The following is a 56,463-nucleotide window of genomic DNA, read 5'->3' as shown; positions in this document are numbered from 1 at the left end:
GGCACGTTCAGCCGGATAGGCTTCGAGCCGGTCGCGATCACCAGTTTGGAGAACGGCAGCGTCGCGCCGGTGGCGAGCCGCACCCGGCGGATCGCGGGATCGATCGCCTTCGCCGCAGCGCTTTCGCCGTACAGCAGCGTGACGCCGCGGTCGCGCCACCATTGCGCCGGCCGCAGCTCGATCTCGGCCTTCGACACCTCGCGCGCCAGCACCGACGACAGCAGCACGCGATTATAGGCGAGCCGCGGCTCGTCGCCGACCACCGCGATGGCGTAGCGGCCGAGCGCGGTCTTGGCGAGTTCCTCCACCAGCCGCACCGCCGCCATGCCGTTGCCGATGATAACGAGAGGCTCGCTCATCTTCCTTCTCCCCTTGTGGGAGAAGGTGGCGCGGACACTGTCCGCGCCGGATGAGGGGTGCCACGCGCAAGGCGCCGGCGTCCGCGCAACCCCTCACCCGCCTTCGACGCTGCGCGTCTCAGGCACCCTCTCCCACAAGGGGAGAGGGAAGGGGTGCGTGCCGTATCGCGCGCTGACTTCATCATCATGCCGCCACGCTGTTCGCTTCAGAAATCATGTAGCTCGACAGCGTCGTGTAGGCCTGCGCCCACGCCTCCGCGACCTCCGGCGTCCAGTCCTCGCCCAGCCCCTGTTCGAGCGTCCACAGCAGCGCGGCGCCGACCGAGGCGTAGTGCGCGGGCGCGACGCCGTAGCTGACGTGCAGCTTGGCGAGCCGGCTCGCCGCCGGCAGGATCGCCGGCAGATCGGTCAGCCCGCCGACCACGACCGCGAGCGTGCCCATCAGCTTCTTGCCCTGGGCGCGCATGTCCGCCTTGGCGAACAGCGGCTCGACCTCCGGCGCGATCGTAAACAGCCGGCCATAGAACAGTTCGGCTGCCTGATCGGAGATCGGCGCCACCTTGGAGAAGCTTCGCTGCACGAGGGCGATCTGGTCGGGGGTCATAGTCGATGCTCCTGTTCCAATGTCCTCGTCATTGCGAGGAGCGAAGCGACGAAGCAATCCATCTTCCGTGCAAAACGCTCTGGATTGCTTCGCTTCGCTCGCAATGACGAAACCTCACTCCGTCATTCCGGGATGCGCCCTCTTGGGCGCAGGCCCGGAATCCATACTCCCGGCGGTGATCTATGGATTCCGGGTTCGCGCTGCGCGCGCCCCGGAACGACGCTGTGCATGTGCTCACGCCGCCTCGATGTAGCGGTGGCGCTCGTAGAGGAATTCGAGCACGCGCTGGCGACATTTCAGATAGGTCGCGTTGGTCGCCAGCTCGAGCCGCTTGCGCGGATGCGGCAGCGGCACCTCTAGCACTTCGCCGATCCGCGCCGACGGGCCGTTGGTCATCATCACGATGCGGTCGCTGAGCAGTACCGCCTCGTCGACGTCGTGGGTGATCATCAGGATGGTGTTGTTCAGCTTCTGGTGCAGCGCCATCACCGAGTCCTGCAAGTGAGCACGGGTCAAGGCATCGAGCGCGCCGAACGGCTCGTCGAGCAGCAGCACCTTCGGCTCCATCGCCAGCGCCCGGGCGATTCCGACGCGCTGCTTCATGCCGCCGGAGATCTCCGACGGCCGCTTGTCGGCGGCGTGGCCCATCTGCACCAGGTTGAGGTTGTGCATCGTCCAGTCGTGGCGCTCGGCGCGTGACTTGCTCTTGGCGAACACCTTGTCGACGCCGAGCCGGACGTTCTGGTACACGGTCAGCCACGGCAGCAGGCTGTGGTTCTGGAACACGACGGCGCGGTCCGGCCCCGGCGAATTGACCTCGCGGTCTTCCAGCAGCACGCCACCGGTCGTCGCCCGCGTCAGCCCAGCGACGATGTTGAGCAGGGTCGACTTGCCGCAGCCGGAATGGCCGATGATCGAGACGTACTCGCCGCGTTCGATCGTCAGGTTGATGTCCTTCAGCACCTCGGTGCTGGCGGCGCCGCGGGTGAAGGTCTTGTCGATGTGGTCGAGCTTCAGATAAGCGGACATGCTGTTTCTCCTCAACCGGCCGAGGTGCCGTGGGTGACGATCCGTCCCAGTCCCGCGATCATGCGGTCGAGCACGAAGCCGATGATGCCGACATAGAACAGCGCCAGAATGATCTCGCTGATATGCGAAGAATTCCAGGCGTCCCAGATGAAGAAACCGATGCCGACGCCGCCGATCAGCATCTCGGCCGCGATGATCGCCAGCCACGACAGGCCGATGCCGATGCGCAGGCCGGTGAAGATATAGGGCGCGGCTGAGGGCAGCATCACCTTGGTGAAGAACTCCAGCGGATTGAGCTGCACCACGGCGGCGACGTTGCGATAGTCCTGCGGAATGTTGCGGATGCCGACCGCGGTGTTGATGATGATCGGCCAGATCGAGGTGATGAAGATCACGAAGATCGCCGACGGCTCGCCGTCGCGGAACGCCGCCAGCGACAGCGGCAGCCAGGCCAGCGGCGGGATCGTGCGCAGCACCTGGAAGATCGGATCGAGCCCGCGCATCGCCCACACCGACTGGCCGACCAGCACGCCGAGCCCGATGCCCGCGACCGCCGCTAGCGAGTAGCCGAGCGCGACCCGCTTCAGGCTGGCGTAGAGATGCCAGAACAGTCCCTTGTCGATGCCGCCGCGATCGAAGAACGGATCGAAGATCAGCTCCTTGGTATCGGTATAGACCTTGGATGGCGGCGGCAGCGCCGAACCCGGCTGCCGGCAGACCAGTTCCCAGAATACGATCAGCAGGGTGACGACGAGCAGCGGCGGGATCACCCGGGCCGCGGTCTCGCGCGCGGCCTTGATGTATTTGTCGGCGCGCGGCTGCGGCCTGGGCCGCATCGCCACCACCGCGGATGGCGGCGGCGCGAGCACGGTGACGGTTTCGGTCTCGGATTTGAGGGCGGTCATCGACATCGGCGTGGCTCTCCGTCGTCAGTAAAGGCGGGCCGCGCTTGTGCGCGGCCCGATGTGGCGGTTACGCTTCGACGCGCTTGATCGACAGCGACTTCAGGTACGCGGCGGGATCTTCCGGATCGAACACCTTGCCGTCGAAGAAGGTCTCCTTGCCGCGCGACGTAGAGGCCGGAATGTCGGCGGCGGCGACGCCCAGCGTCTTGGCGGCGTCCTTCCACAAATCCTCGCGGTTGACCTTGGCGATCAGCGCCTTGCCGTCGAAGCCAGGTTCGTACTTGCCCCAGCGGATGTCCTCGGTGATGAACCACTGATCATGGCTCTGGAACGGGTAGGAGGCGTGGTCCTTCCAAAACCGCATCTGCTGCGGCGAGTTCTCGACGACGCGGCCGGTGCCGTAGTCGAACTTGCCCTTCATGCGGTCGATGACGTCGTCCGCCGGCACGTTGATCCACTGCCGCTTGGCGCAGATCCGCGCGGTCTCCTCGCGATTGGCCGGGTCTTCGCACCATTGCTGGGCTTCCATCACCGCCATCAGCAGCGCTTTGGCGGCCTTGGGATATTTGTCGACCCAGGCGGCGCGCATGCCGAACGACTTTTCCGGATGCTTGTCCCAGAGCTCGCCGGTGGTGATCGCGGTGTAGCCGATGTTCTGATGGATCAGCTGCAGATTCCACGGCTCGCAGACGCAGAAGCAGTCCATCGTGCCGACCTTCATGTTCGCCACCATCTGCGCCGGCGGCACCACGATGGTTTCGATGTCCTTGTCGGGATCGATGCCGCCGGCGGCGAGCCAGTAGCGGATCCAGAGATCGTGGGTGCCGCCGGGGAAGGTCATCGCCGCCTTCACCGACTTGCCGGACGCCTTCTTCTTCTCCAGCGCGGCTTTGAAGGGCGCGGTGTCGAGGCCGACCTTGAGGTCGGCATATTCCTTGCCGACCGAGATGCACTGCCCGTTCAGATTGAGCCGCGCCAAAATGTACATCGGCGTCGGCACGTTGTTCTGCGTCACCTTGCCGGCCGAGATCAGATACGGCATCGGCGTGAGGATATGCGCGCCGTCGATGCCGTTGCCTTCGGAGCCGAGCACCAGATTGTCGCGCGTGGTGCCCCACGACGCCTGCTTCAGCACTTCGACGTCCGGCATGCCGTATTTGGCGAAGATGCCCTTCTCCTTGGCGACGAACAGCGGTGAGGCGTCGGTCAGCGCGATGAAGCCGAGCTTGGCGCCTTTCACTTCCGGGCCGGCATCCTGCGCGAAGGCGCCGCCGGGGAAGTTGAGCTTGGCGGCGGCGATGAGCCCCGCTACGCCCGCGCCGGCTTTGAGAATTTGGCGGCGGCTCATTGTGCTTCCGGTGCGGTCCTTGCTGATCATCGTTGCCATGTTCCCTGCTGGGGTCGCGTGACCCTGTTTGACCGTGATGCTGACGCCGTCCGAAAAATCGGCAAAAAAAAGCCGCTGCCTGGCCTCGCTTGCACGAGCCAGGACAGCGGCATTGCTGTCGGAGTTATCGATGGACGCCGGGACACCCACCGGTGACCCGTACTAAGCATAGCGAAAACCGTGCCAACTGATCACGGTACGTGATCCGATAGCGTTCGCAATTAGTTGACGCTTACGCCGGGGATTGTCCGAGGCGGCGCGCGGCCGCCGACAGCGCAGCGGGCTTGTGCAGAGTGGCGAGGAAATGTGCAGCGCTGCAGGGCAGGGAGGCGCCGCGAGCAAGACCAGCACCTTCTCCCCGCGTGCGGGGAGAAGGCAGGCGTCGCCTGGTTCGGATGTCACGCGCGAGGAAATGCGTCGCCGCGCGCACGACCTGCTCCTTCTCCCCGCGCGCGGGGAGAAGGGTGGGATGAGGGGCCGTCGCACAGAGGCCGAGCGGTGATAGTGATGGTCGGCCAGCGAAGAATTCTCTCGAAACGCTCAGACTCGTTGATGCGCCCCCTCACCCGACCGGCTTCGCTGCGCTACGCCGGGCCGACCTCTCCCCGCGCGCGGGGAGAGGTTACCGCACACGCCTCAGCGGCGGATCGTCAGCGCCGACAGATAACCGGCGATGTCGTCCGGATCGAAATGCGTGCCGGTGCATTCGCCGATGCCGTCGGCGGGGGCGATCGGCAGGATCGGCGGCGTGCCGACGGCGGCGTCGTAGAGGTCGGGCCGGAACACGGCCTTCGCCGCGGCGAGCAGTTCGGCCGATAGCGGCGCCTGGCCCCAGCGCACCATCTGTGCGTAGTTCCACGCGCCCTGCACCGGATCGGGCCGCGCCGCGGCTTCGCGGCCGACCAGCAGATAGCGGTCGGTCTCGCGGATTCTTCCGTCCGGGTCGACCTTGAGCCGGCCATCGAGCGTGCGGCGGATCAATTCCGGTGTCACTTCGATCCGGCCCGGCGCGGTGAGGATCGCGCAGACCTCATCGCGGTTGGCTTCGTGCTCGATGAACTGCGCCGCGCGGTCGTGTGCCCGGATCAACCGCGCCAGCGTGTCGGGATGGCCCTCGGCCCAGGAGGCGCGCACCGCCAGCAGCTTCTCGGCGGCGCGCTGGAACAGCTCGCAGGCGAAGTGCAGGATGTGGCCGATGCCGAGATCGATCGCCACCGAATTCCACGGCGCGCCGACGCAAAAGCCGTCGAGATGCTTGTTGGCGAGGCTTTCGACCATATAGGGCGGCGGCAGCACCACGAGGCGCACGTCCTCGTCTGGATCGACGCCGCCGGCGCCCATCCAGAACCGCAGGTCGTAATTGTGGCTGGAGAACGGGAAGGTCATGCCGAAGATCAGCGGCTCCAGCCCCAGCGCCTTGCGCTCGGCGACGACGCGCGCCAGCGCCCGCGCCGACACCAGCGGATCGGCGACGTCGCCGTCGGCCATCGCGGCGATCGCGGCGTGCAGGTCGGGCGACACCGTGATGGCGTTGCCGTTGACGCCGAGCCCGAAGCCGGAGATCACCGGCACCTTGATGTGGCCGATGCCGAGGCTGGAGGCGACCGCCATCGGCGCCAGCAGATGCGCCGCGTCGAACAGGCCGATGTTGAACTTGTCGCGGACATTGGCCCAGGAGATTTCGCGCACCAGCTCGACCTCGAGCCCCTCGGCGGCGCAGAAACCCTTGTCGACGGCGACGATCAGCGCCGCCGCGTCGGCCAGCGGGATGAATCCGATGCGCAGGCGCTCGCTCATTTCAGCATCTCCGAGGCGGTGATCACCGACTGGGCGATCTCGGCGATTTTCTTCTTCTCGTTCATGGCCGCGCTCCGCAGCAGCACGTAGGCCTGTTCTTCGGTCAGTCCCTTGGCCTTCATCAGAATGCCCTTGGCGCGGTCGATCACCTTGCGGTCGTCCAGCGCGCTGCGGGCCCGGTTCAGTTCGGTCTCGAGATGGGCGAAGGCGTTGAAGCGCGAGATGCACAGATCGAGGATGTGCTTCATCCGCTCCTTTTTCAGCCCGTCGACGATATAGGCCGAGACGCCGGCGTCGACCGAGGCCTGGATCGAGGCGGTGTCGCTCTGGTCGACGAACATCGCGATCGGCCGCTTCACGATCCGGCTGACCTGGAACATCTGCTCCAGCATGTCGCGGCTGGGGTTTTCGAGGTCGATGAGGATGACGTCGGGATCGATCTCGTAGACCCGCGCCAGCAGGTTGGTGGTCGCGGCGAGGTGGGTGATCTGCGACAGCCCGGCCTCGCGCAGCCCCTCGGTGAGGATCGCGGCGCGCACCGGATTCTCGTCGACGATCACAATTTTCAGCAGCGGGTCCATCGGCTAACCCCGCGTCGTCATTGCGAGGAGCACCCGGATCGGCGCTTTGCGCTGTCCGGGCACAGGCTCCGCGACGAAGCAATCCAATGCCCCATCCGGAGCCTCTGGATTGCTTCGCTTCGCTCGCAATGACGAACCACTCAGAGGGCTCCCTCAATCCAGGTCACGGGTGGTCCTCCCGACAAACCACAGTCCGGCGGCCAATTGAAGGAGATTCCGTGGGCAGCGCGCGAGCGCTTCTGCCGATATTGACGCCGCAGGCGCGATCGGGTGGGGTGCGGGCAACGCTTTTCCGCACTCCACAATCCGGGACGAACGCTCATGCCTTTCGTGATGGCCATCGATCAGGGCACCACCTCGTCGCGCGCAATCCTGTTCCGCGACGACATCTCGATCGCGGCCTCGGCGCAGCAGGAATTCCCGCAGCATTTCCCCGCCTCCGGCTGGGTCGAGCACGAGCCCGAGGACATCTGGAGTTCGACGCTGTCGACCTGCCGCGCCGCGATGGAGAAGGCCGGCGCCACCGCCGCCGACATCGCCGCGATCGGCATCACCAACCAGCGCGAGACCGTGGTGGTGTGGGACCGCATGTCCGGCAAGGCGATCCACCGCGCCATCGTCTGGCAGGATCGCCGCACCGCGGAGGTCTGCACCCGGATGAAGGCCGACGGCTATGAGCCGATGATCACCGACAGGACCGGCCTGATCATCGACCCGTATTTTTCCGGCACCAAGGTCGCCTGGCTGCTCGACAACGTGCCCGGCGCGCGCGCCCGCGCCGAGCGCGGCGAACTCAAATTCGGCACCATCGACTGCTGGCTGCTGTGGCGGCTGACCGGCGGCCGCGTCCACGCCACCGACGCCACCAACGCCTCGCGCACGCTGCTGTTCAACATCCACACCGGCGACTGGGACGACGATCTGCTCGAACTGCTGCGCGTGCCGCGCTCGATGCTGCCCGAGGTGCGGGATTCTTCGGCGCATTTCGGCGACAGCGTCTACGAGCTGTTCGGCGCCCCGATCGCCATTCGCGGCATCGCCGGTGATCAGCAGGCCGCAACCATCGGGCAGGCCTGCTTCACTCCGGGCATGATCAAATCGACCTACGGCACCGGCTGCTTCGCGCTGCTCAACACCGGCGCCGTGCCGGTGCGCTCCAATAACAAGCTGCTCACCACCATCGCCTATCAGCTCGGCGGCCAGCGTACCTACGCGCTGGAAGGCTCGATCTTCGTCGCAGGCTCGGCGGTGCAATGGCTGCGCGACGGCCTCGGCATCATCAAGCACGCCTCCGAGACCGGCCCGCTCGCCGACAAATCCGATTCGCTGCAGAGCGTGTATCTGGTGCCGGCCTTCGTCGGACTCGGCGCGCCGTACTGGAATCCGCGGGTGCGCGGCGCGCTGTTCGGCATGACGCGCAACACCGGCCCCGCGGAGCTCGCCCACGCCGCGCTGGAGAGCGTCTGCTACCAGACGTATGATCTGTGGGCGGCGATGCGCGCCGACTGGTCGGGCGCCGACGCCGCGCCGCCGGTGCTGCGCGTCGACGGCGGCATGGCGGCGTCGGACTGGACCATGCAGCGCCTCGCCGACCTCCTGGACGCCCCGGTCGACCGCCCGGTGATCCAGGAAACCACCGCGCTCGGCGCCGCCTATCTCGCCGGCCTCAGCGCCGGCATCTACCCCGAACCGCAGAAATTCGCCGACAACTGGCGCCTGGATCACCGCTTCCGCCCGGCGATGAGCCAGGCCACCCGCGAGCGCAAACTGGCGGGCTGGGCACGCGCGGTGAAGGGACTGCTGGCGACGGATGAGGGGGAGGGTTGAAAGCGTCGCTTAACGATGCTTTGTAATCAACAGCGAATGATATTTTTTATAAATTGTCGGGTTCTGCGATGGCTCTTCGACCTCCGCTAAATAGCGATTTGACTGGCGTTTTGAACGATAGAGGAGACAAATTCATTGGACGCGCGTACTTGCTTTGGCTCTTTGGTGTAGCTGTTGGACTAATTCGCCTAAAAGCAGAAAAGGTGAGCTTTGGAGGAGTCCAATATTCCATAGAGCAGCCAGAAGCTCTCCAGGGTCTTATTTTTATCGGATGCATGCTTTGTTACGTTGCGATCATCGGAATATTTGTGCTGCACAATTTTCAGTGGTTGGTGCCTAATCGCACCGTCCCGAGACGAATGATATACGTCGCATCTCGACCTCGTTATACGTTAATGGGCAGGTCTCCTGCAGAAATTGTGAGGCTCAAAAAGACGGCACGTAAGTTGATATGCCTGTCGCTATTCTTCGGCGGTGCAATTATCTTCTTTCCAATTCTACACATAACGCTTTTTGAATATCGAGCAGTTTGGATTGCCGTGAAGGTAATATTTTCATCGTAATCTGATTGGTGAATCTATTGGGGGTGAACGCGATGAAAAGGGCGATTCAGCTTCCGGTACCCACCATGATCCTGATAGGCCAATACGACTCCCCGTTCGTCCGCCGTGTGGCGATCGCGATGCGGCTGTATGAGTTGCCGTTCGAGCATCAAGCGTGGTCGACCTTCGGCGATGCCGACCGGATCGCGCCGTATAATCCGCTGCGCCGGGTGCCGACGCTGGTGCTGGACGACGGCGAGGCGCTGATCGAGAGCACCGCGATCCTCGATTATCTCGACGAACTGGTCGGGCCTGACGCGGCGATGATCGCGGACTCCGGGCCGGCGCGCCGCCACGCGTTGAAAGTCTGCGCGCTGGCGACCGGGCTCGGCGACAAGGCGGTCAGCCTGGTCTACGAGCGGGTGCTGCGCCAGGCGCGGTCCGAGGTCTGGGTCGCGCGCTGCGAAGCCCAGATCGGCGGCGTGCTCGACGTGCTGGAGGCGCAGCGCGCCGCGATCGCGACGCCGTTCTGGTTCGGCGAGCGGATCGGCCACGCTGATATCGCCGTCGCCTGCGTGTTGCGTTTCACCGGCGAGGCGCATTCCGGCCTGCTCGATGCCGCGCGCCATCCCGCGCTCGCAGCCCATGCGGCGCGCTGCGAAGCGCTGCCGGCGTTCGGCGAGATCGTTCAGCCGCTGATCCCGCCGTCGCCGGCGTAGAGTCGGATGCAAACAGGACTTGCGAGCCAGGACGTCGCCTTGGCTCCCGCTGATTACTTCGCCCCGACCGCCTTCTTCCGCCACATCAAGTGCACCGCGCAGTTGCAGCCGGCGGGATGCGAGGCGAGGGCGGCGTCGTTCGCGGCGAACGCCGCATCGGCGGGCGGCTCGGTCGGCAGCAGGTCGCCGGACGGCGCCAGCGGCGGCATCGGCTCCTGCGGTGCGCCGGCGGGCTGCGGCTCGGGGATGTAGTTCAGCACCGGGGCGAGCCAGCGCTCGGCCTCGGTGACGCTCCAGCCCTTGCGCAGCGCGTAGTCCTCGATCTGGTCGCGCTCGATCTTGCCGACGCCGAAATAGGCGCTCTCGGGGTGGCTGAAATACAGCCCCGAGACCGACGAGCCGGGCCACATCGCATATGACTCGGTTAGCGTCACGCCGGCATTGACCTCGGCATCGAGCAGCTTGAACAGCGTCGCCTTCTCGGTGTGATCGGGCTGCGCCGGATAGCCCGGCGCCGGGCGGATGCCCTGATACTTCTCGAGAATCAGGTCGTCGACCGACAACGCCTCATCCGGCGCGTAGCCCCAGAATTCGCGGCGGACGCGGGCGTGCATCCGCTCGGCGAAGGCTTCCGCCAGACGATCGGCCAGCGCCTTGACCAGGATCGACGAGTAGTCGTCATTGTCGTTCTTGAACTTGTCGGCGATGACATCCTCGCCGATCCCGGCGGTGACGACGAAGGCGCCGATATAATCCGGCACGCCGCGCGGCGCGATGAAATCCGACAGCGCCGCATTGGCGCGGCCCTCGCGCTTGACGAGCTGCTGGCGCAGCGTGTGCAGCGCGCCGATCGAGGCGTCGCGGTCGTCGTCGGCATACAGGATGATGTCGTCGCCGACCGCATTCGCCGGCCAGAACCCGATCGCCGCCTTGGCGATGAACCAGTTCCCGGCGACGATGCGCTCCAGCATCTTGCGGGCGTCGGCATAAAGCGACCGCGCGGCCTCGCCGACCACCTTGTCGTCGAGGATGGCGGGGAAGCGCCCGGCGAGCTCCCAGCTCTGGAAGAACGGCGTCCAGTCGATATACTCGGCAAGTTCGGCGAGCGGATAGTTGATGAAGCTGCGCACGCCGAGGAACGACGGCTTCACCGGCTTCGATGCGGCCCAGTCGATCTTGGTGGCGTTGGCGCGGGCATCCTTGAGCGCGACGCGCTTCTTGTCGGCCTGCGCGCGCAGATGCGCCGCGGTGATCTTGGCATAATCGGCGCGGATCTCCGCCGCATAGGCCGGGCCGCGCTCGCGCGACAGGAGCGAGGACGCGACGCCGACCGCGCGGCTCGCGTCGTTGACGTGCACGACGCTGCCGGCCGGATAGGACGGGTCGATCTTCACCGCGGTGTGCACCCGGCTGGTGGTGGCGCCGCCGATCAACAGCGGCATGTCGAGGCCGTTGCGCTGCATCTCGGAGGCGAGAAAGCTCATCTCGTCGAGAGACGGCGTGATCAGGCCGGACAGGCCGATGATGTCGGCCTGCTCGGCGATCGCGGTCTCGATGATCTTCGCCGCGGGCACCATCACGCCGAGGTCGATCACCTCGAAATTGTTGCACTGGAGCACGATGCCCACGATATTTTTGCCGATGTCGTGGACGTCGCCCTTCACGGTGGCGAGCACGATCTTTCCGGCGGTGGCGCGCTCGCCGGTGTGGGTACCGGCGGCGAGCTGCGCGGCCTTCTCGGCTTCCATGAACGGCATCAGATAGGCGACCGCCTGCTTCATCACGCGAGCGGATTTCACCACCTGCGGCAGGAACATCTTGCCGTCGCCGAACAGGTCGCCGACCACGTTCATGCCGGCCATCAGCGGGCCTTCGATCACGTGCAGCGGCCGTTCTGCTTTCGCCCGGGCTTCCTCGGTGTCGGTCTCGATATATTCGGTGATGCCGTGCACCAGCGCGTGGCTGAGCCGCTGCTCGACCGGCCACGAACGCCAGGCGAGATCCTGCTCCTTCACCGCCTTGCCCTGGCCGCGATACTTCTCGGCCAGCGCCAGCAGCCGCTCGGAGGCGCCCGGGTCGCGATTGAGGATCACGTCCTCGCACACCTGCCGCAACTCGGGGTCGATGTCGTCATAGACGATCATCTGCCCGGCATTGACGATGCCCATGTCCATGCCGGCGTGAATCGCGTGATACAGGAACACCGAGTGCATCGCCTCGCGCACCGGCTCGTTGCCGCGGAACGAGAACGACAGATTCGAGACTCCGCCGGAGATATGCGCGTGCGGCAGGTTCTGGCGGATCCAGCGCGTCGCCTCGATGAAGTCGACGCCGTAATTGTTGTGTTCTTCCAGCCCGGTCGCGATCGCGAAGATATTCGGATCGAAGATGATGTCTTCCGGCGGGAAGCCGATCCGGTCGACCAGGATGTCGTAGGCGCGCTTGCAGATCTCGGTCTTGCGCGCGTAGGTGTCGGCCTGGCCCTGTTCGTCGAACGCCATCACGACGACCGCGGCGCCGTGGCGGCGCGCGATCCTGGCCTCGTGCAGGAACTTGTCCTCGCCTTCCTTCAGCGAGATCGAGTTCACCACCGGCTTGCCCTGGACGCATTTCAGGCCGGCCTCGATCACGGCGAACTTCGAACTATCCACCATCACCGGCACCTTGGCGATGTCCGGCTCGGCGGCGACGAGGTTGAGGAAGGTCACCATCGCGGCTTCGGAATCCAGAAGTCCTTCGTCCATGTTGACGTCGATGATCTGGGCGCCGTTCTCGACCTGGTCGCGGGCGACCTGCAGGGCCGCGGCGTAGTCGCCGGCGGTGATCAGCTTGCGGAATTTCGCAGATCCGGTGACGTTGGTGCGCTCGCCGACATTGACGAAGGGAATTGCGGCGGTGAGTTCGAATGGCTCCAGGCCGCTCAATCGCAGCCGCGGCTCGATCACGGGCACGACGCGCGGCTTGTGCGGCGCCACGGCCTTGGCGATCGCGGCGATATGGTCCGGCGTCGTGCCGCAGCAGCCGCCGACGATGTTGACGAGGCCGGCCTCGGCGAATTCGCCGACGAGGCCGGCCATGTACTCCGGGCTCTCGTCGTACTGGCCGAATTCGTTGGGCAGGCCGGCGTTCGGATAGGCGCAGACCAACGTATCGGCGACGCGGCCGATATCGGCGATATGCGCCCGCAGATCCTTGGCGCCGAGCGCGCAGTTGAAGCCGATGGTGATCGGCCCGGCGTGCCGCACCGAATTCCAGAACGCTTCCGGCAATTGCCCGGACAGCAGCCGGCCGGATTTGTCGGTGATGGTGCCGGAGATCATCACCGGCACGTCGATGCCGAGCGCCTCGGCGATCTCGGCGATGGCGTAGAGCGCCGCCTTGGCGTTGAGCGTGTCGAAGATGGTCTCGACCAGCAGCAGGTCGGCGCCGCCGTCCAAGAGGCCGTTGATCTGCTCGCCATAGGCGATGCGCAGATCGTCGAACGTCACCGCGCGGTAGCCGGGATTGGCGACGTCGGGCGAGATCGAGGCGGTGCGGTTGGTCGGGCCGATGGCGCCGGCGACGAAGCGCGGCTTGCCGTCCTCGGCCTGCACCTTGTCGGCGGCGTTGCGGGCGAGGCGGGCGCCGTCGCGGCTCATTTCATAGGCGATCTCGGACAGGTCGTAATCGGCCTGCGCGATCGAGGTCGAGGAGAAGGTGTTGGTCGCGACGATGTCGGCGCCGGCGCGCAGATATTGCGCGTGGATGTCCTCGATCGCCTGTGGCTGGGTCAGGATCAACAGGTCGTTATTGCCGCGCAGGTCGCGGTGGAAATCCTTGAAGCGCTCGCCGCGGAACGCGGCCTCGTCGAGCTGCAGTTGCTGGATCATCGTGCCCATCGCGCCGTCGAGCACGAGGATGCGCTCGCGGGTCAGCGCGAGCAGTTCGGTCCGCTTCGGGGAGGTCGGCTTGGTCATGGAGTTCATGCGGCTTTCTGCGCCGCCTGCGGCCGAAGGCCGAGCAGGTGGCTGATCGCGAACACCAGGTCCGCGCGGTTCATGGTGTAGAAGTGGAAGGTGTCGACGCCGTGCTTGGCGAGCTTGTGCACCTGGCCGGCCGCCATCGTCGCCGCCACCAGCTTGCGGGTGTCGGGATCGTCGTCGAGCCCTTCAAACTGCTTCGCCAGCCAGTCCGGCACGCTGGCGCCGGCGCGTGTGGCGAAGCTCGACGCCTGCTTGAAATTCTGCACCGGCAGGATGCCGGGCACGATCGGGATATCGATGCCGCGGGCGCGGACGCGGTCGAGGTAGCGGAAGTACAGATCATTGTCGAAGAAGAACTGGGTGATGGCGCGGGTCGCGCCGGCATCGACCTTGGCCTGCAGCATGTCGAGATCGGCGTCGAAGCCGGCGCTCTCCGGATGCTTCTCCGGATAGGCCGACACCGTGACGTCGATGTCCGGGTGCTTGCGCTTGATCGACGCGACCAGGTCAGCCGAGCTGCGATAGCCCTGCGGATGCGGCGTGTAGGCGCCGCCGAGACCGCTCGACGGATCGCCGCGCAGCGCGACGATGTGGCGGACGCCGATCTCGTAGTAGCGCTCGACCACCTCGTCGACATCGGCGCAGGGCGCATCGACGCAGGTGAGGTGGGCGGCCGGCGTCAGGCTGGTCTCGCGCAGGATGCGGGCGATGGTCGAATGGGTGCGCTCGCGGGTCGAGCCGCCGGCGCCGTAGGTCACCGACACGAAACGCGGCTGCAGCGGCGCCAGCCGGCTGATCGCCTGCCACAGATTGCGCTCCATCTCGTCGGTCTTCGGCGGGAAGAACTCGAAGGAGATCGCCGGAGTGTGCTGCAGCACGTCGCTCATGTCGGGTCATCCAAAGTGAAGTCGAAATCCAGAGTGCAGTAGAAGCCTGCCACCGACGCATCGCTGCGCTAGCGGCGGCGCAATGCCGCCAGGCTTCGAAGCGCAACTCGCGCGGTGCCGATCAAATTATGCCGAGCAGGCGCGATCGACCAGCCCACAAGACGGAGATTTGATGTGGGAAATTGCCCAATGACTGCCAAAATCCGGCAGAAATCCGGGCTGCAATTCGCATATGGTGGGCAATACGTGGTGGTTTCGGCGGCGATTTTGGCGTAAAATGGCCAAAATGGCGAGTTAGATCGCGTTCGTCGGGTGCTGGTCGGGCCCCAGCGCTTTTGGAAGCGTTCCGCGCCAGGCGTCTCTGCCCACTCACCGAAGCATCACCGAAGCAGGTGTCTTAGGCGAATTTCCTAGCGGCTTACCTTTGCGCCCCTCGCGGTTGGGCATTACCTTAACCGGATGTTACCGCTCTCCATCCTGGATCTTTCCGTTGTCACCACCGGCACCCCACCGGCGGCGGCGTTGCGCAATTCGATCGATCTGGCGCGGCATGCCGACAAGCTCGGCTATGTCCGCTACTGGCTCGCCGAACATCACAATCTGCCGTCGGTGGCCAGTCCGGCGCCGGAAATCATGATCGGCCAGATCGCGGCGGTCACCGAGCGCATCCGCGTCGGTTCCGGCGGCGTGATGCTGCCGAACCACGCCCCGCTGATGGTGGCTGAGCGCTTCAAGATGCTGGAGGCGCTGTTTCCCGGCCGGATCGATCTCGGCATCGGCCGCGCGCCCGGCACCGATCAGGCGACGATGCACGCGCTGCGCCGCCGGCTCGAAATCCGCGAGGGCGACGATTTCCTTGAGCGGCTGCAGGAGCTGATGCTGTGGGAGACCCGCGGCTGGCCCGCCGGGCATCCCTACAACAATGTCGTGGCAATGCCGGATGACGCCCCGCTGCCGCCGGTCTGGCTGCTCGGCTCCAGCGACTACAGTTCGGAGCTCGCCGCGCAGGTCGGCATGGGCTTCGCGTTTGCGCACCACTTCGCCTCCTACGATGCCGCCGAGGCGCTGACGCATTACCGCGCCAATTTCCGGCCGACCCGCTGGCGCTCGACGCCGCACGGCATTCTCGCGGTGGCGGCGGTGATCGCCGAGACCGACGAGGAGGCCGACAAGCTGGCGATCTCGATGGACATCAACCGGCTGCGCCGCGACCGCGGCCAGTATGTGCCGCTGCCGAGCGTCGAGGAGGCTCTGGCCTATGCCCTGACCGACGCCGACCGCGCCTCGATCGCGCGCAACCGCTCGCGGCTGTTCGTCGGCAGCCCGTCGACGGTCATGCAGGCGCTGCAGCCGCTGATCAAGGCGAGTCAGGCCGACGAACTGATGGTGATCACCGCGACCTACGACCATGACGCCCGGAAGCGCAGCTACACGCTGCTGGCCGAAGCCTTCGAGGCGCAGAGGGCGGCGGCGTAGGCCCGCGTTGGACTAGCTGGATTCCTCCATTTTTTCTGCAACCGCGAGCCACAACTATCCCTGCGCCGTCATCCTGAGGTGCGAGCGCAGCGAGCCTCGAAGGATGCGGAGACGGGTGCGTGCAGCCCATCCTTCGAGGCGCGCAAGGGCGCGCACCTCAGGATGACGGTGGTGCAAGTTGTTAGCAGTGCTTACCGCTGCAAGTTGTTAGCAGCCTTCACCGCTCCGTAAACGTCGCCCGGAACGGGTGCCCCGGATAGACGCCGACGATCCTGAATTCGCGCGAGAAGAATTTCAGCTCCTCGAGCGCGAAGGCGAGGTTGCGGTCTTCGGGGTGGCCGTCGACGTCGGCGTAGAACTGCGTCGCGAAGAAATTGCCGTCGACCATGTAGCTTTCCAGCTTGGTCATGTTGACGCCGTTGGTGGCGAAGCCGCCCATCGCCTTGTACAGAGCGGCCGGCAGGTTGCGCACCCGGAACACGAACGTCGTCACCAGCGGGCCGGAGCCCTGCGCCGCCCAGCGCGGCTCGCGCGCCAGCATCACGAAGCGGGTGGTGTTGTGGGTCTCGTCCTCGATGTCCTCGGCGAGGATGTCGAGGCCGTAGATCTTCGCCGCCAGCCGCGACGAGATCGCCGCACAGCTCTTGTCGCCGCGCTCGGCGACGATCCGCGCCGAGCCCGCGGTGTCGCCGGCGACGATCGGCCGGATGCCGAACTTGCGGATGATGCGCCGGCACTGGCCGAGCGCATGGACGTGGCTCTCGACCGTCTTGATGTCTTCCAGCCTGGCGCCGGGCACCGCGACGAGCTGGTGCCGGATCGGCAGAAACCACTCGCCGACGATGAACAGGCCGGACTGCGGCAGCAGATGGTGGATATCGGCGACGCGGCCGGCGACCGAATTCTCGATCGGGATCATGCCGAGATCGGCCTCGCCCGAGGTGATGGCGGCGAGCGCGTCCTCGAAGGTGGCGCAGGGCAGCGCTTCGGCGGTGGGATAGGCGTCGCCGATCGCGATATGCGAATTCGCGCCGGGCTCGCCCTGGAATGCGATTTTCATGGTCTTGGTCATGGGATCCTGCGTGTTGCGGCGCGTTCTAGCAGCCGCAGCCGATTTCGCCAGTGGGCAGGCTCATCCGGCGAGCGCCCGACGCGCCGTCTCCAGGTCGGCCGGGGTGTCGACGCCGCGCGGCACGCTACCCACGATGCCGACGTCGATGCGCATCCCGGCTTCCAGCGCGCGGAGCTGTTCGAGCTTTTCGCGCTGTTCGAGCGGCGAGGGCGGCAGCGCCACGAAGCGCTCCAGCGCGGCGCGGCGATAGGCGTAGAGCCCGATATGATGATAGCGCGGCCCGTCGCCCCACGGCGCCGTGGCGCGGGTGAAATACAGCGCGCGCAGCCGGGCGTCGCCGACCTTTGAGCCGACCACCTTCACCACGTTGGGGTTGGTGCTTTCTTCCTCGGTGTGGATCTCGGCCGCCAGCGTCGCGATATCGACCGCTGGATCGTCGAGCGGCTGAAGCACCGCGCCGATCTGCTCGGGCCGGATGGTCGGGAAGTCGCCCTGCAGATTGATCACCGTCTCGATGCTGCGATCGGGATCGAGCGTCTGCAGCGCCTCGTGGATGCGGTCGGAGCCGGACGGATGGTCCGCCCGCGTCATCACCACCTCGCCGCCATGGACCCTGACGGCGTCGGCGATCGCCGGCGTATCGGTCGCGACCGCGACCCGGCCGATGTTCGCCGCCAGCGCACGGCGCAGCACATGCACGATCATCGGCACGCCGCCGATGTCGAGCAGCGGCTTGCCGGGCAGCCTTGTCGCGGCCATCCGCGCGGGGATCAGGACGAGGGTGCGGGGTGCGGTCATCGGGATGCGGGATCGGCTCCCGTACAGTGGAAAATGAGCCGTCCGCTCAAATTACCAATACGGTATCAGGCTGTTGGTAGGTGGTGGTTCTCGGCACTTATACGGGTTGCCAGAGCAGGGGCAAACCGTTATCTCATCACAACTAAAGTCTATTTGCGAATGCCAACCAAAAACAATCCAGACTCGGTCTGATGGGAAACGCGAGCGCACCATGGATTCTTTCGAGCTGAACAAAATTCTCGGCGCGGTTCTCGCCACCTGTCTCGTGCTGTTGCTGACAAATTTCGCCGCGCAGGCGATCTTTGCACCGGACAAGGTCGAGAAGCAGGGCTACGCCATTGCCGTGAAGGAAGCCGAGCCCGCCCCGAGCAAGGACGCCGCGCCCGCCGTCGCGTCCGAGCCGATCGAAAATCTGCTGCAGACCGCATCGATCGAGAAGGGCATTTCCGCCGCCAAGAAATGCGCCGCCTGCCACACCTTCGAGAAGGACGGCCCGAACCGCGTCGGCCCCAATCTCTACGGCATCGTCGGCGAGAAGCGTGGCGAAGGCCGTAATTTCAACTTCTCGGCGGCGATGAAAGCCAAGGGCGGCGAATGGACGTTCGAGGAGCTGAACAAGTTCCTCGCCAGTCCGAAGGGCTATATCCCGGGCACCGCGATGAGCTTTGCCGGGATCTCCAACGAGAAGGAACGGGCGGATCTGATCGCCTATCTGAACAAGAATTCCGACACGCCCGAGGCGATCCCGACCGCCGCCAAATAGCGGTCCATCCCAGCGCGATCGACGATCTCCAGCGGCCGGGTCTTCCCGGCCGTTTTCGCGTGTGCCCCCCGAGGCCCCATCACGCTGTCCTGATCGGGACGTTTCGCCGCAACGATCCCGGCCGCGGGGTGCTATCTTGCCGGAAATCCGGCATAATCGGCCGAATCCTCGCCGCATATTGCGGCTTGAGTGTTGTCTTGATGTCCAAATCTTAAGAACCAGATCCCGAGATCATGTGCTGAGATCATGCCCTGACATCAGGTCCGAACTGCCAGTCCGACCCCAACAGGAATTCCAGACCGTGAATTTGACCCGACGACATCTTCTGCAAGCCGGCGTAGCGGCGGCCGCCACCCCGGCACTCGGTCTCGGCTCCGGCCTGCTGGCCGGCGGGCCCGCGATGGCCGAGGACGCGGCGGACAAGCTGACATCCGGACTGACCTGGCGGCACGGCCTGTCGCTGTTCGGCGAGCTCAAATATCCGCCCGGGTTCAAGCGGTTCGATTACGTCAATCCGGACGCGCCGAAGGGCGGCGCGGCGCGGCAGATCTCGATCGGCACGTTCGACAATTTCAATCTCGCGGTGGCGGGCGTGAAGGGCAACATCGCCCCGGCGGTGGGCTATCTCTACGAGACGCTGATGACCCAGTCGCAGGACGAGGTCGGCACCGAATACGGCCTGCTCGCCGAGAGCGCGGCTCATCCCGACGATTTCTCCTGGGTGGTGTACCGGCTGCGCGCCGATGCGCGCTGGCACGACGGCAAGCCGGTGACCGCCGACGACGTGGTGTTCTCGTTCGACTCGCTGAAGAAATTCAGCCCGCGCTACGCCTCGTATTATCGCCACGTCACCAAGGCCGAGAAGACCGGCGAGCGCGACATCCGCTTCAGCTTCGACGGGCCGGGCAACCGCGAACTGCCGACCATCGTCGGCGAACTGATGATCCTGCCGAAGCACTGGTGGGAAGGCACCGATGACCAGGGCCGCCAGCGCGACATCTCCGCCACCACGCTGGAGAAGCCGCTCGGCTCCGGCCCCTACCGGATCAGGGACTTTGTCGCCGGCCGCTCGATCGTGCTCGAGCGGGTCAAGGACTATTGGGGCGAGAAGTTGCCGGTGCGCGTCGGCCAGTACAATTTCGACGAGCTGCGCTTCGAGTTCTTCCGCGACAACACCGTGGCACTGGAAGCCTTCAAGGCCGATCAGGCCGACTGGATCGCCGAGAATTCCGCCAAGCAATGGGCGACGGCCTACGACTTCCCCGCCGTCGCCGACAAGCGCGTGGTGAAGGAGGAATTCCCGATCAACGATTCCGGCCGGATGCAGGGCTTCGTGCTCAATCTGCGCCGCGACATGTTCAAGGACGCGCGGATCCGGCGCGCCTTCAACCACGCGTTCGATTTCGAGGAGATGAACAAGCAGCTGTTCTACGGCCAGTACAAGCGGATCAACAGCTATTTCGAAGGCACCGAGCTCGCCTCCAGCGGCCTGCCGCAGGGCGAGGAACTCGCGATCCTCGATACCGTGCGCGACAAGGTGCCGGCCGAATTGTTCACCCAGGCCTACACCAATCCGGTCGGCGGCAATCCGGAAGCGGTGCGCGCCAATCTGCGCGAAGCGATGAAGCTGGTGAAGGAAGCCGGCTTCGACTTCAAGGACCGCAAGCTGGTGGACCCCTCCGGCAAGCCGGTCACCGTCGAGATCCTGGTGCAGGATCCTTCGTCGGAGCGGATCTCGCTGTTCTACCGGCCATCGCTGGAGCGGCTCGGCGTCACCGTGTCGATCCGCGTCGTCGACGACGCGCAGTACCAGAACCGGATCCGCGCCTTCGATTTCGACGTCATCACCGATCTGTGGGGCCAGTCGCTGTCGCCCGGCAACGAGCAGCGCGATTTTTGGGGCTCGCAGGCGGCCGACCAGCAGGGCTCGCGCAACACCATCGGCATCAAGAACCCGGCGGTCGACGCCCTGATCGACAAGGTGATCTTCGCCAAGGACCGGCCGACGCTGGTCGCCGCCACCCGCGCGCTCGACCGCGTACTGCTGTGGAATTTCTACGTCGTGCCGCAATTCACCTACGGCTTCTCGCGCTACGCGCGCTGGGACCGTTTCAGCCGAGCCGAGCTGCCGAAATACGCGCGTTCCGGCCTGCCGGCGCTGTGGTGGTACGACGAAGCCAAGGCCGCCAAGATCGGCCGACGTTCTTGAGGGAACGCCCGCTGATGGCGCAGCTCGATCGTCGCAACGTGCTCGTCCTCGGCGTCGGCGCGCTGGCGGCGACGCAGTTCGGTCCCGCGGTCGCCGCTGCGGCCGAGGGCGAGACCACAGCCCACGGCATGTCGGCGTTCGGCGACCTGAAATACAAGCCGGACTTTCCGCATTTCGACTACGTCAATCCGCAGGCGCCCAAAGGCGGCCTGTTCTCGACCATCCCGTCGGTCCGCGCCTTCAACCAGTCGTTCCTGACCTTCAACTCGCTCAACGCCTACATCCTCAAGGGCGACGGCGCGCAGGGCATGGGTCTCACCTTCGCGTCATTGATGGCGCGCGCCGGCGACGAGCCGGACGCGATGTACGGCCTTGCAGCGTCCTCGGTCGCGATCTCCGCCGACGGCCTGACCTATCGCTTCGCCATGCGCCCGGAAGCGCGTTTCCACGACGGCAGCAAGCTGACGGCGCGCGACGCGGCGTTCTCGCTGAACATCCTCAAGGCCAAGGGCCACCCGATCATCACCCAGCAGTTGCGCGACTTCATCGCCGCGAAAGCGACCGACGATGCGACGCTGGTGGTGACGTTCGCGCCGAAGCGCGGCCGCGACGTGCCGCTGTTCGTCGCCGGCCTGCCGATCTTCTCGGAAGCCTATTACGGCAAACATGCGTTCGACGAATCGACCATGGATGTCCCGCTCGGCAGCGGGCCCTACAAGGTCGGCCCGCTCGAGTCCGGGCGATACATTTCGTTCGACCGCGTCAAGGACTGGTGGGGCGCCAAGCTGCCGGTCAATGTCGGCGCCTACAATTTCGACACGGTGCGCTACGAATTCTATCGCGACCGCGACGTCGCCTTCGAAGGCTTTTCGGGGCGCAGCTACCTGTATCGCGAGGAGTTCACCTCGCGGATCTGGAATACGCGTTACGATTTTCCGGCGATCCAGGATGGCCGGGTCAAGCGCGAGACGCTGCCGGACGAGACACCGTCCGGCGCGCAGGGCTGGTTCATCAACACGCGGCGCGACAAGTTCAAGGACCCGCGGGTGCGCGAGGCGATCGGCTGCGCGTTCGATTTCGAATGGACCAACAAGACCATCATGTACGGTGCCTATCAGCGCACGGTGTCGCCGTTCCAGAACTCCGACATGATGGCGGTCGGGCCGCCGTCGCCGGATGAGCTCGCGCTGCTCGAGCCGTTCCGCGGCAAGGTGCCGGACGAGGTGTTCGGCGCGCCGTTCGTGCCGCCGGCCTCGGATGGCTCGGGGCAGGACCGGGCGCTGCTGCGCCGGGGGGGCCAGCTCCTCGCCGACGCCGGCTTCCCGGTCAAGGATCGCAAGCGCCTGATGCCCAATGGCGAGCAGATGCGCGTCGAATTCCTGCTCGACGAGCCGGCGTTTCAGGCCCACCACATGCCGTTCGTGAAGAATCTCGCCACGCTGGGCATCGAGGCGACGGTTCGGCTGGTCGACCCGGTGCAGTCGCGCGCCCGCCGCGACGATTTCGATTTCGATTGTGCGATCGAGCGTTTCAGCTTCTCGACCGTGCCGGGCGAGGCGCTGCGCAATTTCTTCTCGTCGCAGGCGGCCGCGACCAAGGGCTCGAACAATCTCGCCGGCATCGCCGATCCGGCGATCGACGCGCTGATGGATCAAGTGATCGCCGCCGACACCCGCGCCAAGCTGGTCGTGGCCGCCCGCGCGCTCGACCGGCTGATCCGCGCCGGCCGCTATTGGGTGCCGCAATGGTACTCGTCCTCGCACCGGCTGGCCTATTGGGACGTGTTCGACCATCCGCCGAACCTGCCGAAATACACCGGCGTCAACGCCCCGGACCTGTGGTGGGCGAAAAGCAATCCCGCCGCCGAGCGAAGCGACCCGAAGGGCGAGGGGAAGTAGATGTCCTCCTATATTCTCCGCCGCGTCCTGCTGATGATTCCGACGCTGCTCGGCATCCTGTTCGTGTCGTTCGTCGTGGTGCAGTTCGCGCCCGGCGGTCCGGTCGAGCGGGTGATCGCGCAGCTCTCCGGCGCCGACACCGGCGCCGCCTCGCGCGTCTCCGGCTCCTCCGGCGGCGATTTCGGCGGGAGGCCGCAGGCCGGCGCCTCGTCCGACGCGGTCAATTCCAAATATCGCGGCGCGCAGGGGCTCGATCCGGACTTCGTCAAGAGCCTGGAGAAGCAGTTCGGCTTCGACAAGCCGGCGCCGGAACGCTTCGCCATCATGCTGTGGAATTTCGCCCGCTTCGATTTCGGCAAGAGCTACTTCCGCGACGTCAGCGTGCTGCAACTGATCAAGGAGAAGCTGCCGGTCTCGATGTCGCTGGGCATCTGGATGACGCTGCTGACCTATCTGATCTCGATTCCGCTCGGCATCCGCAAGGCGGTCAAGGACGGCTCGAGATTCGACACCTGGACCTCGGCGGTGATCATCATCGGCTTCGCGATCCCGGGCTTCCTGTTCGCGATCCTGCTGATCATCGTGTTCGCCGGCGGCTCGTTCTTCAGCTGGTTCCCGCTGCGCGGGCTGACGTCGGACGGCTGGAGCGAGTTTCCCTGGTACTGGAAGATCCTCGACTATATCTGGCACCTGACGCTGCCGCTGATCTCGATGGTGCTCGGGGCCTTCGCCACCATGACGCTGCTGACCAAGAACTCGTTTCTCGACGAGATCCGCAAGCAATACGTCATGACCGCGCGCGCCAAGGGCTGCAGCCAGACCCAGGTGCTGTACGGCCACATCTTCCGCAACGCGATGCTGATCGTGATCGCCGGCTTTCCCGGCGCCTTCATCGGCGCGTTCTTCTCCGGCTCGCTGCTGATCGAGACCATCTTCTCGCTGGACGGGCTCGGCCTGCTCGGCTTCGAGAGCGTGCTGAACCGCGACTATCCGGTGGTGTTCGGGACGCTGTTCATTTTTTCGCTGGTCGGGCTGGTGGTGAACCTGGTGTCCGATCTGGCCTATATGTGGATCGATCCGCGGATCGATTTCGAGGCGCGGGAAGTCTGATGACGCTGATCGCACGCGAGCCGATCGAAAGCACGGCGCAGGGGCCGCTCGGCGAAGCGGTGCCGCCGACCCGCCACCGCCTCAGCATCTCGCCGCTGAACAAGCGGCGCTGGCAGAATTTCAAGGCCAACCGCCGCGGCCACTGGTCGTTCTGGATTTTCCTGGTGCTGTTCGGCGTGTCGCTGTTCGCCGAACTGATCGCCAACGACCGGCCGCTGCTGATCAAGTTCGACGGCCATTATTACTTTCCGGCGGCGGTGAGCTACGCCGAGACCACGTTCGGTGGCGATTTCGAGACCGCCGCCGACTATCGCGATCCCTACCTGCAGAAGCTGATCGCCGACAAGGGCGGCACCGTGATCTGGGCGCCGATCCGCTATTCCTACGACACCCACAATCTCGATCTGCCGACGCCCGCGCCGTCGAAACCGACCTGGATGCTGACCGAGGCGGAATGCAGGACGGTGGTCGAGAAGAAGGGCGTGAGGGGCTGCAGCGACCTCGAATACAACTGGCTCGGTACCGACGATCAGGGCCGCGACGTCGTCGCGAGGCTGATCTACGGCTTCCGCATCTCGGTGTTGTTCGGCCTCAGCCTGACGATCATCTCCTCGGTGATCGGCGTCGCCGCCGGCGGCATCCAAGGCTATTTCGGCGGCTGGGTCGATCTCGGCTTCCAGCGCTTCATCGAGGTCTGGACCGCGATCCCGTCGCTGTATCTGCTGCTGATCCTGTCCTCGGTGCTGGTGCCGGGCTTCTTCGTGCTGCTCGGCATCCTCTTGCTGTTCAGCTGGGTGTCTCTGGTCGGGCTGGTGCGCGCCGAATTTCTGCGCGGCCGCAACTTCGAATACATCATGGCGGCGCGCGCGCTCGGCGTCTCGAATGCCAAAATCATGGTGCGGCATCTGCTGCCGAACGCGATGGTCGCGACCATGACGTTCCTGCCGTTCATCGTGTCGTCCTCGGTGATGACGCTGACCGCTTTGGACTTCCTCGGCTTCGGCCTGCCGCCCGGCTCGCCCTCGCTCGGCGAATTGCTGGCGCAGGGCAAGGCCAACGTGCAGGCGCCGTGGCTCGGCTTCACCGGCTTCTTTGCGGTCGCGATCATGCTGTCGCTGCTGATCTTCGTCGGCGAAGCCGTCCGCGACGCCTTCGACCCGCGCAAGACGTTCAGGTGAGGGTGTGGTAGGGCTCCAAGTCGCGCTGGAGACGTGCCATGAGAACGAAACTCATCAGGATCACGACGACGAACTATCCAGTTTCCCGGTTACCACCTGATCTACGGGAAGGCCTCGATCCGACCGCTACCGTGACGGTAATTATCGAGCACGAAGAAGAGCTTCCCGACTGGTTCGAATACGACAACGCGGACAAAGATTGAATGGACGCCCTCAACCAGCCTCTGCTTTCCGTCGACGATCTCTCGGTGGCCTTCCATCAGCAGAGCGGCACGACCATCGCGGTCGATCGCATCTCGTATCAGATCAGGCGCGGCGAGTGCGTTGCGCTGGTCGGCGAGTCCGGGTCGGGCAAGTCGGTCAGCGCGCTGTCGATCCTCAAGCTGCTGCCGTATCCGGCGGCGTCGCATCCGACCGGGCAGATCCGGTTCAAGGGTCGCGAACTGCTCGGCATGGCGGAGAACGACATCCGCGCCATCCGCGGCAACGAGATTTCGATCATCTTCCAGGAGCCGATGACCTCGCTCAATCCGCTGCACACCATCGAGGCGCAGCTTGGCGAGATCCTGCAACTGCACGGCGGCCCGCGCGGCGCCAAGGCGCGCGCGCGGATTCTCGAACTTCTCACCCAGGTCGGCATCCCCGAGCCGGAGACGCGGCTCGCCAGCTACCCGCATCAGCTCTCCGGCGGTCAGCGTCAGCGCGTGATGATCGCGATGGCGCTCGCCAACGAGCCGGACCTGCTGATCGCCGACGAGCCGACCACCGCGCTCGACGTCACCGTGCAGGCGCAGATCCTGGCGCTGCTCGCCGACATCCGCGCCCGGCTCGGCATGAGCCTGCTGTTCATCACCCACGATCTCGGCATCGTGCGGCGGATTGCCGACGTCGTCTGCGTCATGAACAACGGCAAGATCGTCGAACAGGGGCCGGTCGAGCAGGTGTTCACCGCGCCGACCCACGCCTACACCAAGGCGCTGCTCGCCGCCGAGCCGAAGCCGGACCCGGCGCCGCCGCGGCCTGATGCGCCGGTGGTGATTTCCGCCGACGATCTGAAAGTCTGGTTTCCGATCAAGCGCGGGCTGATGCGCAAGACCGTCGGTCACATCAAGGCGGTCGACGGCGTCACGCTCGAAGTGCGCAAGGGCGAGACGCTCGGCGTGGTCGGGGAATCCGGCTCCGGCAAGACCACGCTGGGGCTGGCGCTGCTGCGGCTGATCTCGTCGGAGGGGCCGATCGTATTTCTCAGCAGCGACATCCAGGGCCTGAAATTCAAGGAGATGCTGCCGTTCCGCCGCGACATGCAGATCGTGTTTCAGGATCCGTTCGGCGCGCTCAGTCCGCGCATGGCGGTCGGCGATATCATCGCCGAGGGCCTCAGCGTGCATCAGCCGCATCTGTCGGAGGGTGAGCGCGAGGCGCGGGTGATCAAGGCGCTGACCGAGGTCGGGCTCGATCCGGCGACCCGCTTCCGCTATCCGCACGAATTCTCCGGCGGCCAGCGCCAGCGCATCAGCATCGCCCGCGCGGTGGTACTGGAGCCGAATTTCGTCGTGCTCGATGAGCCGACCAGCGCGCTCGACATGCTGTTTCAGGCGCAGATGGTCGATCTGTTGCGCGAGCTGCAGCGCAAGCGTGATCTCACCTACATGTTCATCTCGCACGATCTGCGCGTGGTGGCGTCACTCGCAAGTCATCTGATCGTCATGAAGCAGGGCAAGGTGGTCGAGGAAGGTCCTGCGGCGGAGCTGTTCAAACACCCGAAGACCGACTATACGCGTGCGCTGTTTGCCGCTGCGTTCCGGCTCGAAGCCGCTCCGGGCGGCGCCGCCGCGCCATAGGTGTCTGATGACGGAAATCGACCTTGCCGATGAACTCGCCGATCGCGAGGCCGATGTCACCGTGTCCGAAGCCGAACTGATCGGCCGCGGCTTCATGAGCTACGAACGCTACGAGATCTCGCTGCGGCGCGACGGCGAGCCGCCGCTGCTGCAGCGCCGCGACGTGCTGCGCGCCAGCCGCGTCGCCGCGGTGGTGCCGATCGATCTCGCGCGCGACGCGCTGGTGCTGATCCGGCAGTTCAGGCTGCCCGCCCATTTCGCCACCGGCCGCGGCAATATGGTGGAAATCGTCGCCGGGCGTGTGGAGTCCGGCGAGGCGCCGGCCGCCGCCGCGCGCCGCGAATGCATCGAGGAAATCGGCGTCGCGCCGGAGCGGCTGGTGGAGCTGTACAGCGTGCTGGCGACGCCGGGTTTCACCGACGAGCAGATCGTGTACTTCGCAGGTCTGGTGGATTCCACGGCGGTGCTTCAGCGCGGCGGCGTCGCCGACGAGGACGAGGACACCCAGCCCTTCGTGGTCGCGATCGACGAGGCGCTGGCGGCGCTCGATCGTGGTCAGGTGGCCAATGCGCTGCTGGTCAGCGCGCTGCAATGGCTGGCGCTCAACCGCGGCCGGCTGCGGGATCTGTTCAGCCGGGCCGCCTGATCGCGCTCAATTCGCTGCCGCTCGCCGCGATCCGCGCGATCGCTTCCCGCGCGGGTTCGATCGCGGTCGCCATGGCATAGGCGTTGGCGTGGACGATGCTGTCTTGGTCGCGCACGATCGCGACGTGGCCCTTCCAGAACAGCAGATCGCCGCGCTGCAGCCTGGTCTGCTCCGAAAGCGGTATCATCTCGCCCAGCGCCGCTTCCTGCATGTCGCTATCGCGCGGTGCTTCGATCCCGCAGGCCGCGAGCGCGGCCTGCACCAGCCCGGAGCAGTCGATGCCGAGGCTGGTGCGGCCGCCCCACAGATACGGTGTGCCGACGAAGCGCTCGGCCACCGAAACGAAATCGGTCTCCACGACATCGAGCGCCGCGACATGCCGGCGCGGCACGTACCAGCCTTCCTGCGTCACCGCGAAGCTCGAATCCTCGCGCACCACCGCGAGACGCGCGCCGAGCGGCAGCGTCTCCGCCGGCGGCAGTTTGATCGAGGGGCCGTGGAATGCGAAAGTGCGCAGCGCCGTCACCTTGTGGGTCGGCTCCGCGCCGGGCCGGTACAGCGCGAGGTCCGGCAGCCAGCCGACATAGCCGTCGGTCATGAGCTGGCCCCAGGCCCAGCCTTCGTCGGTGCGGTCGTAGATCGTGACGCGCTCGCCCTTCAGCGCCTCGGTCTGCAGCATCGCGCCGGAAAACGGCTCGCGCCGCACCGGCGCCACGCCGTAGCTGATCTCGAAGAGTTCGCCTTCGACGAAACGGTCCGCGCTCACCCGGCCTTCGAGATGTTTCGCGGCGAGGTCCGGCCGCGCCGGCGTCAGCCGCGGATCGTTGCTTTGTTCGTTCCTTGCCTCAGCCATAACGCTCGCTCAGCAATGCGAAGATCGCGCGCGCGGCCTGGCATTCGCCGCCTTCGGGCCGCGCCGGCTTGGCCTTCGGCGTCCAGCCGTAGATGTCGACATGCAGCCAGCTCTTCGCCGACTCGACGAAGCGCTGCAGGAACAGCGCGCAGGTGATCGAGCCGGCAAAGCCGCCGGACGGCGCGTTGTTGATGTTCGCGACCTTGGAGTCGAGCCAGGAATCGTACGGCCCCCACAGCGGCAGCCGCCACAGCGGATCGTTCTCCGCCGTGGCGCAACGCGCGACGTCGCGCGCGAGCGCTTCGTCGTTGGTGTAGTAAGGCGGCAGGTCCGGCCCGAGCGCGACGCGCGCGGCGCCGGTCAGCGTGCCGAGATCGATCAGCAGGTCGGGCGCCTCCTCGTCGGCCAGCGCCAGCGCGTCGGCCAGCACCAGCCGGCCCTCGGCGTCGGTATTGCCGATCTCGACCGTCGGGCCCTTGCGCGACGGGAAGATGTCGAGCGGCCGCATCGCATTGCCGGCAACGGCGTTCTCGACCGCCGGGATCAGCACGCGCAACCGCAGTTTCAGCTTCGCGCCCATGATCATCGAGGCCAGCGCCAGCACATTGGCGGCGCCGCCCATGTCCTTCTTCATGATCAGCATCGCGCTCGACGGCTTCAGGTCGAGGCCGCCGGTGTCGAAGCAGACGCCCTTGCCGACCAGCGTCACCTTCGGATGCGCAGGATCGCCCCAGGTGAAATCGATCAGCCGCGGCGCGCGCGTCGCCGCCATGCCGACGGCGTGGATCAGCGGGAAGTTCTGCGTCACCAGTTCGTCCCCGACGATGCATTTGAATTCCGCGCCGAAGCGTTGCGCCAGCGCCTGCGCGGCGTCGGCGAGTTCGGCCGGCCCCATGTCGTTCGACGGGGTGTTGATCAGGTCGCGCGCCAGCGTCGCCGCCTCGACCGCGCGCGCGATCGCGGCGATGTCGATGCCCTCCGGCGGCACCAGTTTGACCGCGGGCGGCTCGGCCTTGCGATAGCGGCCGAATTTGTAGGCGCCGAGCGCGAACGCCAGCACCGCGAGCCTGGTGTCGTGCGGCGCGTTGGCGAAGCGATAGGTGCCGGCCGGCAGCAGGCCCGGCAATTGTCCGGCGCGGAACGGGTCGGGCGCACGCGCGTCCGGCTGGTCGAGGCCGAACAGCGCGGCGCCGATGTCGCCTTCGGGCGTCGGCAGCGCGAGGAATTGGCCAGGCTTGCCGCTGTAGCCGTGGGCGCTCGCGAAGCGCTGCGCGACCTCCGGAAGCGTCGCGCGCAGCGCCTCCCAGCCGGATCGGGTGACGAAGGAAATCGGAACAGCGGTCGGTTCCGCAGCGGTTGCGAACAGCGAGGACATGCAGGGTCTTTCGAATTGCGGCGAGGGCGAGGTGGCGTGGATTAACCGGGCATTAGGGTTAACGCTCTATTGCTGGGCGGTGTTTCGAATTGTCCGGTCGGCTTCGTGAGTAAAGTTGCCATGCGCAAGCGGTCTTGTCTCGCCCGGTTTCTCGCATCCGCGGTCTTGACCACGGCGATGGCGACGGCGCTCGCCGGCTGCCAGACCGCCGGCATGTCCGGCATCACCGGTTCGCTCGGCGCGCGGGCCGAGGCTCCGGCCGATCCGGGCCGCGCCGCCGAGATCGCAGGCGAGCGTTATCGATCCCGTCCGAAGGATGCCGCAGCCGCGCTGGCCTATGGCCAGGCGTTGCGCGCGATCGGCCAGCGCTCCCAGGCGGTCGCTGTGCTGGAGAAGGCGTCGCTCGCCAATCCCGGCAACAAGGCCGTGCTCGCCGGCTACGGCCGTGCGCTCGCCGACAACGGCAATTTCAGCGCGGCGTTCGAGGCGCTGTCGAACGCCCACAGCGCGGACAATCCGGACTGGCGGATCCTGTCGGTGCAGGGAACCGTGCTCGATCAGATGGGGCGTAGCGACGAGGCGCGGCGCTACTACGCAAGCGCACTCAGGCTGTCGCCGGGCGAGCCTTCGGTGCTGTCCAATCTCGGCCTGTCCTACGTGCTGACCAAGGACCTGCCGAAGGCCGAGACGACGCTGCGCCAGGCCTATGCCAGCGGCCGGGCGGATGCGCGGGTGCGGCAGAATCTGGCGCTCGTCGTCGGATTGCAGGGCCGCTTCGCCGAAGCCGAAACCATCGTGCAGGCCGATCTGCCGCCCGAGGAGGCCGCCGCCAACGTCGCCTATCTCAAGCAGATGCTGGACGGCAAGGCCGGCCCGCGCGGCCGCGGCGTGCTGGCATCCGGCAACTGATCCTCGCAAACCAGCGCCGCGATCGCGTCGCCGCGCCGTGCGCTCACTGCATCGCCGCGACTCTGATCCCGGTCGGCCCGAGGATCACCACGAACAGCACCGGCAGGAAGAACAGGATCATCGGCACCGTCAGCTTCGGCGGCAATGCGGCGGCCTTCTTCTCGGCGTCGTTCATCCGCATGTCGCGGTTTTCCTGCGCCATCACCCGCAGGCTCTGGCTGAGCGGCGTGCCGTAGCGTTCCGACTGCTGCAGGGCGAGGCAGACCGACTTGACGCCCTCCAGCCCGGTGCGCGCCGAGAGGTTCTCGTAGGCCTGCTTGCGGTCGGGCAGATAGGAGAGTTCGGCCGTCGTCAGCGTGAATTCCTCCGCCAGCGGGATCGACTGGGTGCCGATCTCGACCGCGACCTTGCGGAACGCCGCCTCGATCGACATGCCGGATTCGATGCAGATCAGCAGCAGGTCGAGCGCGTCGGGAAACGCGCGCCGGATCGAGAGCTGGCGCTTGGTGATGGCGTTCTTCAGAAACAGCATCGGCGCCTGCATGCCGAGAAACACGCCGGCGATGCAGATGCCGACCTTGATCGGCGTCGACTGCTCCATGTTCGACAGCACGAACACGTAGACCGCCGCCGCGAGGCCGAACACGATCGGCATCACCATGCGGAAGAACAGGAAGGTGACGTAGGGCGCCTGGCCGCGATAGCCCGCCATCACCAGCTTGTCGCGCGCGCTTTCCTGCGCGACCCATTTGCCGAGGTTGAGGTCCTCGACCACCTTGGCGACGAACTGCTTGGGCGCCTGCCGCAGCGACACCCGCTCGGCCTTGGTGAGCCGGTCGCGCTCGCGCTGGCGGATCCTCTCGCGCTCGCTGCCGACCGCCTTCATCCGCTTGGCCAGCGTCTCGCCGACGAACAGCGGCATCACCAGCGTATACACCGTGGCGCCGACGGCGATCGCCGCCAGCAGCATCGTCATGAAGCGGGCGTCGTGAAATTTCTCGATCAGCAAGTCGATCATCGCGGCCGCCTTCAGAAATCGAAATTGATCATCTTCTTCATCACCAGGATGCCGGCGGTCATCCACAGCACGCAGCCGGCCAGCATCAGCCGGCCGGTCGGGTGGGTCCACAGCAGCGCGATGTAGTCCGGCGTCGACAGATACACCAGCAGCATCACGATCGGCGGCAGCGAACCGATGATCGCCGCCGAAGCCTTGGCCTCCATCGACATCGCCTGGATCTTCTCGGCCATCTTCTTGCGGTCGCGCAGCACCTTGGAGAGGTTGCCGAGCGCTTCCGACAGATTGCCGCCGGACTTCTGCTGGATCGTGATCACGATGCCGAAGAAATTGGCTTCCGGCACCGGCATCCGGTCGTACAGCCGGGCGCAGGCCTCGCCGAGCGGCATGCCGATCGCCTGGGTTTCGATGATGGCGTTGAACTCGCTCTTCAACGGCTCCGGCGAATCCGCCGCGACCACCTTGAGCGAGTCGAACAGCGGCAGCCCGGCCTTGATGCCGCGCACGATCACGTCGACGGCGTCGGGCAGCGCGTTGAGGAATTTCTTTTCGCGGCGCTTCTTCAGGTAGCCCAGCATCCAGCGCGGCAGGCCGAAACCGGCGGCGAAGGCCAGTCCCGCCGCGGCGAGCAGCCCGCCGCCGAGCACCATGGTGACGGCGAACGCCACGACCCCGAGCCCCGCCGACACGCCGATGAACTTGTTCGGCGTCCAGTCCAGCCCGGCCTGCGCCAGTTTGGTGCCGAGCGGAACGTTCTTCTGCTTCTGGTTGCGCGCCTCGATCTCGCGCAGTGATCCTTCGACCTGCTCGCGGCGCGAGCGCTGCGATTTCTCGATCTGGCGGACCGCCGGCGTCGTGCGCGCGACCGATGTCCGGCGTTGCTCGGCCTGCTTCTCGCCGGACAGCAGCGGATAGATGAACACCCACGCCAGCCCGCCGACGGAGACGGCGGCGAGGAAACCGAGGGCCAGCGATTGCATCTGCATCGATCGCTCCCTCAGGTGACGGCTGCGACTTCGGCGGCGTCGAGCGCCGCGGCGAGCCGCTTCTCCTCGCCGTAATAGCGCGCGCGTTCCCAGAAGCGCGGTCGGCCGATCCCGGTCGAGCGATGCCGGCCGACGATGTGGCCGTTGGCGTCCTCGCCGATGATGTCGTAGATGAACAGATCCTGGGTGATGATGGTGTCGCCTTCCATCCCCATCACTTCGGTGATGTGGGTGATCCGGCGCGAGCCGTCGCGCAGCCGCGCGGCCTGGATGATGACGTCGATCGAGGCGCAGATCATCTCGCGGATGGTGCGCGACGGCAGCGAGAAGCCGCCCATCGTGATCATCGATTCGCAGCGCGACAGCGCCTCGCGCGGGTTGTTGGCGTGCAGCGTGCCCATCGAGCCGTCATGGCCGGTGTTCATCGCCTGCAACAGGTCGAACGCCTCGGGTCCGCGGACTTCGCCGACGATGATCCGCTCCGGCCGCATGCGCAGGCAGTTGCGCACCAGTTCGCGCATCGTCACCTGGCCTTCGCCCTCGATGTTCGGCGGCCTGGTTTCGAGGCGCACCACGTGGGGCTGCTGCAGTTGCAGTTCGGCGGCGTCCTCGCAGGTGATGATGCGCTCGTCGTCGTCGATGTAGTTGGTCAGGCAGTTCAGCAGCGTGGTCTTGCCCGAGCCGGTGCCGCCGGAGATCAGCACGTTGCAGCGGGTGCGGCCGATGATCTGCAGGATCTGCGCGCCCTCCGGCGAGATCGCGCCGAACCTGACGAGCTGGTCGAGCGTCAGCTTGTCCTTCTTGAATTTACGGATGGTGAGCGCGGGGCCGTCGATCGCCAGCGGCGGCACGATGGCGTTGACGCGGCTGCCGTCGGCGAGGCGGGCGTCGCAGATCGGCGAGGATTCGTCGACGCGCCGGCCGACCTGGCTGACGATGCGCTGGCAGATGTTCAGCAGTTGCTGGTTGTCGCGGAAGCGGATGCCGGTGCGCTGGATCCGGCCGGCGACTTCGATGAACACCGTGCCGGCGCCGTTGACCATGATGTCGGAGATGTCGTCGCGCGACAGCAGCGGCTCCAGCGGGCCGTAGCCGAGCACGTCGTTGCAGATGTCGTCGAGCAGTTCCTCCTGCTCGGCGATCGACATCACGATGTTCTTGATCGCGATGATCTCGTTGACGATGTCGCGGATTTCCTCGCGCGCAGACTCGGCGTCGAGCTTGGCGAGTTGCGCGAGGTCGATCGCCTCGATCAGCGCGCCGAAGATCGTCGCCTTGACCTGGTAGTAGCTGTCGGAGCGGCGGGTCTCGACCTGCGGCGGCGGCGCGCTGCGGGCCGGCGCCAGAGGCGGCGAGGCGATCGCCGACGGCGCCTCGGGCGCACGCGACTTCGGTTCCGGAGCCGGGCTCACCGGCTTCGAAGCACGCACCTCTTGATCTGTACCGCTACGCTTACCAAACACGACGACACTCCGATGGGCGACTTATCTGGCCCGCAGCTTCTCCAGAATCGGCGACAGGAATCCGCCCTTCGGCTTCTTGGCTTCGCCGCGTCCCGTCAGCCGCTGGGCGATCTGCAGGAACATCTCCGTGGTCTTGTGGCTCGCCGCGATCTCGGCGATCATCTGCCCGTTGTTGGCGGCGGCGCCGAACATCTGCGGGTCGAACGGGATCGAGACGATCGGCGGGCTCTCGATCGCCTTGGCGAATTCGCCGGAATTGATCTCCGGCCGCTTCGGCACGCCGACCTGGTTCAGGCAGTACAGCGGCGGCCGGTCGTTCGGGCGCGACGCCTTCAGCAGGTCGTACAGGTTCTTGGTGTTGCGCAGATTGGCGAGGTCCGGCGTCGCGACGATCAGGATGTCGTCGGCGTTGATCAGCGCCCGCTTGGTCCAGCCGGTCCATTGATGCGGTACGTCGAGCACGATGCAGGGCATCGTCGAGCGCAGCGTATCGAAGATCGTGTCGAACGCTTCGGTGCCGAAATCGTAGACCCGGTCCAGCGTCGCCGGCGCGGCCAGCAGGCTGAGATGGTCGGTGCATTTCGACAGCAGGCGGTCGACGAAGGCGGTGTCGACACGGTCCGGCGAGAACACCGCCTCGGCGATGCCCTGCGGCGGGTCCTGGTTGTAGTCGAGCCCGGCGGTGCCGAAGGCGAGGTCGAGATCGGCGACCACGGAGTCGAGCGCGAGATCGCGCGCGATCGCCCAGGCGACGTTGTGCGCGATGGTCGAGGCGCCGACGCCGCCCTTGGCGCCGACCACGGCGATGATGCGGCCGACCGCCTTGGCCTCCGGCGCGGAGAACAGGTTGCAGATCGAACGCACGACGTCGATCGGCTCGACCGGCGTGATGGCGTAGTCGCTGACGCCGCGTCGCACCAGTTCGCGATACAGCGTGACGTCGTTGACCTTGCCGATCACGATGACGCGGGTGCCGGGATCGCACACGGTGGCGAGCTGATCGAGGCCGGCGAGCACGTCGTTGCGCGGGTCGGTCTCCAGGATGATGACGTTGGGCGTCGGCGCCGAGCGATACGCCTCGATCGCAGCGATCATGCCGCCCATCTGGATCTTCAGATGCGCCTTGGCGAGGCGGCGGTCTTCGCCGGCGGCCTGCACCGCCGCGGCGGTGTCGACCGACTCGCAGAAGGCCTGGACCGAGACCCGGGGCGCCGGCGCGATGTGCTCGTCCGGTGCCGCGGCGCCGGTCGGCGCGCCGTCCGCAAGCTCGTCCTGGTTCTGGCGTCCGTAGCTGATCATGGTCCGACGTTGCTCACTTGGGCCTTCGCGGTGGCTTCGGGCTTGGTGGTCCGGTAGGTCTCGAAGGTGACGCCGCGGCGCGCCGTGTAGGGCGGTGTCTCCGGCCGCGGCTGCACCAGATCCGACGGATTATCCACCATGGCGGCGAGGTTGCGCTGATTGGCGCAGCCGAAATTCCAGTACGGCTTGTTCTCCAGATAGCCCTTGTTCTTGATCGACGGGCCGATGTCCTCGGGCCACAGCCCGCACGGGCCGGCGACCGCGGCGACCTTCGGATAGAGCAGGCGGATCGCCGCGAAGGCGCGCTGATCGGCGGGGTGATAGGACTTGACGATGACGCCGCGCGCCGGCACGCCGCCGGCGACCAGCAGCGACTGGATCTCGCGCATCGTCTCGCCCGCGGCGCGGGCGTTCGGGGTGCCGGAGGGCACTTCGGCGATGATCGAGCCGGTGCCTTCGCGCAGCCAGTCGCGGCCGAATGCGACGACGTCGGCGCGCTGGGGCGTGGTCAGGCCGCCGCGGCCGTTGCCGACGAACACCACGACGCTGCGATCCGCTTCCTGGATCGCGATCGGGTGGCGCTGCCGGTAGTCGTTGGGAATGCTCGCGGTGACCTCGTCGTTGGCGCTGGTGTGGGTGCATGCGCCCATAGACAGCGATACGGCGATCAGAGCGGCCCCATAGGCGAGGCCGCGGATGGCACGGGCGGGTGTCCTGGATGTCATCGTCCTGTCCTCGTCCCGCTCAGTCGGTGATGAAGCCGAACCGGCCCCGGTAGGTCTGGCTCTGGCCGGTGCGGCCGGGGACGCCGTAGATCTTGTTGATGCTGCCGAGCAGATCGGACTGCGGATCGGAGGCGTCGGCGAAGCCGTCGTCGGGCCGCGACAGATCCTTCGGCGCCACGGCGCGCACCACATAGGGCGTCACCAGAACCATCAGTTCGGTCTGGCGGTTGATGTAGTCGCGGCTGCGGAACAGCGTGCCGAGGATCGGCAGCTGGGTCATGCCCGGCAGGCCGTTGATCGCCTGCTTGGTCTGTTCCTGGATCAGGCCGGCCATCGCCAGCGAGCCGCCCGAGGGAATTTCCACCGTGCTGTCGACCCGGCGCGTCTTGATCGAGGGCACCGCCAGGCCGCTGATGGTGATCGAATTGTCGCTCGAGACCTCGGAGACCTCGGTCGCCACTTTCAGGCTGATCCGGCCCTCGGTCAGCACCACCGGCGTGAAGTTGAGCAGCACGCCGAATTTCTTGAAGGTCACCGAGGGGGTGCAGAGGCTGGCCGTACAGGTCACGCCGCTGGGCACCGGAAATTCGCCGCCGGCGAGGAAGCTCGCCGGTTCGCCGGAGATCGCGGTCAGGTTCGGCTCGGCCAGCGTCCGCACCACGCCGGCGCTTTCCATCGCCTTCAGCGTCGCCGTGATCGACGGCCCGTTGCCGAACGACGTCGTCAGGGCGTTGCCCGAGACCAGCGCCGAGCCGGACTGGGTGAACGGGTTGGTGTTGGTGAAATTCACCACCGAGGTGCCGTAGCTCAGATTGGCGGTCAGATCGACGCCGAGCTGCTTGATGACGTCGCGCTGCACTTCGGCGACGGTGATCTTCAGCATCACCTGGTCGCGACCGCGGATCGCGATGTTGTTGACCACCTTGCTCGCATCGCCGGCGAGCCGCGCGGCGAGGTCGGCGGCCTGCTGCGCCTCGATCGGCGTCGCCACCGAGCCCATCAGGATCACGCCGTCGCCGAGGCCCTCGACGTGGATGTCGGCATTCGGGATCGACTGCCGCAGCGCGGTGCGGATGCCGTTGAGATCGCGGGTCACCGCGATGTCGTAGGCGGCGATCTGCTGGCCGGTGGAGTCGAAGAACACGATGTTGGTCTGGCCGACCGCGGCGCCGATGATGTAGGCGCGCTGCGCCGACCGCACCACGGCGTTCGCGATCTTCGGATCGGCGACCAGCACGTCCTTGATGTCGCGCGGCAGGTCGATCACCACCGATTTGCCGATGCCGAGCGCGAGCGGCCGCGCGTTCAGTCCGGAGCCGCCCGTCTGCGCCGCGGTCGCGCGATAGTCGCTGGCCTTCACCGGCGTCCAGGTCGGCAGCAGCGTCAGCGCGACGACGGCGGAAAGCGCCATCGCCGTGCCTTTCAGCGTCCGGATGAATCGGTGATTGGTGCCGCAGCTCATATCCGTCCCCTGATCACTTCGGCGTCGACGTCGGCGTGGAAACGCCGAACCGCACGACGTTGATGCTGTCCCGCTTGCCGCCGATCTCTTCGGTCTGGGCCGGGGCGTTGGCGTCGGCGAGGCTGCGCAGCGCCAGCGACAGGGTGCCGCTCTGCCGCGCGCGCGCCAGGAATTCCGCCTGATCGGGCTTCAGTTCGAGCGTCGCGGTCTTGCCGACCACGACCTTCTGGCCGTTCTTTTCCTCGACGGTCTGGTCGATCGCGAGAATGCGCACGTTGCTGAGGATGATCTCGGAGTTGACGACGTCGCCGCCCTTCCGGTCGGGATTCTGGTCGCGCTTCGACAGGATGACGTCGACGCGATCGTTCGGCAGGATGAAGCCGCCGGCGCCGGTCTCCGGCGAGATTTCCGTCGAGATCGCGCGCATCCCGGTCGGCAGGATCGCGGCCATGAATCCGGAGCCGTTCGACTTCACCAGTTTCTGCTCGCGGATCGGCTCGCCGGCGATGAAGGGCGAGCGCGCGATCGAGCCGGCCAGTTGAATGCTGGCATCCGGGCGTTCGTTGCGAAGAATGAAATTGGAGCTGGCGGTGGCGGCCGGCCAGGTCTGCCACTGCACGTCCTCGGGGCCGACCGGCTGGCCGAGCGGAATGTCGGACTTCGCGACCAGCACCTCGACCGTCGCGAGTTGCGCGACGGGCGCGGCCGGGCCGGCGGTCTCCTGTCCGCCGATGCCGCTCGCCAGATAGGCGGCGACGGCGCCGGCGCTGACAGCAATGACAAGAACGACGATGCGCGCGGTATTCATACGCTTTACTTCCCGGGTAACTCGGCGACGGACCACGCCGCAGTACCGGGAGTTGACCAGCTAATCGTCAAGGCATGGTTAATGAGGCGTATCTAAATCGCGTTAACGAGAACTTTCTGCGCCATCAGGGCAGCGCGAACCGGGCGAGATCCACCGCGCGGATCCAGTCGGTCTGCGGATACACCGCGAGCGCGCCGATCGCGAGCGCGATGCCGTAGGGGATGCCGGTCTCCTTGGCGTGAAGTCGTAGCAGCCAGCTCTGGCCGGCGAGCGGATAGGGCAGCGGCCACTGCCGGAAGCTCAGCAGCAGCAACGTCAGCGCGCCGCCGAACAGCGAGGCGTAGAGCAGAAAATCCATCAGATGGTCGAACCCGAACCACAGCGCCGCCGCCGCCGCGACCTTGGCGTCGCCGCCGCCGATCCAGCCCATCGCGAAGCATCCGAACGCGACCGCCAGCACCGCCATGCCGGCGCCGAGATGCAGGCCGAAGGCGGCGAGGCTCATTCCCGACATCGGCGCGAGCACCAGGAAGCCCGCCACCAGCAGCAGCGAGACGCGATTGGAAATCGTCATCGTGAACAGGTCGCTGGCCGCGGCGAACGCCATCAGCGCGGGGAACAGCAGCAGGCGGAGAAGGTCAGCGATCATGATCGGGTCTCGCCGAAGGGCCGGGCAAAGGCGGCCGCAACGCCGCCGCGACACGCGCGGGTCAGCCTAGCGCGCAGAAGTGAATGATCGGAAAACGACGGCGGCCGCTCACCAGACCGCGGCGATCCGCACCGCGATCGCGAGGATGCCGAGCGCCAGCGCCGCGCACACCGCCTGCAGGGCCGCGACGTCGCGGATTGCGGGGTGGGCCTTGTCGGCTGCTGCCGGATCGAACCGATTCATGTCACGCAAACTCGATCGCCGTCGACCGGCAGGGAGGTCGGGAAATAAAAAAGGCCCCGGCACGCCGGAGCCTTTCTTGGAGAACCCGGCGGCCGCTTACTTGAGCTGGGTGTTGATGCTCGTGAAGGCGGTGTTCAGCTTGGTGCCCATGCCGTTGATCACGGCGATGATGGCCAGCGCGATGCCGGCGGCGATCAGGCCGTATTCGATCGCGGTGGCGCCGGATTCGTCCTTAACGAAACGAGCGAAAATGGTCTTCATTGTGGAGCTCCATGTACGTGGCTGTCGAACTAGCTTTGGTCTTTCCGGCGTTCTCAGCACCGCGACCATGGCGTTACCCTAGGATCGGGAAATTGCAGCGCAGTTAATTCGATTGCAGAAACACGCGTTTTACGGCCACTTCTTGGGTACGGTAAATGCCGGATTAAACTGATGAAAAGTCGATCGATCGCGGCAACGGACTACCCATCCTGATTGCATTTGCACCGCGGCCGCGTCGTATTCGGACACACTGTCGCGAATTCGATGCAACGCGTTTGCGGTTCGTTCATCAATTAACGGCACCTTCGCCATGTCGGGCGCCGGCCCGCTGCGTATCTGCTTTTGCCGGCTCGTTGATGTCCCGGAGTACAGTATGTCGACCAGCTCCTCGCGCCGGATGCGCGCAGCGCTCATGATGTCTTCTTTCGTGTTCGGTCTGATGTCTTTGTCCGCCGTGTCGGCGGGCACCGAAGACACCATTTCGGTCAATGTCGATCAGGCCAAGCTGATCAGGCTCCCGCAGAACATCTCGACGCTGGTGGTCGGCAATCCGCTGATCGCCGACGTCGCGCTGCAGCCCGGCGGCATGGTCGTCGTCACCGGCAAGGGCTACGGCGCCACCAATGTGATCGCGATGGACCGCAAGGGGACGGTGATCGCCGACCGGCTGATCCAGGTCGCGGGTCCGATGGACAATGTGGTGACGGTGTATCGCGGCGTCAGCCGCGAATCCTACAGCTGCATGCCGGCGTGCCAGCGCCGCATCACGCTCGGCGATTCCGAAGCGTATTTCAAATCCACCCTCGAACAGGCCGGACGATTCAACGAGCAGGCGACCGGCGCCGGGGCGGGTCCCAAAGCAGACTGAGCCGAGCCGGGCCATCACTCAGGCAGATCGATGGCGACGCTGCAATAGAGAGTGGATCGCCGGCTGCGACCGCACAGGCCGCCGTCGCGCCGCCAAGAACCGCGGCGTTGCGTGCGTCGTGGTTAATCCTGCCCTAACGGCGCGGTCGATTTTGTTCCGATCCGGCGAAACACTTCCACAATCAGTTTCGACTAACGTACCTCGCAGTCCAGTCCGTCCGATTCCGAGAGTCCGTCGATGATGTCGTTACTGATTTCGCGCGCAGCGGCGCGGGCGCGGCGGTTCGGTCGCAATCGCCGTGGATCGGCGGCGATCGAATTCGCGATGGTCGCGCCGGTCTTCATCGGACTGCTGTTCGCGATCATCGAAACAGCCTTCGTCTTCCTCGCCGGCCAGTCGCTCGAGACCGCGGTGCAGGACTCGGCGCGTTTGATCCTCACCGGCCAGGCCCAGACGGCGTCCTTTTCCCAGGGAAAGTTCAAGACTGAGGTTTGCACCCGGCTCAAGGCGCTGTTCACCTGCGACGGTATCTATGTCGACGTGCAGAGCTATGGCAGCGACTTCTCGACGGTGAAGATCACCACGCCGATCGATCCCAAGACCAAGGCCTTCATCGACAACATGCAGTACAGTCCCGGCAATGCCGGCGACATCGTGGTGGTGCGGGCGTTCTACCAGTGGCCGCTGTTCGTCACCGGGCTCGGCTGGAACAGCGCCAATCTTGCCGGTAGCAAGCGGCTGCTGAGTGCGACCGCGGCGTTCCGCAACGAGCCTTACAGCAAATAGGATCGACCGATGGATGCGCTGGTGAAGATCTGGGTCGATGCGCGCCGCTGCGGCGGGCGGCTGGCGAAGGACCGCAGCGGAATCGCGGCGACCGAATTCGCCTTCATCGTCCCGCTGATGCTGCTGATGTTCTTCGCCACCGTCGAGCTCTCGGCGGGGATCGCGATCGACCGCAAGGTGACGCTGGTGTCGCGCACGCTGTCGGATCTGGTGTCGCAGGCGACCAAGGTGACCGACAGCGACCTCCAGAACGTGTTCGCCGCGAGCTACGGCGTGCTAACGCCGTACCCGACCAACACCGCGACCGCGACGATCTCCGAGGTCTACGTCAACAATGCCGGCGTCGCGAAAGTGCAGTGGAGCAAGGCCGCGACCGTCGTGCAGACCGACAACGGCGCCACCGCGACGCTCACCACGTCGAGCCGCAAGAAAGGCGACACGATCACCATCCCGAACGGGCTCAAGGTCGCGAACACTTATCTGATCCTGAGCGAGGTCACCTACAAATACGAACCGGCCGTCGGTTACTTCGTCCCGAAGTTCGACCTCGACGATGAGTCCTACACGCGGCCGCGGCAATCGACCTGCGTGCTGTACGACACTTCGAGCTGCCCGACGTTCTGAGCCGGTCGGCGCCTTCGAGACGCCCGGCTCCGCCGGGCTCCTCAGCGTCCGACCGAAAATGCGGCCAATGAAATCAGGCACTGTCGTTTCAACTCGTCATGCCCGGCCTTGTGCCGGGCATCCACGTCTTGCAGCGGAAGCCGCGAGTAAGGCGTGGATGGCCGGGACGAGCCCGGCCATGACGGAGTAATTGCGAAGTGAACGGCTTTCAAACGCGGCTGGATTTAGCGGCCTGCGGATTCGCTCGGACTCTCAGGATGACGAGTCAGTGCATTTGGCGAGGGCTGGTTCAATTCGATCAATCGATGAAACGCCAGCTGCAATCCGGCTGAATTTGAAGCTGCTGAAATTGAAGCCTCTGAAATTGAAGCCAGCGAGATTCAAGCTACCTAAATTCAGCCCCTGAAACTGGAAAGGCCGCACGGGGGTGCGGCCGTCACACAATTGAAGTCGCTGAAATTGAAAAGGCCGCGCTGTGGCGCGGCCTCGGTATCTTCGTCCGGACGTTCTGCTTAGCTCGCAGCGCGCAGATTGTCGGCCGACGATTTGCCAGAACGGCGATCGGCGACGATTTCGTAGCTGATCTTCTGGCCTTCACGCAGCGTGCCGAGGCCCGCGCGCTCGACAGCGCTGATGTGAACGAACACGTCGTTGCCGCCATCATCCGGCTGGATGAAGCCGTAGCCCTTGGTCGCGTTGAACCACTTCACGGTTCCCATGCTCACGGGGGTAGTCCCTTCTCAATATAGACAGTCGGAGCCCATCTGATGACCAGACGGGCTGGTGAGATCGAATTTTGGAAGGGTCGTCAGCGTCTGAACCGGCTATACCGGTAGTAGCTAATGTCGTCCGGCCGAAAATCGATTAACCGATATTATGCGAAGCCTGCGCTCAAAACAATCCTGACATGCGCGATTTTTTGATGCGGCAGTTTATCATCGTCGGCGGATGCGCTTTGCCGGGGCCGGCAAAGCGCCTGTCGTGCGAGCTTCGGGCCGCGACCTAGCGGCGCCGGAACTGACCACGCGGCGGGCCGCCGCGCGGCGCGCCGGTGCCGCCCGGACGCTCGTCCTTGTGGCGGAAGATCAGCCGGCCCTTCTCCAGATCGTAGGGCGACATCTCGATCGTGACCCGGTCGCCGGCCAGCGTCTTGATGCGGTTCTTCTTCATTTTGCCTGCGGTGTAGGCAACGATCTCGTGTCCGGCGTCCAGCTGGACACGATACCGCGCGTCGGGAAGGATTTCGGTCACCAGTCCTTCGAACTGGATCAGCTCTTCTTTAGCCATCGTGATCTCCAGATCGGTGCTTGATCAGCGTTGCGGGCGTTGATTGGTGGTCTTGGCGGGGCGATCATTTTTGCGCTGCATAAATGCGACGCCCTGCAGGCCTTCGGCCTGGCCGCCGTGCTGGGGCCGTGCCGCCGGCTCGTGCCGTGCCGCGTCCGGATGGCGTCCGGCGTTCGGTCCGCCGGCGCGCCGCGGGCGGCGCGGATCCTTCGATCCGGGAGCGGCGTCGCCGCCGCGGGCACCATGCGGCGCCGCGCCGTTGCGCTGGCCGCCGCTGCGCTGTTGGCCGTTGCGCTGTCCGCCGCGCTGCGGCGCGGTCGACGGTGCGGGCTTCGCGCCCGGGGTGCGATGGTCTTCCTTCGGCAGCGCGATCCGGATCAGCTTCTCGATGTCGCGCAGATAGCCGGTCTCTTCGCCGCCGGAGCACAGCGAGATCGCGGTGCCCTCGGCGCCGGCGCGCGCGGTGCGGCCGATGCGGTGCACGTAGGTCTCGGGAATGTTCGGCAGGTCGAAATTGACCACATGGCTGACGCCGTCGACGTCGATGCCGCGGGCGGCGATGTCGGTGGCGACCAGCGTGCGCAGTTCGCCGGTGCGGAACGCCGCGAGCACGCGCTCACGATAGTTCTGCGACTTGTTGCCGTGGATCGCGTCGGCGGCGATGCCGGCGCGCTGCAGGCCCTTCACCACCTTGTCGGCGCCGTGCTTGGTGCGCGTGAACACCAGCGCCTGATTGACGCCGTCCTGCTGCAGGATGGTGGCGAGCATCGCCGGCTTGGCGGAGTGATCGAGATGGATCACGCGCTGGTTGATGCGCTCGACCGTGGAGGCCACCGGCGTCACCGCGACGCGGGCCGGATCGCGCAGCATCTGCTCGGCGAGATCGGCGATGTCCTTCGGCATTGTGGCCGAGAAGAACAGCGTCTGGCGCTTGATCGGGAGTTTCGCGACGATCTTCCGGATGTCGTTGATGAAGCCCATGTCGAGCATGCGGTCGGCTTCGTCGAGCACCAGGAATTCGACCTGGCCGAGACGCAACGCGTTGCTCTGCACGAGGTCGAGCAGGCGGCCGGGGGTTGCGACCAGCACTTCCACGCCCTGCATCAGGGAGCGGACCTGGCGGCCCATCGGCACGCCGCCGATCGCCAGCGTCGCGCTGAGGCGGATGTGACGGCCATAGGCATTGAAGCTGTCGAGGATCTGCCCGGAGAGTTCGCGGGTCGGGCTCAGCACCAGGACGCGGCAGTTCTTCGGCTGCGGCTTGATGCGGTCCGCGAGGATGCGGTGCAGGATCGGCAGCGCGAACGAGGCGGTCTTGCCGGTGCCGGTCTGGGCGATGCCGACGACATCGCGGCCGGCGAGGGCGAGAGGAATGGTCTGCGCCTGGATCGGCGTCGGGACGGTGTAATTTTCTTCCTGAAGCGCACGGGAGATGGGATCGGCGAGGCCGAAATCCTGAAACGAGGTCAAAAGATTGGTTCTTTCCATGGTGAAAGCAAGCGCCCGACGGCTTTGGTCGGGTGCGCGCACAAACCGGGACGCTCGCGTGTTTGGAGCGTCGGCTCTAATCGGCTGAAAGACGAGCCAGAAGCCGAACTCCGATATCGAATTGTCCGATATCGAGAACACGGGGATCAGAACACGCGGCTCGCGGCGACCTGATGATTCTCAAGGTCTTGCAAAACATATGGAACATCAAAGCGGCGCTTTCAAGGTCGAATCGTACGTCAGCGGCAGGCAGTTGCCGAACAGAATTTAGTCAGACTGCCGTTCGTGCACACGATGTGGGCTGAGTGGTCAATGTCCCGGCAGATTTTCTGCGCATTGTTTAGGCAACGTGATCCCGGCGGTTTTCGGGCGAGGCGCTTTCCGAAGTCTTATCAATTCCTTAATGGCATCACCGGGCATGGCACGCTTCTTGCGATTCTGTCGCCGCAGACGGCCGTGGGGCCGGGGCAAACCATTCTGCGTCAGGGAGATAATACCGCATGCGTATTGGATCAAAGCATCATCAGGCGACGTCGATCAGCCGGCGCACCTGGCTGGCGGCCGCCGCCGGTCTGGCTGTCGGCCTGTCGACCTTCGCCCCCGCCAGGGCCGCTGACGATACCATCAAGGTCGGCGTTCTGCACTCTTTGTCCGGCACCATGGCGATCAGCGAAACCACGCTGAAGGACACCGTGCTGTTCCTGATCGACGAGCAGAACAAGAAGGGCGGCGTGCTCGGCAAGAAGCTCGAGGCGGTGGTGGTCGATCCGGCGTCGAACTGGCCGCTGTTCGCCGAGAAGGCCCGTGAACTGATCACCAAGGACAAGGTTTCGGTGGTGTTCGGCTGCTGGACCTCGGTGTCGCGCAAGTCGGTGCTGCCGGTGTTCAAGGAGCTGAACTCGATCCTGTTCTATCCGGTGCAGTACGAAGGCGAGGAGAGCGAGCGCAACGTGTTCTACACCGGCGCGGCGCCGAACCAGCAGGCGATCCCGGCGGTGGATTATCTCGCCAAGGAAGAGAAGGTGCAGCGCTGGGTGCTGGCCGGCACCGATTACGTCTATCCGCGCACCACGAACAAGATTCTGGAAGCCTACTTGAAGTCGAAAGGCGTCAAGCAGGAAGACATCATGATCAACTACACGCCGTTTGGTCACAGCGACTGGCAGACCATCGTCGCCGACATCAAGAAGTTCGGCTCGGCCGGCAAGAAGACCGCCGTGGTGTCGACCATCAATGGCGACGCCAACGTGCCGTTCTACAAGGAGCTCGGCAACCAGGGCATCAAGGCCACCGACATTCCGGTGGTGGCGTTCTCGGTCGGCGAAGAAGAGCTCGCGGGCATCGACACCAAGCCGCTGCTCGGCCATCTCGCCGCGTGGAACTACTTCCAGTCGATCAAGGACCCGGAGAACGAGAAGTTCATCAAGGCCTGGCAGGCCTACACCAAGAACCCCAAGCGCGTGACCAACGACCCGATGGAAGCCACCGTGATCGGCTTCAACATGTGGGTGAAGGCGGTCGAGAAGGCCGGCACCGTCGACGCCGACAAGGTGATCGACACGCTGCCCGGCACCAAGGCGCCGAACCTGACCGGCGGCACCTCGGAAATGCTGCCGAACCACCACATCACCAAGCCGGTGTTCATCGGCGAGATCAAGGGCGACGGCCAGTTCGACGTGGTCTGGAAGACCCCCGGCCTGGTGCCCGGCGACGCCTGGTCGAAGGAGCTCGACGGCTCCAAGGACCTGATCGGCGACTGGGTGACGCTGAAATGCGGCAACTACAACACCGTGACTAAGAAGTGCGGCGGCCAAGGCACTTGATCAGGCACCTGATAGCGCGCCCGATCACTCGCTGACACCAACAGGAAAGGGCGGCGACGCCGGTCGCGCGCCGCCCCTTCCACCTTTCGACGCGACACGTTCACGATGCTCCGCACCTTCATCCTTGCCGGGATATTTCAGTGCCGTTGATCCGCCTGTTGCGACCATTGCTGTCGCGCATCCTATTCGCCGCCGTCGCGCTCGCCTTTCTCCATCTTGCGTCCCAGCCGGCGCTGGCCGGCCCCTATGAGGACGCCGTCGCGCAGTTCGCCGCGGGCTCGTTCTCCGACACCGAGGAAGCGATCGGCAAGCTGGTCGCGAGCGGCAATCCGCGCGCCGCCACCATCATCGTCGCGCTGCAGGACGGACGATTGTTCGCCGACACCGACGCCAAGACCGTGTTCATCAAGGCCGGGGACGGCACGATCAGCAATGCGGTGACCGGCGAGGCCGTCGCCGCGCTGCCGGACAAGGCCGAGGCGGTCCGCCTCAACAACAAGCTGCGCCGCGCCGTTTCCGGCGCGATGGCCGGGCTGACGCTGCTGTCGCCGGATCTGAACAAGCGCATCCAGGCGGCGCAGTCGGTGTTCAAGACCCATGACGAGACCATGCTGCCGACCGTCGAGACGGCGCTGAAGGCGGAGAAGAACGCCGCCGCCCGGCAGGCCTTCGCCGAGGCCCGCGCGTCGATCCTGCTGTTCAAAACGGATGCTTCCGACGTCGACAAGCTCGACGCCATCGCCACCCTCAAGGCGCGCGGCGATCAGGAGGCGATGGCGCTCCTGACCGGCGTGCCGGGCGAGCAGAGCGCCGCGGTGGCGAGCGGCATCGCATCCGCCAAGGCCGCGATCGAGCGCAATCTGGCGCTGTGGTCGATGGTGCAGAACGCCTGGTACGGCCTCTCGCTCGGCTCGGTGCTGCTGCTGGCCGCGATCGGGCTCGCCATCACCTTCGGGGTGATGGGCGTCATCAACATGGCGCATGGCGAGATGGTGATGCTCGGCGCCTACACCACCTTCGTGGTGCAGGAGACCATCCGCACCTCCTATCCGGCGCTGTTCGACTATTCGCTGCTGATCGCGGTGCCGATGGCCTTCCTGGTTGCGGGGGCGATCGGCGTGCTGATCGAGCGCAGCGTGATCCGCTTCCTCTACGGTCGCCCGCTGGAGACGCTGCTGGCGACCTGGGGCCTGTCGCTGATCCTGCAGCAGGCGGTGCGCACGCTGTTCGGCCCGACCAACCGCGAGGTCGGCAATCCGTCCTGGATGAGCGGCGCGTTCGAGCTCGGCCAGATCACCATCACCTACAACCGGCTGTGGATCCTGTGCTTCACCCTCGCGGTGTTCGTGATCCTCTTGGCGATGCTGCGCTACACCGCGCTCGGCCTGGAGATGCGCGCGGTGACGCAGAACCGCCGGATGGCGGCGTCGATGGGCATCGCCACCTCGCGGGTCGACGCGCTGACCTTCGGCTTGGGCTCCGGCATCGCCGGCATCGCCGGCGTGGCGCTGTCGCAGATCGACAACGTCAGTCCGAATTTGGGCCAGAGCTACATCATCGACTCTTTCATGGTGGTGGTGTTCGGCGGCGTCGGCAATCTGTGGGGCACGCTGGTCGGCGCCTTCACGCTCGGCATCGCCAACAAGTTTCTCGAGCCGGTCGCCGGCGCCGTGCTGGCCAAGATCGCCATCCTGGTGCTGATCATCCTGTTCATCCAGAAACGCCCCCGCGGCCTGTTCGCACTCAAGGGCAGGGCGGTGGAGGCATGAGGATGATTGTTGCGCACCGCCTTCGCTCCACGTCGCAGCCTGACTCCCTCTCCCGCTTGCGGGAGAGGGCTGGGGTGACGGCACTTGCCACAAGCGCAGTGCCTGCGGACCCCCACCCCCGACCCCTCCCCGCAACGGGGAGGGGAGCGCGCCGTGCTCGGCGTGACTCCACGTTGCTTCACGGCACAGCCGTCATCCTGAGGTGCCCGCGCGCAGCGCGGGCCTCGAAGGATGACCGCCGCGGAGGCCGCGCATGACCCCCCACATCCTCACCCGCTCGCTCAATCGCAGCGCGACGATCTTCCTGCTGGTGCTCGCCGCGGTCGGCGTGCTGCTGCCGCTGTCGAACCTGCTGCTGCCGGAGGGCTCGTTCCTTCACGTGCCGACCTATCTGATCTCGCTGTTCGGCAAATATGTCTGCTACGCTATCCTCGCGCTCTCGATCGACCTGATCTGGGGCTATTGCGGCATTCTCTCGCTCGGCCACGGCGCGTTCTTCGCGCTCGGCGGCTACGCGATGGGGATGTATCTGATGCGCCAGATCGGCGACCGCGGCGTCTATGCCAATCCGGTGCTGCCGGACTTCATGGTGTTCCTGAACTACAAGGAACTGCCATGGTACTGGTACGGCTTCGACATGTTCTGGTTCGCCGCGCTGATGGTGCTGGTGGTGCCCGGCCTGCTGGCGTTCTGTTTCGGCTGGCTGGCGTTCCGCTCGCGCGTCACCGGCGTGTATCTGTCGATCATCACGCAGGCGATGACCTACGCGTTGCTGCTGGCGTTCTTCCGCAACGATTTCGGTTTCGGCGGCAACAACGGCCTCACCGACTTCAAGGACATTCTCGGCTTCAACGTCCAGGCCGAGGGCACCCGCGCCGCGCTGTTCGTGCTGAGCTGCCTGGCGCTCGGCATCGGCTTCCTGATCTGCCGGGCGGTGGTGACGTCCAAGCTCGGCAAGGTGCTGATCGCGATCCGCGATGCCGAGAGCCGCACCCGGTTCCTCGGCTACCGCGTCGAATCCTACAAGCTGTTCGTGTTCACGCTGTCGGCCTGCATGGCCGGCGTCGCCGGCGCGCTCTACGTGCCGCAAGTGGGGATCATCAATCCGGGCGAATTCGCCCCGGCGAATTCGATCGAGGCGGTGATCTGGGTCGCGGTCGGCGGCCGCGGCACGCTGGTCGGCGCTGCGCTCGGCGCCATCGTCGTCAACTACGCCAAGACCGTGTTCACCTCCGGGCCGCTGGCGCCGTACTGGCTGTTCATGCTCGGCGCGCTGTTCGTGCTGGTGACGCTGCTGCTGCCGAAGGGCATCATCGGCACCTTCAACGCCTGGTGGGAGGCGCGCAAGGAGCGCGGACAAGCGCAGCGCGACAGCGCGATCGCCGCCGCGGCCGAAAGTGCCGCGCGAGAAGACGGCGTGATCGAACCGACCATGGTGAAGCGATGAGCCTCTTGGAAACCCGCACCACCTCGGCGATGCTGTATCTCGACGGCGTCCACGTCTCGTTCGACGGCTTCCACGCGATCAACAATCTGTCGCTGACGCTGGAGCCCGGCGAGATGCGCGCCATCATCGGCCCGAACGGCGCCGGCAAGACCACGATGATGGACATCATCACCGGCAAGACCAGGCCCGACAGAGGCGAGGTGGTGTTCGACGGCACGGTCGATCTGACCAAGCTCGACGAGACCCGGATCGCCACGCTCGGCATCGGCCGCAAATTCCAGAAGCCGACGGTGTTCGAAAGCCAGACCATCGAGGACAATTTGCTGCTCGCGCTGAATGTCGATCACCGCGTCCGCGGCACGCTGTTCTGGCGGCGCAGCGAGCCGGAGAGCAAGCGGATCGACCGCGTGCTGGAGATCATCAAGCTCGGCGACGCGCGCGACCGGCTCGCCGGCTCGCTGTCGCACGGCCAGAAGCAATGGCTCGAAATCGGCATGCTGCTGGCGCAGGATCCGAAATTGCTGTTGGTCGACGAGCCGGTCGCCGGCATGACCGACGTCGAGACCCATCAGACCGCCGAACTGCTGAAAGAGATCAACAGCCACGACAAGACCGTCGTGGTGGTCGAGCACGACATGACCTTCGTCCGCGAACTCGGCGTCAAGGTGACGTGTTTGCACGAGGGAACCGTGCTGGCGGAGGGCAGCATCGACGACGTCTCCGCGAACGAGCGCGTCGTCGAAGTGTATCTGGGGCGGTGAAATGCTGAACGTCGACAACATCAGCCTGTATTACGGCGCGGCGCAGGCACTCCGCGGGGTGTCGATCGCGGCCGAACCCGGCAAGGTCACCTGCGTGCTCGGCCGCAACGGCGTCGGCAAGACGAGTTTGCTGCGCGCGATGGTCGGCCAGCAGCCGATCGCTTCCGGGTCGATCACCTTCGACGGCGCCGACATCTCGCAGCTCAAGCCCTACGAGCGGGCGCGGCGCGGCATCTCGCTGGTGCCGCAGGGCCGCGAGATCTTTCCGCTGCTCACCGTCGAAGAAAATCTCAAGACCGGCTATGCGCCGCTGAAGCGCGCCGACAAGTCGATCCCCGACGACGTGTTCTCGCTGTTTCCGGTGCTGAATTCGATGCTCGGCCGGCGCGGCGGCGACCTCTCCGGCGGGCAACAACAGCAATTGGCGATCGGCCGCGCGCTGGTGATGCGGCCCAAACTCCTCTTGCTCGACGAGCCGACCGAGGGCATCCAGCCGTCGATCATCAAGGACATCGGTCGGGCGATTTCCTATTTGCGCAGCCTCGGCAACATCGCCATTGTGCTGGTCGAGCAATATCTCGATTTCGCCTGCGAGCTCGGCGACAGCTTTGCGGTGATGGATCGCGGCGCAGTGAAATACACCTGCGACCGCGCCAATCTCGACCCCGCCGAGATCAGCCGGCAGATGGCGTTGTAGGACGACTTTGACTCATCAGCTCCGGCATAACCACGCGCGCCCCTCTTCACCTCTCCCCGCGCGCGGGGAGAGGTCAATCGGCGTCGCTCAGCGATGCCGATCGGGTGAGGGGGCGCCTCCGCATAGCCGAGAGTCCGTGACGCGCGTCGCCCCTCACCCCACCCCTCTCCCCGCAAAAGCGGGGCGAGGGAGCGCGCCGTGCGTGCGGCGAACTCATCGATCGATCGGAAGCGCCATCTTCACCTCTCCCCGCGCGCGGGGAGAGGTCGACTGGCTTTGCGTAGCAAAGCCGGTCGGGTGAGGGGGCGCCTCCACGATGCCGAGCTTCTGCGACTCGCGGAGACGCCCCCTCACCCCACCCCTCTCCCCGCAAGCGGGGAGAGGGAGCGCGCCGCCGTTGGGGCGATGCCGCGGATCCACCATATGATCCCGGTCGATACCAGTGCGGCCGACTCCGCGGTGTTCGCCGGCAACCGCGCGCAGGGCGCGGTGCGGTTCGACGTCCGCGCCGTCGACGGCGCCACCCGGCGCGGACAGCTGCACGAATCCGGCTCGCTGCGCGTTCGTTTCCCGTCGCCCGAGCAGCAGGGCCTCTCGGCCGTGCTGGTCAACACCGCCGGCGGTGTCGCCGGCGGCGATCGCTTCGGCATCGACATCGCGGTGGGCGAGGGCGCGCGGCTGACGCTGACCACCGCCGCCGCCGAGAAGGTCTATCGCTCGCACGGCCCGGCCGCACAGATCGACATCGCATTGCAGGTCGCCGAGGGCGGCCATCTGTCGTGGCTGCCGCAGGAGACCATCCTGTTCGATCAGGCCCGGGTCGAGCGCCGGATCGATATCGATCTCGCAAGCGGCGCCTCGCTGCTGCTATGCGAATCCGTGATCTTCGGCCGCTCGGCGATGGGCGAGACGATGCGCAGCGGCCGCTTCCTCGACCGTTGGCGGTTGCGTGTCGGCGGCAAGCTCGTGTACGCCGAAACCGTGCGGCTCGACGGCGAGATCGGCGCGCTTCTGCGGCGGCCGGCGGTGGCGAAGGGCGGCGTCGCGATCGGCACCGCGCTGATCGCGCCGGGCGACGCCGCGCTGGTCGAGCGGCTGCGCGAGGACGCCGAATCCTTCGGTGCAGAGGTCGGCATCACCGCCTGGAATGGAATTGCAATGGCGCGGTTCTGCGCCCAAGATGCCGCCAGGCTGCGCGCCGACATGATGGCGGTGCTGCGCCGCGCCGCCGGCCGCGCGCTGCCGCGGCTGTGGTTGAGTTAGTATCGTTCGCTTCGCTCAAAGACCTCTGCAATCGATCGAGTGCCTGCATGAATCTCTCCCCCCGCGAAAAGGACAAGCTGCTGGTCTCGATGGCGGCGATGGTGGCGCGCCGCAGGCTGGAGCGCGGCGTCAAGCTCAACCATCCCGAGGCGATCGCGCTGATCTCCGATTTCATCGTCGAAGGCGCCCGCGACGGCCGCACCGTCGCCGAGCTGATGCAGGCCGGCGCGGAAGTCATCACCCGCGAGCAGTGCATGGACGGCATCGCCGAGATGATCCACGACATCCAGGTCGAGGCGACGTTCCCGGACGGCACCAAGCTCGTCACCGTGCACCAGCCGATCAGGTGAGGGGCCGTGGCGATCGACGCATCATCGGCCGGACATTCCCTCGCCGAACTGCATGGAGAGTATCTGTACGACTCGGGGCTGGAGCCTGACCTTCAGGGCGCCCAGCGCATCTTCGTCATGCTGTGGCGATTTCAGGCAGAGCTCTACAATGGTGGTGTCTGGCAATTCTTCACCAACTCGACCGGCGAATATACGCCCTACATTTGCGACGCATTGAGAGAGGTCGACGCGATCGAGTTGGCCGAGACCATGGATGACGCAATCGCTGCATCACGTCCGGGCACGGCGTGGCATTCTGCGGCGACGCAATCCGTGATCTTGAACCGTGCGCCAGCCGAGGTGCGCGATCAGGTTTACGCCTTCGACGATCGGCTGAATCCGAACCTCGATGAACTCTCGGTGAAGCTCTACGAGTACGTCGACCGGCATCGCGATCAGTTCGATGTCAGCGAGCAATTCTGGGAAGAGGGAAGTCGCGATGATCCCCGGTGAACTGTTGATCGAAGACGGCGAGATCGAACTCAATGCCGGCCGCGCCACGGTGACGCTGAGCGTCGCCAACACCGGCGACCGGCCGATCCAGGTCGGCTCGCATTATCATTTCTTCGAAACCAATCCGGCGCTGCGTTTCGACCGCGACAGCGCCCGCGGCATGCGGCTCGACATCGCGGCCGGCACCGCGGTCCGCTTCGAGCCCGGCCAGACCCGCGACGTGCAACTCGTGGCATTGGCCGGCAAGCGCGTCGTCTACGGCTTCCGCGGCGACGTGATGGGGAAATTGTGATGAGTTCGCAGCCATCGGCTCTGCTTCTTGAAGAATACAAGAGCTGTCGTCAGCTTCTCGCGGACGACATCAAATGGATGGATCAGTTGGAGATATACACGGTTGGAGCCGTGGCGGCGGTATATGTCTTTATGTTTACTTTGAAAGCAAACGAATTCACAACATGGGTTGCGTTAGTCCCTCCGACGATCTGCATGGCGGCAGCGCTGAGGACGGTTGCGATTGATCGTACCATCAGAGTTATCAACGACTATCTAGAAAACATCGAGAAGCTACATCCGGAGATTGGATACACCACTTTCTACCGAAAAACTCGAAGTCCGACAATGAGGCACTCGCGCCAGTATGTCTGGACGTTGCTGATAGCAGCGACTTGTGGTGGCTATATCTATGTAAGAGTTAAAGGTCCGTTTTGGCTCTGATGTGTTCTGCAAGCGGTTTGGGTGAAGCGATGACCGACCTCGTGCTGGTCTCCCGCGCCGCCGATTTCGCCGCGCGGTGCCATGCCGGACAGCGGCGCAAGGGTTCGGCGAAGGAGCCCTACGTCAATCACGTCGCCGAAGTCGCCGAGCTGCTGGCGGTGGCGACCGATGGCTCCGACGCCGCGCTGGTCGCCGCCGGCTGGCTGCACGACACCATCGAGGATTCCGGCACGACGCGCGACGAACTGATCGAGCAGTTCGGCGACGACGTCGCCGCGCTGGTGATCGAATGCACCGACGACAAGACGCTGCCGAAGGCCGAGCGCAAGCGGCTGCAGGTCGAGCACGCGCCGCATCTGAGCGGTCGCGCCCGGATGGTCAAGGTCGCCGACAAGATCAGCAATCTGCGCTCGCTGATCTTCTCGCCGCCCGACGATTGGGAGCGCGAGCGGCTGGTCGACTATCTCGATTGGGCCGACCAGGTCGTCGCCGGCTGCCGCGGCGTCAACGCTTATCTCGAACGCATCTACGACGAAACCGCCTCGTCCGGGAGGGCCGTGTTGTGAGCACCAGAATTTCGCGTTCCGTCTATGCCGACATGTTCGGCCCGACCACCGGCGATCGCGTCCGGCTCGCCGATACCGATCTGATCATCGAGGTCGAGAAGGACTTCACCACCTATGGCGAAGAGGTGAAGTTCGGCGGCGGCAAGGTGATCCGCGACGGCATGGGGCAGTCGCAGGTGACCAACAAGGACGGCGCCGCCGACACGGTGATCACCAACGCGCTGATCGTCGACCACTGGGGCATCGTCAAGGCCGACGTCGCGATCAGGGCCGGCACGATCAGCGCGATCGGCAAGGCCGGCAATCCGGACATCCAGCCCGGCGTCGATATCATCATCGGCCCGGGCACCGATATTATAGCCGGCGAGGGCAAGATCCTCACCGCCGGCGGCTTCGACGCCCACATCCACTTCATCTGCCCGCAGCAGATCGAACACGCGCTGATGAGCGGCGTGACGACGATGCTCGGCGGCGGCACCGGCCCGTCGCACGGCACCTTCGCGACGACGTGCACGCCGGGGCCGTGGCACATCGGCCGGATGATTCAGTCGTTCGATGCCTTCCCGGTCAATCTCGGCATTTCCGGCAAGGGCAACGCGGCGCTGCCCGGCGCGCTGATCGAGATGGTCGAGGGCGGCGCCTGCGCGCTGAAGCTGCACGAGGACTGGGGCACGACGCCGGCGGCGATCGACAATTGCCTCACCGTCGCCGACGATCACGACGTCCAGGTGATGATCCATTCCGACACGCTGAACGAGAGTGGCTTCGTCGAGGACACCATCAAGGCGTTCAAGGGCCGCACCATCCACGCCTTCCACACCGAAGGCGCCGGCGGCGGCCATGCGCCGGATATCATCAAGGTCGCCGGGCTGGAGAACGTGCTGCCGTCCTCGACCAATCCGACGCGGCCATTCACCCGCAACACCATCGACGAGCATCTCGACATGCTGATGGTGTGCCATCATCTCGATCCGTCGATCGCCGAAGATCTGGCGTTCGCCGAGAGCCGCATCCGCAAGGAGACGATCGCGGCGGAGGATATTCTTCACGATCTCGGCGCGCTGTCGATGATGTCGTCGGATAGTCAGGCGATGGGCCGGCTCGGCGAAGTCATCATCCGCACCTGGCAGACCGCCGACAAGATGAAGAAGCAGCGCGGAAGCCTGCCGCAGGACTCGTCGCGCAACGATAATTTCCGCGTCAAGCGCTATATCTCGAAGTACACCATCAACCCGTCGATCGCGCATGGCGTGTCGAAGCTGATCGGCTCGGTCGAGACCGGCAAGATGGCCGATCTGGTGCTGTGGTCGCCGGCGTTCTTCGGCGTCAAGCCGGATTGCATCATCAAGGCGGGCATGATCGTGGCGGCGCCGATGGGCGATCCCAACGCCTCGATCCCGACGCCGCAGCCGGTGCACTACCAGCCGATGTTCGGCGCCTATGGCCGCGCGCTGACGGCGTCGTCGGTGGTGTTCACCTCGCAGGCCGCCGCCGCCGGTCCTCTCGCGCGCGACCTCGGCATCGCCAAGGCGTTGTATCCGGTCAGCAATGTCCGCGGCGGCATCTCGAAGAAGAGCATGATCCACAACGACGCCACGCCGAACATCGAGGTCGATCCCGAAACCTACGAAGTCCGCGCCGACGGCGAACTCCTGACCTGCGCCCCCGCCGACGTGCTGCCGATGGCGCAGCGCTACTTCATGTACTGACGGCGGCGTCCGAACTGCCGCAGCGCCGCCCGCGCGGGCGGCCCGGCGAAAAAATCCGGAAAGCAGTTGTCGGCCCGGCGGTCCACGCTTCGTCATTGAAGCAGACGAACCGCTGGAGCAGCTCTGGTTTTGAGGGAATCACCGCCGTCATCCTGAGGTGTCCGCTGGACCGCGCCGT

54 protein-coding genes (1 of these 54 cut by a window edge) are annotated in these 56,463 nt (G+C 65.7%); 27 read left to right on the top strand and 27 right to left on the bottom strand.

Annotated features, from left to right (window positions below):
* The 7 genes from ACTZWT_RS01305 to ACTZWT_RS01275 form a co-directional block, all read right to left on the bottom strand.
* A protein-coding gene (locus tag ACTZWT_RS01305) for an NAD(P)/FAD-dependent oxidoreductase (RefSeq protein WP_444767914.1) crosses the window boundary here: on the bottom strand, positions 1-359 show its 5' portion. 874 nt of this gene lie to the left of the window's left edge; only the first 359 of its 1,233 coding nucleotides appear in the window; its start codon is at positions 357-359; its stop codon lies off the left edge, out of view.
* A gap of 184 nt (positions 360-543) precedes the next feature.
* Positions 544-963: a globin family protein gene (locus tag ACTZWT_RS01300; protein ID WP_444767913.1), complete on the bottom strand. Its 420-nt coding sequence runs from the start codon at positions 961-963 to the stop codon at positions 544-546.
* 234 nt (positions 964-1,197) lie between these two features.
* Entirely contained in the window at positions 1,198-1,992 is a 795-nt protein-coding gene (locus ACTZWT_RS01295; protein WP_444767912.1) for an ABC transporter ATP-binding protein, read from the bottom strand.
* An 11-nt stretch (positions 1,993-2,003) separates the two neighbouring features.
* The gene (gene ntrB / locus ACTZWT_RS01290; protein ID WP_444767911.1) at positions 2,004-2,903 is read right to left on the bottom strand and encodes a nitrate ABC transporter permease; all 900 of its coding nucleotides are present in this window, start codon (positions 2,901-2,903) and stop codon (positions 2,004-2,006) included.
* A gap of 61 nt (positions 2,904-2,964) precedes the next feature.
* A complete protein-coding gene (locus ACTZWT_RS01285; RefSeq protein ID WP_444768444.1) occupies positions 2,965-4,275 on the bottom strand; it encodes a CmpA/NrtA family ABC transporter substrate-binding protein in 1,311 nt (436 codons plus the stop codon).
* Between the two features lie 645 nt (positions 4,276-4,920).
* Positions 4,921-6,081, bottom strand: coding sequence for a CmpA/NrtA family ABC transporter substrate-binding protein (locus ACTZWT_RS01280; RefSeq protein ID WP_444767910.1), 1,161 nt, complete (start codon positions 6,079-6,081; stop codon positions 4,921-4,923).
* Positions 6,078-6,662, bottom strand: a complete 585-nt coding sequence (locus tag ACTZWT_RS01275) for an ANTAR domain-containing response regulator (RefSeq protein WP_444767909.1) — start codon at positions 6,660-6,662, stop codon at positions 6,078-6,080. Before ACTZWT_RS01275 ends, ACTZWT_RS01280 begins: the two co-directional genes overlap by 4 nt.
* A gap of 321 nt (positions 6,663-6,983) precedes the next feature.
* Here ACTZWT_RS01275 and glpK point away from each other — a divergent pair, with 321 nt between their 5' ends.
* Complete coding sequence (gene glpK, locus ACTZWT_RS01270; RefSeq protein ID WP_444767908.1) at positions 6,984-8,489, top strand: glycerol kinase GlpK; 1,506 nt, start codon at positions 6,984-6,986, stop codon at positions 8,487-8,489.
* A 628-nt stretch (positions 8,490-9,117) separates the two neighbouring features.
* A complete protein-coding gene (locus tag ACTZWT_RS01265; RefSeq protein WP_444768443.1) occupies positions 9,118-9,750 on the top strand; it encodes a glutathione S-transferase family protein in 633 nt (210 codons plus the stop codon).
* Between the two features lie 53 nt (positions 9,751-9,803).
* Here the strand turns inward: ACTZWT_RS01265 and metH are convergent, their stop codons facing one another.
* Both metH and metF read right to left on the bottom strand, forming a co-directional pair.
* Complete coding sequence (gene metH / locus ACTZWT_RS01260; RefSeq protein WP_444768442.1) at positions 9,804-13,706, bottom strand: methionine synthase; 3,903 nt, start codon at positions 13,704-13,706, stop codon at positions 9,804-9,806.
* Positions 13,707-13,711: 5 nt separating this feature from the next.
* A complete protein-coding gene (gene metF / locus ACTZWT_RS01255; protein WP_444767907.1) occupies positions 13,712-14,599 on the bottom strand; it encodes a methylenetetrahydrofolate reductase [NAD(P)H] in 888 nt (295 codons plus the stop codon).
* A 459-nt stretch (positions 14,600-15,058) separates the two neighbouring features.
* Between metF and ACTZWT_RS01250 the strand changes: the two genes are divergently transcribed.
* Positions 15,059-16,075, top strand: a complete 1,017-nt coding sequence (locus ACTZWT_RS01250) for an LLM class flavin-dependent oxidoreductase (protein WP_444767906.1) — start codon at positions 15,059-15,061, stop codon at positions 16,073-16,075.
* 217 nt (positions 16,076-16,292) lie between these two features.
* Here the strand turns inward: ACTZWT_RS01250 and ACTZWT_RS01245 are convergent, their stop codons facing one another.
* Positions 16,293-17,147 (bottom strand): prephenate dehydratase, encoded by an 855-nt coding sequence (locus ACTZWT_RS01245; protein WP_444767905.1) that lies wholly within the window; start codon positions 17,145-17,147, stop codon positions 16,293-16,295.
* Positions 17,148-17,207: 60 nt separating this feature from the next.
* Positions 17,208-17,945, bottom strand: coding sequence for a 3-deoxy-manno-octulosonate cytidylyltransferase (locus ACTZWT_RS01240; RefSeq protein WP_444767904.1), 738 nt, complete (start codon positions 17,943-17,945; stop codon positions 17,208-17,210).
* Positions 17,946-18,156: 211 nt separating this feature from the next.
* Between ACTZWT_RS01240 and ACTZWT_RS01235 the strand changes: the two genes are divergently transcribed.
* The 8 genes from ACTZWT_RS01235 to ACTZWT_RS01200 all read left to right on the top strand — a co-directional run bounded on the left by ACTZWT_RS01235 (position 18,157) and on the right by ACTZWT_RS01200 (position 27,590).
* Positions 18,157-18,708 (top strand): c-type cytochrome, encoded by a 552-nt coding sequence (locus tag ACTZWT_RS01235; protein ID WP_444767903.1) that lies wholly within the window; start codon positions 18,157-18,159, stop codon positions 18,706-18,708.
* Between the two features lie 301 nt (positions 18,709-19,009).
* Positions 19,010-20,917, top strand: a complete 1,908-nt coding sequence (locus ACTZWT_RS01230; RefSeq protein ID WP_444767902.1) for an extracellular solute-binding protein — start codon at positions 19,010-19,012, stop codon at positions 20,915-20,917.
* A 14-nt stretch (positions 20,918-20,931) separates the two neighbouring features.
* Positions 20,932-22,815, top strand: coding sequence for an extracellular solute-binding protein (locus ACTZWT_RS01225; protein WP_444767901.1), 1,884 nt, complete (start codon positions 20,932-20,934; stop codon positions 22,813-22,815).
* A complete protein-coding gene (locus ACTZWT_RS01220; RefSeq protein WP_444767900.1) occupies positions 22,816-23,925 on the top strand; it encodes a microcin C ABC transporter permease YejB in 1,110 nt (369 codons plus the stop codon).
* Complete coding sequence (locus tag ACTZWT_RS01215; RefSeq protein WP_444767899.1) at positions 23,925-25,103, top strand: ABC transporter permease; 1,179 nt, start codon at positions 23,925-23,927, stop codon at positions 25,101-25,103. Before ACTZWT_RS01220 ends, ACTZWT_RS01215 begins: the two co-directional genes overlap by 1 nt.
* 38 nt (positions 25,104-25,141) lie before the next feature.
* Positions 25,142-25,306, top strand: a complete 165-nt coding sequence (locus ACTZWT_RS01210) for a hypothetical protein (protein WP_444767898.1) — start codon at positions 25,142-25,144, stop codon at positions 25,304-25,306.
* Entirely contained in the window at positions 25,307-26,944 is a 1,638-nt protein-coding gene (locus ACTZWT_RS01205) for an ABC transporter ATP-binding protein (RefSeq protein ID WP_444767897.1), read from the top strand. It begins immediately after the preceding gene.
* A 7-nt stretch (positions 26,945-26,951) separates the two neighbouring features.
* Complete coding sequence (locus ACTZWT_RS01200) at positions 26,952-27,590, top strand: NUDIX domain-containing protein (protein ID WP_444767896.1); 639 nt, start codon at positions 26,952-26,954, stop codon at positions 27,588-27,590.
* Here ACTZWT_RS01200 and ACTZWT_RS01195 read toward each other — a convergent pair.
* On the bottom strand, positions 27,574-28,443 hold the full coding sequence (locus ACTZWT_RS01195; RefSeq protein ID WP_444767895.1) for a C40 family peptidase: 870 nt from the start codon (positions 28,441-28,443) through the stop codon (positions 27,574-27,576). The genes ACTZWT_RS01200 and ACTZWT_RS01195 overlap by 17 nt on opposite strands.
* Positions 28,436-29,818, bottom strand: a complete 1,383-nt coding sequence (locus tag ACTZWT_RS01190) for a leucyl aminopeptidase family protein (protein WP_444767894.1) — start codon at positions 29,816-29,818, stop codon at positions 28,436-28,438. Before ACTZWT_RS01190 ends, ACTZWT_RS01195 begins: the two co-directional genes overlap by 8 nt.
* A gap of 120 nt (positions 29,819-29,938) precedes the next feature.
* Between ACTZWT_RS01190 and ACTZWT_RS01185 the strand changes: the two genes are divergently transcribed.
* Positions 29,939-30,727, top strand: a complete 789-nt coding sequence (locus tag ACTZWT_RS01185; protein WP_444767893.1) for a tetratricopeptide repeat protein — start codon at positions 29,939-29,941, stop codon at positions 30,725-30,727.
* 43 nt (positions 30,728-30,770) lie between these two features.
* Here the strand turns inward: ACTZWT_RS01185 and ACTZWT_RS01180 are convergent, their stop codons facing one another.
* The 11 genes from ACTZWT_RS01180 to ACTZWT_RS01130 form a co-directional block, all read right to left on the bottom strand.
* Complete coding sequence (locus ACTZWT_RS01180) at positions 30,771-31,745, bottom strand: type II secretion system F family protein (protein ID WP_444767892.1); 975 nt, start codon at positions 31,743-31,745, stop codon at positions 30,771-30,773.
* 11 nt (positions 31,746-31,756) lie between these two features.
* Positions 31,757-32,731, bottom strand: coding sequence for a type II secretion system F family protein (locus tag ACTZWT_RS01175; protein WP_444767891.1), 975 nt, complete (start codon positions 32,729-32,731; stop codon positions 31,757-31,759).
* An 11-nt stretch (positions 32,732-32,742) separates the two neighbouring features.
* Complete coding sequence (locus ACTZWT_RS01170) at positions 32,743-34,194, bottom strand: ATPase, T2SS/T4P/T4SS family (RefSeq protein ID WP_444767890.1); 1,452 nt, start codon at positions 34,192-34,194, stop codon at positions 32,743-32,745.
* Positions 34,195-34,215: 21 nt separating this feature from the next.
* Positions 34,216-35,493 (bottom strand): AAA family ATPase, encoded by a 1,278-nt coding sequence (locus ACTZWT_RS01165; RefSeq protein WP_444767889.1) that lies wholly within the window; start codon positions 35,491-35,493, stop codon positions 34,216-34,218.
* On the bottom strand, positions 35,490-36,218 hold the full coding sequence (locus ACTZWT_RS01160; protein WP_444767888.1) for a CpaD family pilus assembly protein: 729 nt from the start codon (positions 36,216-36,218) through the stop codon (positions 35,490-35,492). The genes ACTZWT_RS01165 and ACTZWT_RS01160 overlap by 4 nt, the downstream gene beginning before the upstream one ends.
* Before the next feature lie 19 nt (positions 36,219-36,237).
* Positions 36,238-37,680, bottom strand: coding sequence for a type II and III secretion system protein family protein (locus tag ACTZWT_RS01155; RefSeq protein WP_444767887.1), 1,443 nt, complete (start codon positions 37,678-37,680; stop codon positions 36,238-36,240).
* 13 nt (positions 37,681-37,693) lie between these two features.
* Complete coding sequence (gene cpaB / locus ACTZWT_RS01150; protein ID WP_444767886.1) at positions 37,694-38,488, bottom strand: Flp pilus assembly protein CpaB; 795 nt, start codon at positions 38,486-38,488, stop codon at positions 37,694-37,696.
* A 124-nt stretch (positions 38,489-38,612) separates the two neighbouring features.
* Positions 38,613-39,137 (bottom strand): A24 family peptidase, encoded by a 525-nt coding sequence (locus ACTZWT_RS01145; RefSeq protein ID WP_444767885.1) that lies wholly within the window; start codon positions 39,135-39,137, stop codon positions 38,613-38,615.
* Between the two features lie 108 nt (positions 39,138-39,245).
* Positions 39,246-39,380: a hypothetical protein gene (locus ACTZWT_RS01140; RefSeq protein ID WP_444767884.1), complete on the bottom strand. Its 135-nt coding sequence runs from the start codon at positions 39,378-39,380 to the stop codon at positions 39,246-39,248.
* Positions 39,381-39,476: 96 nt separating this feature from the next.
* Positions 39,477-39,641 (bottom strand): Flp family type IVb pilin, encoded by a 165-nt coding sequence (locus ACTZWT_RS01135; protein WP_444767883.1) that lies wholly within the window; start codon positions 39,639-39,641, stop codon positions 39,477-39,479.
* Positions 39,642-39,770: 129 nt separating this feature from the next.
* On the bottom strand, positions 39,771-40,055 hold the full coding sequence (locus ACTZWT_RS01130) for a hypothetical protein (protein ID WP_444768478.1): 285 nt from the start codon (positions 40,053-40,055) through the stop codon (positions 39,771-39,773).
* Here ACTZWT_RS01130 and ACTZWT_RS01125 point away from each other — a divergent pair.
* From ACTZWT_RS01125 to ACTZWT_RS01115, 3 genes are all read left to right on the top strand, one after another.
* A complete protein-coding gene (locus tag ACTZWT_RS01125; protein WP_444767882.1) occupies positions 40,015-40,509 on the top strand; it encodes a pilus assembly protein N-terminal domain-containing protein in 495 nt (164 codons plus the stop codon). The genes ACTZWT_RS01130 and ACTZWT_RS01125 overlap by 41 nt on opposite strands.
* Before the next feature lie 237 nt (positions 40,510-40,746).
* Positions 40,747-41,295, top strand: coding sequence for a TadE/TadG family type IV pilus assembly protein (locus ACTZWT_RS01120; RefSeq protein ID WP_444767881.1), 549 nt, complete (start codon positions 40,747-40,749; stop codon positions 41,293-41,295).
* A gap of 9 nt (positions 41,296-41,304) precedes the next feature.
* The gene (locus ACTZWT_RS01115) at positions 41,305-41,919 is read left to right on the top strand and encodes a TadE/TadG family type IV pilus assembly protein (RefSeq protein ID WP_444767880.1); all 615 of its coding nucleotides are present in this window, start codon (positions 41,305-41,307) and stop codon (positions 41,917-41,919) included.
* Between the two features lie 512 nt (positions 41,920-42,431).
* On the opposite strand, the gene ACTZWT_RS01110 is transcribed toward ACTZWT_RS01115, so the two are convergent.
* The 3 genes from ACTZWT_RS01110 to ACTZWT_RS01100 form a co-directional block, all read right to left on the bottom strand.
* The gene (locus tag ACTZWT_RS01110) at positions 42,432-42,644 is read right to left on the bottom strand and encodes a cold-shock protein (RefSeq protein WP_011440687.1); all 213 of its coding nucleotides are present in this window, start codon (positions 42,642-42,644) and stop codon (positions 42,432-42,434) included.
* A 277-nt stretch (positions 42,645-42,921) separates the two neighbouring features.
* Complete coding sequence (gene infA / locus ACTZWT_RS01105) at positions 42,922-43,206, bottom strand: translation initiation factor IF-1 (RefSeq protein ID WP_119856567.1); 285 nt, start codon at positions 43,204-43,206, stop codon at positions 42,922-42,924.
* Positions 43,207-43,230: 24 nt separating this feature from the next.
* Positions 43,231-44,694, bottom strand: coding sequence for a DEAD/DEAH box helicase (locus ACTZWT_RS01100; protein WP_444767879.1), 1,464 nt, complete (start codon positions 44,692-44,694; stop codon positions 43,231-43,233).
* Positions 44,695-45,194: 500 nt separating this feature from the next.
* Here ACTZWT_RS01100 and urtA point away from each other — a divergent pair, with 500 nt between their 5' ends.
* From urtA to ureC, 12 genes are all read left to right on the top strand, one after another.
* Entirely contained in the window at positions 45,195-46,517 is a 1,323-nt protein-coding gene (gene urtA, locus ACTZWT_RS01095) for an urea ABC transporter substrate-binding protein (RefSeq protein ID WP_444767878.1), read from the top strand.
* A gap of 167 nt (positions 46,518-46,684) precedes the next feature.
* Positions 46,685-48,286, top strand: coding sequence for an urea ABC transporter permease subunit UrtB (gene urtB / locus ACTZWT_RS01090; protein ID WP_444768441.1), 1,602 nt, complete (start codon positions 46,685-46,687; stop codon positions 48,284-48,286).
* Between the two features lie 253 nt (positions 48,287-48,539).
* Positions 48,540-49,733 carry an urea ABC transporter permease subunit UrtC gene (gene urtC / locus ACTZWT_RS01085; protein WP_444767877.1) on the top strand — a complete coding sequence of 398 codons (1,194 nt, stop codon included), beginning with the start codon at positions 48,540-48,542 and terminating at the stop codon, positions 49,731-49,733.
* On the top strand, positions 49,730-50,494 hold the full coding sequence (gene urtD, locus ACTZWT_RS01080) for an urea ABC transporter ATP-binding protein UrtD (protein WP_444767876.1): 765 nt from the start codon (positions 49,730-49,732) through the stop codon (positions 50,492-50,494). The genes urtC and urtD overlap by 4 nt, the downstream gene beginning before the upstream one ends.
* Position 50,495: 1 nt before the next feature.
* Positions 50,496-51,191 carry an urea ABC transporter ATP-binding subunit UrtE gene (gene urtE / locus ACTZWT_RS01075; protein WP_444767875.1) on the top strand — a complete coding sequence of 232 codons (696 nt, stop codon included), beginning with the start codon at positions 50,496-50,498 and terminating at the stop codon, positions 51,189-51,191.
* Positions 51,192-51,614: 423 nt separating this feature from the next.
* Positions 51,615-52,454 carry an urease accessory protein UreD gene (locus ACTZWT_RS01070; protein ID WP_444767874.1) on the top strand — a complete coding sequence of 280 codons (840 nt, stop codon included), beginning with the start codon at positions 51,615-51,617 and terminating at the stop codon, positions 52,452-52,454.
* A 47-nt stretch (positions 52,455-52,501) separates the two neighbouring features.
* On the top strand, positions 52,502-52,804 hold the full coding sequence (locus ACTZWT_RS01065) for an urease subunit gamma (RefSeq protein WP_011440696.1): 303 nt from the start codon (positions 52,502-52,504) through the stop codon (positions 52,802-52,804).
* Positions 52,805-52,810: 6 nt separating this feature from the next.
* Entirely contained in the window at positions 52,811-53,296 is a 486-nt protein-coding gene (locus ACTZWT_RS01060) for a DMP19 family protein (protein WP_444767873.1), read from the top strand.
* Positions 53,283-53,588, top strand: a complete 306-nt coding sequence (locus ACTZWT_RS01055) for an urease subunit beta (RefSeq protein ID WP_444767872.1) — start codon at positions 53,283-53,285, stop codon at positions 53,586-53,588. Before ACTZWT_RS01060 ends, ACTZWT_RS01055 begins: the two co-directional genes overlap by 14 nt.
* The gene (locus tag ACTZWT_RS01050; RefSeq protein WP_444767871.1) at positions 53,588-54,010 is read left to right on the top strand and encodes a hypothetical protein; all 423 of its coding nucleotides are present in this window, start codon (positions 53,588-53,590) and stop codon (positions 54,008-54,010) included. Before ACTZWT_RS01055 ends, ACTZWT_RS01050 begins: the two co-directional genes overlap by 1 nt.
* 29 nt (positions 54,011-54,039) lie before the next feature.
* The gene (locus ACTZWT_RS01045) at positions 54,040-54,576 is read left to right on the top strand and encodes an HD domain-containing protein (protein WP_444767870.1); all 537 of its coding nucleotides are present in this window, start codon (positions 54,040-54,042) and stop codon (positions 54,574-54,576) included.
* Positions 54,573-56,285: an urease subunit alpha gene (gene ureC, locus ACTZWT_RS01040; RefSeq protein WP_444767869.1), complete on the top strand. Its 1,713-nt coding sequence runs from the start codon at positions 54,573-54,575 to the stop codon at positions 56,283-56,285. The genes ACTZWT_RS01045 and ureC overlap by 4 nt, the downstream gene beginning before the upstream one ends.
* Positions 56,286-56,463 lie beyond the last annotated feature (178 nt).

It is taken from the genome of Rhodopseudomonas sp. NSM (assembly GCF_052445935.1).
In the GTDB taxonomy this organism is placed as follows: domain Bacteria; phylum Pseudomonadota; class Alphaproteobacteria; order Rhizobiales; family Xanthobacteraceae; genus Rhodopseudomonas.
Note: the sequence above shows the minus strand (reverse complement) of the source record. Positions and strands in the feature narration are given on the sequence as shown.

Excerpts from the sequence above, each read along its gene's own strand:
- ACTZWT_RS01195 (WP_444767895.1), bottom strand. The coding sequence starts at position 28,443 with ATGGCTGAGGCAAGGAACGAACAAAGCAACGATCCGCGGCTGACGCCG.
- ACTZWT_RS01250 (WP_444767906.1), top strand. The coding sequence starts at position 15,059 with ATGTTACCGCTCTCCATCCTGGATCTTTCCGTTGTCACCACCGGCACC.
- urtA (WP_444767878.1), top strand. The coding sequence starts at position 45,195 with ATGCGTATTGGATCAAAGCATCATCAGGCGACGTCGATCAGCCGGCGC.
- ACTZWT_RS01140 (WP_444767884.1), bottom strand. The coding sequence starts at position 39,380 with ATGAATCGGTTCGATCCGGCAGCAGCCGACAAGGCCCACCCCGCAATC.
- ACTZWT_RS01065 (WP_011440696.1), top strand. The coding sequence starts at position 52,502 with ATGAATCTCTCCCCCCGCGAAAAGGACAAGCTGCTGGTCTCGATGGCG.
- ACTZWT_RS01100 (WP_444767879.1), bottom strand. The coding sequence starts at position 44,694 with ATGGAAAGAACCAATCTTTTGACCTCGTTTCAGGATTTCGGCCTCGCC.
- ACTZWT_RS01175 (WP_444767891.1), bottom strand. The coding sequence starts at position 32,731 with ATGCAGATGCAATCGCTGGCCCTCGGTTTCCTCGCCGCCGTCTCCGTC.
- ACTZWT_RS01220 (WP_444767900.1), top strand. The coding sequence starts at position 22,816 with ATGTCCTCCTATATTCTCCGCCGCGTCCTGCTGATGATTCCGACGCTG.
- ACTZWT_RS01135 (WP_444767883.1), bottom strand. The coding sequence starts at position 39,641 with ATGAAGACCATTTTCGCTCGTTTCGTTAAGGACGAATCCGGCGCCACC.
- ACTZWT_RS01190 (WP_444767894.1), bottom strand. The coding sequence starts at position 29,818 with ATGTCCTCGCTGTTCGCAACCGCTGCGGAACCGACCGCTGTTCCGATT.
- ACTZWT_RS01115 (WP_444767880.1), top strand. The coding sequence starts at position 41,305 with ATGGATGCGCTGGTGAAGATCTGGGTCGATGCGCGCCGCTGCGGCGGG.
- glpK (WP_444767908.1), top strand. The coding sequence starts at position 6,984 with ATGCCTTTCGTGATGGCCATCGATCAGGGCACCACCTCGTCGCGCGCA.
- ACTZWT_RS01295 (WP_444767912.1), bottom strand. The coding sequence starts at position 1,992 with ATGTCCGCTTATCTGAAGCTCGACCACATCGACAAGACCTTCACCCGC.
- ACTZWT_RS01210 (WP_444767898.1), top strand. The coding sequence starts at position 25,142 with ATGAGAACGAAACTCATCAGGATCACGACGACGAACTATCCAGTTTCC.
- ACTZWT_RS01235 (WP_444767903.1), top strand. The coding sequence starts at position 18,157 with ATGGATTCTTTCGAGCTGAACAAAATTCTCGGCGCGGTTCTCGCCACC.
- ACTZWT_RS01200 (WP_444767896.1), top strand. The coding sequence starts at position 26,952 with ATGACGGAAATCGACCTTGCCGATGAACTCGCCGATCGCGAGGCCGAT.
- ACTZWT_RS01285 (WP_444768444.1), bottom strand. The coding sequence starts at position 4,275 with ATGATCAGCAAGGACCGCACCGGAAGCACAATGAGCCGCCGCCAAATT.
- ACTZWT_RS01070 (WP_444767874.1), top strand. The coding sequence starts at position 51,615 with ATGATCCCGGTCGATACCAGTGCGGCCGACTCCGCGGTGTTCGCCGGC.
- ACTZWT_RS01265 (WP_444768443.1), top strand. The coding sequence starts at position 9,118 with ATGATCCTGATAGGCCAATACGACTCCCCGTTCGTCCGCCGTGTGGCG.
- ntrB (WP_444767911.1), bottom strand. The coding sequence starts at position 2,903 with ATGTCGATGACCGCCCTCAAATCCGAGACCGAAACCGTCACCGTGCTC.
- ACTZWT_RS01165 (WP_444767889.1), bottom strand. The coding sequence starts at position 35,493 with ATGATCAGCTACGGACGCCAGAACCAGGACGAGCTTGCGGACGGCGCG.
- ACTZWT_RS01160 (WP_444767888.1), bottom strand. The coding sequence starts at position 36,218 with ATGACATCCAGGACACCCGCCCGTGCCATCCGCGGCCTCGCCTATGGG.
- ACTZWT_RS01185 (WP_444767893.1), top strand. The coding sequence starts at position 29,939 with ATGCGCAAGCGGTCTTGTCTCGCCCGGTTTCTCGCATCCGCGGTCTTG.
- ACTZWT_RS01205 (WP_444767897.1), top strand. The coding sequence starts at position 25,307 with ATGGACGCCCTCAACCAGCCTCTGCTTTCCGTCGACGATCTCTCGGTG.
- ACTZWT_RS01275 (WP_444767909.1), bottom strand. The coding sequence starts at position 6,662 with ATGGACCCGCTGCTGAAAATTGTGATCGTCGACGAGAATCCGGTGCGC.
- ACTZWT_RS01120 (WP_444767881.1), top strand. The coding sequence starts at position 40,747 with ATGATGTCGTTACTGATTTCGCGCGCAGCGGCGCGGGCGCGGCGGTTC.
- ACTZWT_RS01180 (WP_444767892.1), bottom strand. The coding sequence starts at position 31,745 with ATGATCGACTTGCTGATCGAGAAATTTCACGACGCCCGCTTCATGACG.
- ACTZWT_RS01225 (WP_444767901.1), top strand. The coding sequence starts at position 20,932 with ATGGCGCAGCTCGATCGTCGCAACGTGCTCGTCCTCGGCGTCGGCGCG.
- ACTZWT_RS01245 (WP_444767905.1), bottom strand. The coding sequence starts at position 17,147 with ATGACCAAGACCATGAAAATCGCATTCCAGGGCGAGCCCGGCGCGAAT.
- ACTZWT_RS01055 (WP_444767872.1), top strand. The coding sequence starts at position 53,283 with ATGATCCCCGGTGAACTGTTGATCGAAGACGGCGAGATCGAACTCAAT.
- ACTZWT_RS01280 (WP_444767910.1), bottom strand. The coding sequence starts at position 6,081 with ATGAGCGAGCGCCTGCGCATCGGATTCATCCCGCTGGCCGACGCGGCG.
- urtE (WP_444767875.1), top strand. The coding sequence starts at position 50,496 with ATGCTGAACGTCGACAACATCAGCCTGTATTACGGCGCGGCGCAGGCA.
- ACTZWT_RS01240 (WP_444767904.1), bottom strand. The coding sequence starts at position 17,945 with ATGACCGCACCCCGCACCCTCGTCCTGATCCCCGCGCGGATGGCCGCG.
- urtD (WP_444767876.1), top strand. The coding sequence starts at position 49,730 with ATGAGCCTCTTGGAAACCCGCACCACCTCGGCGATGCTGTATCTCGAC.
- metH (WP_444768442.1), bottom strand. The coding sequence starts at position 13,706 with ATGACCAAGCCGACCTCCCCGAAGCGGACCGAACTGCTCGCGCTGACC.
- cpaB (WP_444767886.1), bottom strand. The coding sequence starts at position 38,488 with ATGAATACCGCGCGCATCGTCGTTCTTGTCATTGCTGTCAGCGCCGGC.
- ACTZWT_RS01125 (WP_444767882.1), top strand. The coding sequence starts at position 40,015 with ATGTCGACCAGCTCCTCGCGCCGGATGCGCGCAGCGCTCATGATGTCT.
- ACTZWT_RS01155 (WP_444767887.1), bottom strand. The coding sequence starts at position 37,680 with ATGAGCTGCGGCACCAATCACCGATTCATCCGGACGCTGAAAGGCACG.
- urtC (WP_444767877.1), top strand. The coding sequence starts at position 48,540 with ATGACCCCCCACATCCTCACCCGCTCGCTCAATCGCAGCGCGACGATC.
- infA (WP_119856567.1), bottom strand. The coding sequence starts at position 43,206 with ATGGCTAAAGAAGAGCTGATCCAGTTCGAAGGACTGGTGACCGAAATC.
- ACTZWT_RS01215 (WP_444767899.1), top strand. The coding sequence starts at position 23,925 with ATGACGCTGATCGCACGCGAGCCGATCGAAAGCACGGCGCAGGGGCCG.
- metF (WP_444767907.1), bottom strand. The coding sequence starts at position 14,599 with ATGAGCGACGTGCTGCAGCACACTCCGGCGATCTCCTTCGAGTTCTTC.
- ACTZWT_RS01130 (WP_444768478.1), bottom strand. The coding sequence starts at position 40,055 with ATGAGCGCTGCGCGCATCCGGCGCGAGGAGCTGGTCGACATACTGTAC.
- ACTZWT_RS01045 (WP_444767870.1), top strand. The coding sequence starts at position 54,040 with ATGACCGACCTCGTGCTGGTCTCCCGCGCCGCCGATTTCGCCGCGCGG.
- ACTZWT_RS01050 (WP_444767871.1), top strand. The coding sequence starts at position 53,588 with ATGAGTTCGCAGCCATCGGCTCTGCTTCTTGAAGAATACAAGAGCTGT.
- ACTZWT_RS01300 (WP_444767913.1), bottom strand. The coding sequence starts at position 963 with ATGACCCCCGACCAGATCGCCCTCGTGCAGCGAAGCTTCTCCAAGGTG.
- ACTZWT_RS01145 (WP_444767885.1), bottom strand. The coding sequence starts at position 39,137 with ATGATCGCTGACCTTCTCCGCCTGCTGCTGTTCCCCGCGCTGATGGCG.